Annotated in this window: 53 protein-coding genes and 1 pseudogene (2 of these 54 cut by a window edge); 23 read left to right on the plus strand and 31 right to left on the minus strand. The window is 32.4% G+C overall.

The features are described from left to right. Both Q361_RS06530 and Q361_RS06535 read right to left on the minus strand, forming a co-directional pair. A protein-coding gene (locus Q361_RS06530) for a helix-turn-helix and ligand-binding sensor domain-containing protein (protein ID WP_103725921.1) crosses the window boundary here: on the minus strand, nucleotides 1–672 show its 5' end (the start). Its footprint begins 2148 nt before the window's first position; only the first 672 of its 2820 coding nucleotides appear in the window; it begins with the start codon at nucleotides 670–672; the stop codon falls past the left edge of the window. Nucleotides 673–706: 34 nt separating this feature from the next. Beyond that, entirely contained in the window at nucleotides 707–1579 is an 873-nt protein-coding gene (locus Q361_RS06535; protein ID WP_211290369.1) for a cupin-like domain-containing protein, read from the minus strand. A gap of 259 nt (nucleotides 1580–1838) precedes the next feature. Here Q361_RS06535 and Q361_RS06540 point away from each other — a divergent pair, with 259 nt between their 5' ends. Beyond that, complete coding sequence (locus tag Q361_RS06540; protein WP_103725923.1) at nucleotides 1839–2333, plus strand: nuclear transport factor 2 family protein; 495 nt, start codon at nucleotides 1839–1841, stop codon at nucleotides 2331–2333. On the opposite strand, the gene Q361_RS06545 is transcribed toward Q361_RS06540, so the two are convergent. Continuing rightward, nucleotides 2334–3275, minus strand: a complete 942-nt coding sequence (locus Q361_RS06545; RefSeq protein WP_103725924.1) for an L-threonine 3-dehydrogenase — start codon at nucleotides 3273–3275, stop codon at nucleotides 2334–2336. 256 nt (nucleotides 3276–3531) lie between these two features. On the opposite strand from Q361_RS06545, the gene Q361_RS06550 reads away from it, so the two are divergent. Beyond that, nucleotides 3532–4098 carry a hypothetical protein gene (locus Q361_RS06550; RefSeq protein WP_103726005.1) on the plus strand — a complete coding sequence of 189 codons (567 nt, stop codon included), beginning with the start codon at nucleotides 3532–3534 and terminating at the stop codon, nucleotides 4096–4098. Nucleotide 4099: 1 nt separating this feature from the next. Next, a complete protein-coding gene (mfd, locus tag Q361_RS06555) occupies nucleotides 4100–7456 on the plus strand; it encodes a transcription-repair coupling factor (protein WP_103725925.1) in 3357 nt (1118 codons plus the stop codon). A 79-nt stretch (nucleotides 7457–7535) separates the two neighbouring features. Here the strand turns inward: mfd and Q361_RS06560 are convergent, their stop codons facing one another. Beyond that, nucleotides 7536–8297: an exodeoxyribonuclease III gene (locus Q361_RS06560; protein WP_103725926.1), complete on the minus strand. Its 762-nt coding sequence runs from the start codon at nucleotides 8295–8297 to the stop codon at nucleotides 7536–7538. Between the two features lie 213 nt (nucleotides 8298–8510). Between Q361_RS06560 and Q361_RS06565 the strand changes: the two genes are divergently transcribed. Then, the gene (locus Q361_RS06565) at nucleotides 8511–10304 is read left to right on the plus strand and encodes a GNAT family N-acyltransferase (protein WP_103725927.1); all 1794 of its coding nucleotides are present in this window, start codon (nucleotides 8511–8513) and stop codon (nucleotides 10302–10304) included. A gap of 183 nt (nucleotides 10305–10487) precedes the next feature. On the opposite strand, the pseudogene Q361_RS14030 reads toward Q361_RS06565, so the two are convergent. Next, a pseudogene (locus Q361_RS14030) lies at nucleotides 10488–10713 on the minus strand (IS982 family transposase); the annotation flags it as partial. A 101-nt stretch (nucleotides 10714–10814) separates the two neighbouring features. Here Q361_RS14030 and Q361_RS06575 point away from each other — a divergent pair. Continuing rightward, a complete protein-coding gene (locus Q361_RS06575; RefSeq protein WP_103725928.1) occupies nucleotides 10815–11879 on the plus strand; it encodes a porin in 1065 nt (354 codons plus the stop codon). A 71-nt stretch (nucleotides 11880–11950) separates the two neighbouring features. Here Q361_RS06575 and Q361_RS06580 read toward each other — a convergent pair whose 3' ends face one another. The 6 genes from Q361_RS06580 to Q361_RS06605 form a co-directional block, all read right to left on the minus strand. Beyond that, nucleotides 11951–12367 carry an arsenate reductase ArsC gene (locus Q361_RS06580; protein ID WP_103725929.1) on the minus strand — a complete coding sequence of 139 codons (417 nt, stop codon included), beginning with the start codon at nucleotides 12365–12367 and terminating at the stop codon, nucleotides 11951–11953. A gap of 179 nt (nucleotides 12368–12546) precedes the next feature. Continuing rightward, on the minus strand, nucleotides 12547–13035 hold the full coding sequence (locus tag Q361_RS06585; protein ID WP_103725930.1) for an SMI1/KNR4 family protein: 489 nt from the start codon (nucleotides 13033–13035) through the stop codon (nucleotides 12547–12549). Nucleotides 13036–13107: 72 nt separating this feature from the next. Further along, the gene (locus Q361_RS06590; protein ID WP_103726006.1) at nucleotides 13108–13941 is read right to left on the minus strand and encodes an arsenite methyltransferase; all 834 of its coding nucleotides are present in this window, start codon (nucleotides 13939–13941) and stop codon (nucleotides 13108–13110) included. Nucleotides 13942–13952: 11 nt separating this feature from the next. After that, on the minus strand, nucleotides 13953–14279 hold the full coding sequence (locus tag Q361_RS06595) for an ArsR/SmtB family transcription factor (protein ID WP_103725931.1): 327 nt from the start codon (nucleotides 14277–14279) through the stop codon (nucleotides 13953–13955). A 75-nt stretch (nucleotides 14280–14354) separates the two neighbouring features. After that, complete coding sequence (locus tag Q361_RS06600; RefSeq protein ID WP_103725932.1) at nucleotides 14355–16658, minus strand: M28 family peptidase; 2304 nt, start codon at nucleotides 16656–16658, stop codon at nucleotides 14355–14357. Nucleotides 16659–16665: 7 nt separating this feature from the next. Continuing rightward, the gene (locus Q361_RS06605; protein ID WP_103725933.1) at nucleotides 16666–17016 is read right to left on the minus strand and encodes a hypothetical protein; all 351 of its coding nucleotides are present in this window, start codon (nucleotides 17014–17016) and stop codon (nucleotides 16666–16668) included. 272 nt (nucleotides 17017–17288) lie between these two features. On the opposite strand from Q361_RS06605, the gene Q361_RS06610 reads away from it, so the two are divergent. Further along, a complete protein-coding gene (locus Q361_RS06610) occupies nucleotides 17289–17612 on the plus strand; it encodes a single-stranded DNA-binding protein (RefSeq protein ID WP_103725934.1) in 324 nt (107 codons plus the stop codon). 155 nt (nucleotides 17613–17767) lie between these two features. Next, complete coding sequence (locus Q361_RS06615) at nucleotides 17768–18235, plus strand: hypothetical protein (protein ID WP_103725935.1); 468 nt, start codon at nucleotides 17768–17770, stop codon at nucleotides 18233–18235. A gap of 7 nt (nucleotides 18236–18242) precedes the next feature. On the opposite strand, the gene Q361_RS06620 is transcribed toward Q361_RS06615, so the two are convergent. From Q361_RS06620 to metG, 3 genes are read right to left on the minus strand one after another with little or no spacing between them, the layout of a single operon-like run. Further along, nucleotides 18243–18875, minus strand: coding sequence for a chloramphenicol acetyltransferase (locus Q361_RS06620; RefSeq protein WP_317047134.1), 633 nt, complete (start codon nucleotides 18873–18875; stop codon nucleotides 18243–18245). Then, nucleotides 18865–19557, minus strand: a complete 693-nt coding sequence (locus Q361_RS06625) for an HAD family hydrolase (RefSeq protein ID WP_103725936.1) — start codon at nucleotides 19555–19557, stop codon at nucleotides 18865–18867. The genes Q361_RS06620 and Q361_RS06625 overlap by 11 nt, the downstream gene beginning before the upstream one ends. A 44-nt stretch (nucleotides 19558–19601) precedes the next feature. Further along, nucleotides 19602–21659, minus strand: coding sequence for a methionine--tRNA ligase (gene metG / locus Q361_RS06630; protein ID WP_103725937.1), 2058 nt, complete (start codon nucleotides 21657–21659; stop codon nucleotides 19602–19604). Nucleotides 21660–21865: 206 nt separating this feature from the next. Between metG and Q361_RS06635 the strand changes: the two genes are divergently transcribed. Further along, entirely contained in the window at nucleotides 21866–22822 is a 957-nt protein-coding gene (locus Q361_RS06635; protein ID WP_394335850.1) for a S66 peptidase family protein, read from the plus strand. Between the two features lie 40 nt (nucleotides 22823–22862). Here the strand turns inward: Q361_RS06635 and Q361_RS06640 are convergent, their stop codons facing one another. The 7 genes from Q361_RS06640 to panC all read right to left on the minus strand — a co-directional run bounded on the left by Q361_RS06640 (nucleotide 22863) and on the right by panC (nucleotide 30126). Continuing rightward, nucleotides 22863–24479, minus strand: a complete 1617-nt coding sequence (locus Q361_RS06640) for a DUF4139 domain-containing protein (protein WP_103725939.1) — start codon at nucleotides 24477–24479, stop codon at nucleotides 22863–22865. Between the two features lie 27 nt (nucleotides 24480–24506). Then, nucleotides 24507–25169, minus strand: a complete 663-nt coding sequence (locus Q361_RS06645) for a hypothetical protein (protein WP_103725940.1) — start codon at nucleotides 25167–25169, stop codon at nucleotides 24507–24509. A 118-nt stretch (nucleotides 25170–25287) separates the two neighbouring features. Further along, on the minus strand, nucleotides 25288–26646 hold the full coding sequence (gene radA / locus Q361_RS06650) for a DNA repair protein RadA (protein ID WP_103725941.1): 1359 nt from the start codon (nucleotides 26644–26646) through the stop codon (nucleotides 25288–25290). Beyond that, on the minus strand, nucleotides 26647–27798 hold the full coding sequence (locus Q361_RS06655; RefSeq protein ID WP_103725942.1) for an alpha/beta hydrolase: 1152 nt from the start codon (nucleotides 27796–27798) through the stop codon (nucleotides 26647–26649). A gap of 123 nt (nucleotides 27799–27921) precedes the next feature. Further along, complete coding sequence (locus tag Q361_RS06660; protein WP_103725943.1) at nucleotides 27922–28881, minus strand: lysylphosphatidylglycerol synthase transmembrane domain-containing protein; 960 nt, start codon at nucleotides 28879–28881, stop codon at nucleotides 27922–27924. A 2-nt stretch (nucleotides 28882–28883) separates the two neighbouring features. Next, nucleotides 28884–29234, minus strand: coding sequence for an aspartate 1-decarboxylase (panD, locus tag Q361_RS06665; protein ID WP_103725944.1), 351 nt, complete (start codon nucleotides 29232–29234; stop codon nucleotides 28884–28886). A 13-nt stretch (nucleotides 29235–29247) separates the two neighbouring features. Further along, complete coding sequence (gene panC, locus Q361_RS06670) at nucleotides 29248–30126, minus strand: pantoate--beta-alanine ligase (protein WP_394335851.1); 879 nt, start codon at nucleotides 30124–30126, stop codon at nucleotides 29248–29250. Between the two features lie 76 nt (nucleotides 30127–30202). Between panC and Q361_RS06675 the strand changes: the two genes are divergently transcribed. From Q361_RS06675 to Q361_RS06715, 9 genes are all read left to right on the plus strand, one after another. Continuing rightward, nucleotides 30203–31006 (plus strand): glycogen/starch synthase, encoded by an 804-nt coding sequence (locus tag Q361_RS06675; RefSeq protein ID WP_103725946.1) that lies wholly within the window; start codon nucleotides 30203–30205, stop codon nucleotides 31004–31006. Nucleotides 31007–31011: 5 nt separating this feature from the next. Further along, nucleotides 31012–32622, plus strand: a complete 1611-nt coding sequence (locus Q361_RS06680; protein WP_103725947.1) for a DUF4270 domain-containing protein — start codon at nucleotides 31012–31014, stop codon at nucleotides 32620–32622. Nucleotides 32623–32637: 15 nt separating this feature from the next. Next, nucleotides 32638–34485, plus strand: a complete 1848-nt coding sequence (glmS, locus tag Q361_RS06685) for a glutamine--fructose-6-phosphate transaminase (isomerizing) (RefSeq protein WP_103725948.1) — start codon at nucleotides 32638–32640, stop codon at nucleotides 34483–34485. A gap of 110 nt (nucleotides 34486–34595) precedes the next feature. Beyond that, nucleotides 34596–37367: a TonB-dependent receptor gene (locus Q361_RS06690; RefSeq protein ID WP_103725949.1), complete on the plus strand. Its 2772-nt coding sequence runs from the start codon at nucleotides 34596–34598 to the stop codon at nucleotides 37365–37367. 18 nt (nucleotides 37368–37385) lie between these two features. Continuing rightward, a complete protein-coding gene (locus tag Q361_RS06695) occupies nucleotides 37386–38930 on the plus strand; it encodes an SGNH/GDSL hydrolase family protein (RefSeq protein ID WP_103725950.1) in 1545 nt (514 codons plus the stop codon). Between the two features lie 144 nt (nucleotides 38931–39074). Further along, nucleotides 39075–40040: an OmpA family protein gene (locus Q361_RS06700; RefSeq protein WP_103725951.1), complete on the plus strand. Its 966-nt coding sequence runs from the start codon at nucleotides 39075–39077 to the stop codon at nucleotides 40038–40040. Nucleotides 40041–40083: 43 nt separating this feature from the next. Next, the gene (locus Q361_RS06705) at nucleotides 40084–41121 is read left to right on the plus strand and encodes an aldo/keto reductase (RefSeq protein WP_103725952.1); all 1038 of its coding nucleotides are present in this window, start codon (nucleotides 40084–40086) and stop codon (nucleotides 41119–41121) included. Nucleotides 41122–41126: 5 nt separating this feature from the next. Continuing rightward, nucleotides 41127–41486, plus strand: a complete 360-nt coding sequence (locus Q361_RS06710) for a YraN family protein (RefSeq protein WP_103725953.1) — start codon at nucleotides 41127–41129, stop codon at nucleotides 41484–41486. A gap of 44 nt (nucleotides 41487–41530) precedes the next feature. Continuing rightward, entirely contained in the window at nucleotides 41531–43726 is a 2196-nt protein-coding gene (locus tag Q361_RS06715; protein ID WP_103725954.1) for a M12 family metallo-peptidase, read from the plus strand. A 33-nt stretch (nucleotides 43727–43759) separates the two neighbouring features. Here the strand turns inward: Q361_RS06715 and Q361_RS06720 are convergent, their stop codons facing one another. Further along, entirely contained in the window at nucleotides 43760–44518 is a 759-nt protein-coding gene (locus Q361_RS06720) for a lysophospholipid acyltransferase family protein (protein ID WP_103725955.1), read from the minus strand. Nucleotides 44519–44679: 161 nt separating this feature from the next. On the opposite strand from Q361_RS06720, the gene trpS reads away from it, so the two are divergent. Further along, nucleotides 44680–45648: a tryptophan--tRNA ligase gene (gene trpS, locus Q361_RS06725; RefSeq protein ID WP_103725956.1), complete on the plus strand. Its 969-nt coding sequence runs from the start codon at nucleotides 44680–44682 to the stop codon at nucleotides 45646–45648. Between the two features lie 9 nt (nucleotides 45649–45657). On the opposite strand, the gene dprA is transcribed toward trpS, so the two are convergent. Further along, complete coding sequence (gene dprA / locus Q361_RS06730) at nucleotides 45658–46767, minus strand: DNA-processing protein DprA (RefSeq protein ID WP_103726008.1); 1110 nt, start codon at nucleotides 46765–46767, stop codon at nucleotides 45658–45660. Between the two features lie 102 nt (nucleotides 46768–46869). Between dprA and Q361_RS06735 the strand changes: the two genes are divergently transcribed. From Q361_RS06735 to Q361_RS06755, 5 genes are all read left to right on the plus strand, one after another. Further along, nucleotides 46870–48006: an HU domain-containing protein gene (locus tag Q361_RS06735; RefSeq protein WP_103725957.1), complete on the plus strand. Its 1137-nt coding sequence runs from the start codon at nucleotides 46870–46872 to the stop codon at nucleotides 48004–48006. A gap of 149 nt (nucleotides 48007–48155) precedes the next feature. Further along, nucleotides 48156–50231: a M43 family zinc metalloprotease gene (locus Q361_RS06740; protein WP_103725958.1), complete on the plus strand. Its 2076-nt coding sequence runs from the start codon at nucleotides 48156–48158 to the stop codon at nucleotides 50229–50231. Between the two features lie 14 nt (nucleotides 50232–50245). Continuing rightward, nucleotides 50246–51199, plus strand: coding sequence for a bifunctional riboflavin kinase/FAD synthetase (locus tag Q361_RS06745; RefSeq protein WP_103725959.1), 954 nt, complete (start codon nucleotides 50246–50248; stop codon nucleotides 51197–51199). 14 nt (nucleotides 51200–51213) lie between these two features. Next, a complete protein-coding gene (bioB, locus tag Q361_RS06750; protein ID WP_103725960.1) occupies nucleotides 51214–52308 on the plus strand; it encodes a biotin synthase BioB in 1095 nt (364 codons plus the stop codon). 30 nt (nucleotides 52309–52338) lie between these two features. Next, a complete protein-coding gene (locus tag Q361_RS06755; RefSeq protein ID WP_103725961.1) occupies nucleotides 52339–53502 on the plus strand; it encodes a beta-ketoacyl synthase N-terminal-like domain-containing protein in 1164 nt (387 codons plus the stop codon). Nucleotide 53503: 1 nt separating this feature from the next. On the opposite strand, the gene Q361_RS06760 is transcribed toward Q361_RS06755, so the two are convergent. From Q361_RS06760 to Q361_RS06795, 8 genes are all read right to left on the minus strand, one after another. After that, a complete protein-coding gene (locus tag Q361_RS06760) occupies nucleotides 53504–53986 on the minus strand; it encodes a regulatory protein RecX (RefSeq protein ID WP_317047135.1) in 483 nt (160 codons plus the stop codon). A gap of 99 nt (nucleotides 53987–54085) precedes the next feature. After that, a complete protein-coding gene (locus Q361_RS06765; protein WP_103725962.1) occupies nucleotides 54086–54970 on the minus strand; it encodes a DUF3078 domain-containing protein in 885 nt (294 codons plus the stop codon). 74 nt (nucleotides 54971–55044) lie between these two features. Then, nucleotides 55045–55548, minus strand: a complete 504-nt coding sequence (locus Q361_RS06770) for a DUF2480 family protein (RefSeq protein WP_103725963.1) — start codon at nucleotides 55546–55548, stop codon at nucleotides 55045–55047. Between the two features lie 18 nt (nucleotides 55549–55566). After that, the gene (locus tag Q361_RS06775; protein ID WP_103725964.1) at nucleotides 55567–55890 is read right to left on the minus strand and encodes an SUF system Fe-S cluster assembly protein; all 324 of its coding nucleotides are present in this window, start codon (nucleotides 55888–55890) and stop codon (nucleotides 55567–55569) included. Nucleotide 55891: 1 nt separating this feature from the next. Then, a complete protein-coding gene (locus Q361_RS06780; RefSeq protein WP_146046986.1) occupies nucleotides 55892–56635 on the minus strand; it encodes a hypothetical protein in 744 nt (247 codons plus the stop codon). A 4-nt stretch (nucleotides 56636–56639) separates the two neighbouring features. Continuing rightward, nucleotides 56640–57059 carry a SufE family protein gene (locus Q361_RS06785; protein WP_103725966.1) on the minus strand — a complete coding sequence of 140 codons (420 nt, stop codon included), beginning with the start codon at nucleotides 57057–57059 and terminating at the stop codon, nucleotides 56640–56642. A gap of 2 nt (nucleotides 57060–57061) precedes the next feature. Next, nucleotides 57062–57493 (minus strand): hypothetical protein, encoded by a 432-nt coding sequence (locus Q361_RS06790; protein ID WP_146046987.1) that lies wholly within the window; start codon nucleotides 57491–57493, stop codon nucleotides 57062–57064. A 107-nt stretch (nucleotides 57494–57600) separates the two neighbouring features. After that, nucleotides 57601–57671, minus strand: the 3' portion of a protein-coding gene (locus Q361_RS06795; RefSeq protein WP_103725968.1) for an aminotransferase class V-fold PLP-dependent enzyme. 1144 nt of this gene lie beyond the right edge of the window; only the last 71 of its 1215 coding nucleotides appear in the window; the start codon falls outside the window, past its right edge; it ends in the stop codon at nucleotides 57601–57603.

Below are 57671 nucleotides of genomic sequence, written 5' to 3' on the forward strand. Positions count from 1 at the left end.
TGCACGTTCTGTTTGCAATAGCATTCCGTCATCGCTTGGATAAATTTCTACGATTCTATTATTTTTAATAATTTGGTCATCACAAATTAAAACACTTTTGCCGTTTACAATTTCAAAAAGACCTTCGCCAACACCCTGAAAATAAATAGAATTATTGTTTTTATAACAGCGAAATATATATGGGTGATTGTTTATAAACTGAAAAGATTTACGTTGAGAATCATATATATAAATACGCTTAAATGATTGAAATAAAATCCATTTGTCTAGATAAATAATATTCCAAAAATGCTCGTCTTCTATAAGTTTAGTTTTTATTTTTTGAGATAGTGATGTGTATTGTAAGCGACCGCTTTCTTTACGCTCCCAAAAACCAAATTCCATATAACTACCTGTATAGATACGATTACCTATTACCTTAACAGATCTTATAATTGTTTCATTTGGAGATGGATAAAGCGTCCATTCGGCACCATTATACTCTAGCAATCCTTCGTTGTTGGCAAAATACATAAACTGATTTTGATCTTGTTCAATCATCCAGTTTTGATTACCTGCATGGTATACAGTAGAAGGGTATTTAATAATAGGTGGTAGTTCTTGCCCAAATAGTAAAAAGCTAAACAGCAATAAAAAACAACGGTAAATAAAAACAATAGCTTTTGCCTGCATTTTACAAATGGTTTGGTAGCTAAAGTAGTAAAATTTATTTAGTAATATGTAATTGTTTATGAGTACGCTTTATTGCGGCTTCATTTTTATAATCTATCCAGCTTTGTCCTTTTAGTTTTCGCATCAAATTATCAAAATGGCGCATAACAAACACATTGTAAGCAGCCCTAGAAAGATTGGACATTTTTCTAGGAAAAGCTCGCAAACTCATCGAAAATCCTGCGGTAACATATTTCATATAATGCCAATATCCTTCGGGCATATAGAGCATTTCGCCATGATTAAGCTCGCAAACAAAACCTTGTGCTTGTTTTAAGGCTGGAAATTTATTAAAATCGGGGTTATCAAAATCTATATCTTCTCTTGAAATTAACGAATGAGGAATTTTGTACATGTATTTGGTTTGACTTGGAGCAAACAAAACACAACGTTTTTTTCCATGAAAATGAAAGTGCAAAATATTAGAATAATCAATATCAAAATGCATAAAAACTCTCGAATTTTCACCACCAAAAAATAACATTGGAAGTTGTTTTACCAATCGCAAACCAATATTAGGCCATTTAAAATCTTGGACTAAAAGTGGCACTTCTTTCATTAAATTGTATAAAAATATACGATAATTTGTAGGTTCTTTCTGCAATAAGTCTATATACTCACCCATTTTCATAGTCGCGTGAGCTTCATTAAACCCATCTTTGTACGACACAGGCCTGTCATCATACAAAGGAACTGTTTTGTCTCCAGCTACCTCTTTTATATAGTTTAAATGCCACTTATTGTATGCTGGCCAATCGTGCGTAAGCTCTTCTATAACAAGAGGTTTTTGTTTTTTTACGTAATTATTGTAAAAATCTTCTTTGGAAATTGTTTTTACACGTTCAATTTCTGTAAGCTGTAAAGACATAATTTTCAGAATAAATTAATAATTTTCCTACAGCAAAATTAAGAAAGCTTTAGCAAATGGTAAAATCAATATTTCTAATAAAAAGTTAATTCTTTTTATAAAAAAACAATCAATTCAATACTATGCTTCTTTTCTTTAGTAATAAAACTTAATTTTTAATTCCCATTTACTGATAATGAAGCACTTCTTTGTTTTGTTCTCTATATTTTTTTACATAAACACTCTGTTTTTCATACTTTTACATCCAATATAATTTATCATGAAAAAAATAATTGTGATTTTGCTGTTTGCAACAAGCTGTGCATCGCTTACAAATGTGACTGAAGAACAAACTATTAATAAAACACTTAACAGTTGGCACTTGGCTACTGGACAGGCTCAATTTCAAACATATTTTGATTTTTTTACAGACGATGCCATTTTTATAGGAACAGATGCTACTGAAAATTGGAATAAAAATAACTTTATGGAATTTGCAAAACCTTATTTTGATAAGGGAAAAGCTTGGAATTTTAAAGCGTTAGAACGTCATGTTTATTTTTCAACCGACTTAAAAACAGCTTGGTTTGATGAGTTATTGCAAACACAAATGAAAATTTGTAGAGGTAGTGGCGTATTGGTTAAAACCAAACAAGGCTGGAAAATAAAACACTACGTACTTTCTATGACAATACCCAACGAAAACACCAATGAAGTATTAAAAATCAAAGCACCTATAGAAGATGCTTTAATAGAAAAATTACAAAAAAAGTAACTATTTTTTTAAATTTTCGAGCATTATTTTAGTCATACTATCCAAATCGTACTTATGTTTCCAACCCCAATCTTGTCTAGCGCAACTATCGTCTATTGATGCAGGCCAACTATCGGCAATTTTTTGTCTAAAATCAGGCTTGTAAGAGATTGTAAAATCAGGTATATAATTCTGGATACTTTTTGCAATTTCTGATGGGGTAAAACTTATTCCCGAAAGGTTGTATGACGATCGTATTTTTACCTGTTCTGATTCTGCTTGCATAATCTCTACTGTAGCCCTTATCGCATCTTCCATATACATCATAGGCAACTTACTTTCTGCCGATAAAAAACACTCAAAACTACCTTTTTCCAATGCTTTATGATAAATATCTACCGCATAATCTGTAGTTCCGCCACCTGGTTCGGTAGTGTAACTTATTAATCCTGGGTAACGAATACTTCTTACATCTACCCCGTATTGATGATGGTAATACTCACACCAACGCTCGCCCGTTTGTTTGGAAATTCCATATACTGTGGTGGGTTCCATTATGGTATATTGTGGCGTATGTTCTCGAGGAGTTGTAGGACCAAAAACAGCAATGCTTGAAGGCCAAAATATTTTTTTGATTTTGCCAACTTTTGCCAAATTAAGTACATGAAACAATGAATTCATATTTAAATCCCAAGCAAAAGCAGGATTTTTTTCGGCCGTTGCAGAGAGTAATGCTGCCATTAAATACACATCTGTAATTTCATATTGCTCTACCAAATGCTGTATTTGATTGTAATCTAGCGCATTTACTACTTCAAAAATACCATGATTTACAATATCGTTGTTTAATTTTCTAATATCGGAAGCAATAACATTATCGTTTCCATAAATTTTTCGTAGTGTAGTTGTGAGCTCAGTACCAATTTGTCCGCAAGCACCAATAATAAGAATTTTAGGGGTCATAGTCGTTTGTTTGTACTACAAAGATATATTTTTTTAGAAATTCAGACCTCTTTTTTACATTATTCGCAAAAAAACAGATTTTTAAAACAGATTGCAAATCGTTTGTTAAATAGATTTAGTCTTAAATTGTACTTTTGTATTTTTGAAAACCACAAAAAATAGATGGTGTATTAAACATATTGCTTTAATAAAAGAGTTGCTTACCTAACTCGGTTAAAAATCGATGCAAATATGCCATAACAACAATGTTAAAAACATGAAATTAATTACACTATTTTGTACTGCTTTACTGCTTTTAAATGTTTCTTGTAAAAATGAAGAAACAGAAATTACTGCTTTGCAAAAAATAGAAGCTCAAAAAGCAGAAACTATTTTTAAAAAAATAGAGCAAGGCTGGATTATTACTTTGGTACCACTAGATGCTACAGTGCAAGCAAAAGTAAACTCATGGATGGAATGGCGTAATTTTTTAAACGAAATCAATCAGAAGCCAAAAAGTACACTCGGTGCTTTTCAAAAAAAAGCCAAAGCATTAACGTTGAAATCTCAAGAACTCAACAATAATATTCCTACAGAATTTAACACTCTATCTATTAAAACAAGAATAACAGCGTTAATTACCAAAGTTAAAACGCTCGACTTATATATACATTTAAACCCTGTTCCCGATAAAAAAGTTACGGGTTTAATAGCCGAAATAAACGACCAAGTGGTGTCTTTACAACTTCAAATGGAAAATATTGTACAAAGAAATCAAATTCCAACAGAAGAAGGAGAATCAGATATTATTAAAATGAAAGATACCACAAGAGCTATTCATTAATATGAACATTCATTCTATTGAAAATCTATACCAAACCAGCCCAAAAACGCTTGCTTTGGTACAAGCATTGCAAAAACCAGAAAACAAAATAGCTGTAGAAGGGCTTCTTGGTTCTTCGCTCTCATTTGCATTACAAGCTGTTTTTAAAACTCTCGATTTGCCTTTGCTTATTTTATGTAATGACAAAGAAGAAGCTGCTTACTACTTAAATGATTTGGAACATCTTATAAACGACAAGGAAGTACTTTTTTATCCTGGTTCGTATAGACGTCCTTACCAAATAGAGGAAACAGACAATGCCAATGTTCTACTTAGAGCAGAAGTTTTAAATAGAATTAACTCTCGAAAAAAACCTGCGTTAATCGTATCTTATTACGAAGCTGTATTTGAAAAAGTAGTAACAAGAAAAGAACTCGAACGCAACACATTAAAAATTCAAGTACAAGAAAAAATTTCGCTCGATTTTATTAACGAAACACTTTTTGAATACAATTTTAAACGCGTAGATTTTGTTTCCGAACCTGGCGAATTTTCTGTGCGTGGAGGTATTGTTGATGTATTTTCTTTTTCGCACGACAAACCTTATCGTATAGAATTTTTTGGAAATGAAGTAGATAGCATTCGCAGTTTTGATGTAGAAACTCAATTATCTGTAGAGAGCCACAAAAAAGTAGCGATTATACCCAATGTTGAAAATAAGTTTCTGGAAGAAAACAGAGAGAGTTTTTTAGAATATATTTCAGATAAAACGGTTGTTTTTATTCAAAATTCTGAGCATTTAGTTGGACAACTTAACAAACTTTTTGACAAAGCTACCGAAGCTTTTCAGAAATTATCTACCGATATTAAGCATGCTACTCCCGAAGAACTTTTTGTAAATGGAAACCAATTTATAAAAACGGCTCGTCAATTTACGGTTGTAGAATTAGCAAAGCCTTTTTGTTTTTCTATCGAAAATACTTTTGAATACCATATTCAACCTCAACCTTCTTTTAATAAACAGTTTGATTTATTGCTTAACAACCTAAACGAAAATCATTTTCATGGCATAAAAAACATTCTATTTTGTTCCAATGAAAGTCAGGCACAACGTTTTGAAGCCATCTTTGAAGATATAGCTCAAGAACAACATGAAGCTATTTTAAAGCAATATAAAACGCTTGTGCTACCTCTTTATCAAGGCTTTATTGACGAAGAATTACAAATAGCATGCTATACAGATCATCAAATCTTTGAAAGATACCATAAATTTTCTATCAAAAATGGGTATTCAAAAAAGCAAACCATTACACTCAAAGAGCTTACACAACTAGCCGTTGGTGATTATGTAACCCACATAGATCATGGAATTGGAAAGTTTGGTGGTCTACAAAAAATAGATGTAGAAGGAAAAAAGCAAGAAGCTATTAAACTCATTTATGCAGACAACGATATTGTGTATGTAAGTATTCATTCGCTACACAAAATATCAAAATACAACGGCAAAGATGGTACTGCTCCAAAAATTTACAAACTAGGCTCTACAGCTTGGAAAACTTTAAAACAAAAAACAAAGGCTCGAGTTAAACACATTGCTTTCAACCTTATTCAACTTTATGCAAAACGTAGATTGGAAAAAGGGTTTGCTTGTGCTCCCGACAGTTATTTGCAAAAAGAATTAGAAAGCTCGTTTATTTACGAAGACACTCCAGACCAAATAACCGCTACCCAAGATGTAAAAGCAGATATGGAACTAGACAGACCTATGGATAGATTGGTTTGTGGTGATGTAGGATTTGGAAAAACAGAAGTAGCTATTAGAGCCGCTTTTAAAGCTGTAGACAATGGCAAACAAGTGGCTGTTTTAGTACCTACAACGATACTGGCATACCAACATTATAGAACTTTTTCTGAAAGGTTAAAAGAAATGCCTGTAACGGTAAATTATTTAAACCGTTTTAGAACTGCGAAACAAAAAGCCGAAACACTTAAAAATCTAACCGAAGGAAAGGTAGATATTATTATAGGAACACATCAATTGGTAAACAAAGATGTAAAGTTTAAAGACTTAGGATTACTTATTATAGATGAAGAACAAAAATTTGGGGTAAATGTAAAAGACAAACTCAAAACCATTTCTGCCAATGTAGATACACTTACACTTACGGCTACTCCTATACCCCGAACACTACAGTTTTCATTAATGTCAGCAAGAGACTTATCTGTAATTACAACACCTCCACCCAATAGATATCCTATAGAAACACAAGTCGTTCGATTTAATGAAGAAGTGATTCGAGATGCTATTTCTTATGAAATACAACGTGGCGGACAAGTATTTTTTATTAATAATCGAATAGAAAACATTAAAGAAGTCGCAGGAATGATTCAAAGGCTAGTACCTGGTGCAAAAGTAGGCATAGGGCACGGTCAAATGGATGGTAAAAAACTAGAAGAATTAATGCTTGCTTTTATAGAAGGTGATTTTGATGTACTTGTTGCTACTACTATTATAGAAAGCGGACTCGATGTACCCAATGCCAATACAATTTTTATAAATAATGCGAATAATTTTGGTCTATCAGATTTGCACCAAATGCGAGGAAGAGTGGGACGAAGCAACAAAAAAGCCTTTTGTTATTTCATTACTCCTCCCTACTCTGCCATGACAGACGATGCCCGAAAACGAATACAAGCCTTAGAGCAATACAACGATTTGGGCAGTGGTTTTAACATTGCTATGAAAGATTTAGAAATACGAGGAGCAGGCGATTTATTAGGAGGCGAACAAAGCGGATTTATCAATGAAATTGGCTTTGAAACCTATCAAAAAATAATGAATGAAGCTATAGAAGAACTCAAAGAAAATGAGTTTAAAGACTTGTATGAAACAGACACAGATATAGAAACTAGAGAATTTGTAAAAGAGTTTACTATAGATACTGATTTTGAATTACTTTTTCCAGACGAATATATAAACAATGTTACAGAGCGTCTTAATCTCTACAACGAATTAAGTCAAATTGAAAACGAAAACGATTTACAAAAATTCCAAGACAAATTAATCGACCGTTTTGGAACGATACCAAAACCTGCTTTAAATTTATTAAACAGCATTCGAATAAAATGGAAAGCCAAACAAATAGGTGTAGAAAAATTGGTACTTAAGCAGGATAAAATGATTGGGTATTTTATTGCCGATCAACAAAGTGATTTTTACCAATCGGCAAAATTTCATAAGGTATTACAATTTGTACAACAACATGGCAATTTGTGTAAAATGAAAGAAAAACAAACCAAAAACGGATTACGCCTTTTACTAACTTTTGACAATGTAAAAACTATAAATAAAGCTCTTGATTTGATTGATAAAATTTAAAAGGAAAATCAATTTTATTGTATTCTAAAATATGTATTAAAAGAGATTTGTGTTTACAACTACAAATCTCTTTTTTACTTTATTCAATTTCAACCAAAATTGGACAATGATCACTATGTTTTGCTTCGGGCAAAATAAGCGCTCTTTTTATATTAGGTTGCAATGTTTGTGTTGCCATGCAATAATCTATTCTCCAACCTTTATTATTAGCTCTCGCATTAGCACGATAACTCCACCAACTATAATGATGCGGTTCTTTATTTAAGTGTCTAAAGGTGTCTACCATTCCGTTTTTAATAAACTTATCGAGCCAAGCACGTTCTTCGGGTAAAAAACCAGAAACTTTGGCATTGCGTATTGGATCATGTATATCTATAGCTTGATGACAAATATTGTAATCTCCACAAATAACAAGATTAGGTATGCTCTTTTTTAAATGATTTATGTAGTCAAAAAAATCATCCATGTACTTAAACTTATGATCGAGTCTATCGATATTTGTACCACTAGGTAAGTATAAACTCATTACAGAAATACCATCAAAATCAACTCTTATATTTCGACCTTCAAAATCCATATAATCTATCCCTGTTCCAAAAACCACATTCTTCGGCTCAGATTTGCATAAAATAGCTACACCACTATATCCTTTTTTTTGTGCAGGAAAATAATATTGATACGCATACCCTGCCGCTTCTATTTCTAGTTTTGGTATTTGATCTTCAGTAGCTTTAATTTCTTGAAGACATATAATATCTGGATTTGCAACTTGCAACCAGTCTAAAAAACCTTTTGTAATTGCTGCTCTTATGCCATTTACATTGTAAGAAATAATTTTCATATTAAATGTTGTTTTAATGGTACATTGTTGCACCACATTGTTCGTGTCGCTTTGTTACTATTTACAATTTCTTGCTTTTCAAAAGTATTAAAACCTTTATCAAAAACCAATCAAAATGCATTTACAATTCAAATATATCGATACTCTATTCAATTTTCGGCTAGAATTGCTATATTTGTTTTTTAGTAATAATTTATACTATTTTTTTAAAGAATGGGTCTAGTCACTGCAAAAGAAGTTGCCAAAGTAATAAATACAGATAAATACGGCGTATTTGGTACGTTTTCTGGTTGGTTGCTTATGAAAGTGCTCAAAATATCTACTTTAAACAAAATTTATGATAGAAATAAACATTTAAGTGATATAGAATTTTTAAATGCTATTCTAGACGAGTTTCAAATAAAATTTGAAGTACCCGAAGAAGATTTAAAAAGACTACCCAAAGACGGCGCTTACATTACCATATCCAATCATCCTCTAGGCGGTATAGATGGCATATTATTACTAAAGTTAATGCTCGAAAGAGAACCAAATTTTAAGATAATAGCCAACTTTTTACTTCATCGTATAAACCCGATGAAGCCATATATAATGCCTGTTAATCCGTTTGAAAACCACAAAGATGCAAAATCTAGTGTGGTAGGTATTAAAGAAACATTAAAACATCTTAGTGAAGGAAAACCTCTCGGAATGTTCCCAGCTGGAGAAGTTTCTACCTACAAAGACGGAAAATTGGTTGTAGATAAACCTTGGGAAGAAGGAGCAATAAAAGTAATTAGAAAAGCACAAGTACCTGTGGTTCCTATTTATTTTCACGCAAAAAACAGTAAGCTTTTTTATTTACTTTCCAAAATAAACGACACATTACGCACAGCAAAATTACCAAGCGAATTACTGACGCAAAAAGACAGAGTTATCAAAGTGCGTATTGGAAAACCCATTTCGGTTGCAGAACAAAATGAACATGAAACGCTAAACAGTTATTGTGATTTTTTGCGCAAAAAAACATATATGCTTGCCAACTCGTTTGACAATCAAAGTAAATTGCTTTCTGTACCTTCATTAAAACTACCAAAAGAGCAAAAGCAAATAGTAAAACCCGCCAATCACGATAAAATACTCGAAGAAATTAGCAGTGTGAAAAATGGAGATTATAGATTGTTGCAAAGTAAAAATTACGAGGTTTACTTGGTTACAGCAGATAAAATACCCAACATACTACACGAAATTGGTCGCTTGCGTGAAATAACTTTTAGAGAAGTTGGAGAAGGCACAAACGAATCTATAGACTTAGACCAATTTGATCAATATTACCACCATATGTTTTTATGGGACGATGAAGCACAAGTTATTGCAGGGGCTTACAGAATGGGGCTTGGAAGTCAAATATACCAAAAGCATGGTATAGAAGGTTTTTATTTGAACGATTTGTTTAGGTTTGAACCCGAATTGTATTCTATGATGTCGCAATCTATAGAAATGGGTAGAGCTTTTATAATTAAAGAATATCAGCAAAAACCGATGCCATTATTTTTGTTATGGAAAGGTATTGTTCACACCACACTTCGCTATCCAGAACACAAATTTTTAATAGGCGGTGTAAGTATTAGTAATAAGTTTACAGAGTTCTCCAAATCGCTTATGATTGAGTTCATGAAATCGCATTATTACGACCCTTATGTGGCTCAATATGTACATCCAAAAAAAGAATTTAAAGTTAAGCTAAAAGACGCCGATAAAGATTTTGTGTTTAATGAAGCGGAAGCCGATTTAAATAAGTTTGATAAAATTATTGATGAGGTAGAACCAGGAACATTAAGACTTCCAGTTCTTATAAAAAAATACATCAAACAAAATGCCCGAGTAGTAGCTTTTAATGTAGATCCGCTTTTTAATAATGCTGTAGACGGTTTAATGTATATACGAATTTCAGATTTGCCCGAAAGCACAGTGAAGCCCGTTATGGAAGAGTTTCAGGCCGAATTGGAAAAGAAATATAAAGGTTAAAAAAATCAAAACACATATTTGAATATTCATTAACATAATTGGCTATTCATAACAGTCAAAAACCACCTATACCTTTCAAATTTATTTACAGAATTGAATTATTTTTGTATTAAAAAATAGTTTTGAGAAAATTCAGAATTAAAAAATATTCAATATCAATACAATGTTTACTAAGTAACGGGAGTTCGATATAAATTTACATACAAACTCAAGATAAAAAGTTTTAAAATTTCTATACCCTGAAATATGAAAAAGAACCTGAATTGTAATAACTTCTGATAAAATAAATTTGATTTACGAATGCGTTTTTTTCCACCTGAAATCATTTGATTTTCCCAGCTCAGAACAAATTCTTTACAAAACTCATCAATAGAACAAAAATCTGTGTGATTTTATCTTGCGAAAGCATAAGCAAAAGTTTAGTGTTTATTTGAAAATAAGCACTTTAAATATAATGACTTTTGCTTTTTTATGCAAATTATATTATAAAATTATATCGAACTCACGTTAATGAAGCAAATAATAATAACATTTTCAACATTTTTACTATACACAGCAACGCTAATTGCACAAAATGATACTATAAAACCACTTGTATTTCAAGGATATGGCGAAATATATTATAGCTACGATTTTTCTAACCCTCAAAATCACGAAAAACAAAATTTTATTTATAGCCATAAACGACATAATGAAATCAATCTAAATTTAGCATTTGCTAAAGTAGCATACAACAAAAATAATTTACGAGCTAATGCCACTTTAATGATTGGTAATTATGCTCAATACAACCTATTGACAGAGCCAACTTGGGCTCAATTTATTTATGAAGCCAATGTTGGATTTAAAATTTCTAGAAAACAAAATGTTTGGTTAGATGCAGGAATTATGCCTTCGCATATTGGTTTTGAGAGTGCTATAAGTGCAGATTGTTGGACATTAACAAGAAGTATTCTTGCCGAAAACTCTCCTTATTACGAAACAGGCATTAAAATTTCATACACCAATCAATCTGAAAAACTCAATGCTTCATTTTTGGTTTTAAATGGCTGGCAAAAAATAAAAAAACCAGATTATATTCAAAACCCATCATTTGGTGTGCAGCTAAATTACAAACCAAACACTAAATTAATATTGAATTATAGTAATTTTATAGGAACAGATAAAGCAGATAGTATTCATTCATGGCGATTATTTCATAATTTGTACGCAATTTACAAACCATCTAAAAAATTTGGTTTGATTGCTGGTTTTGATTTTGGCACAGACAAATTTAATACAACCGATTATGGTATTTGGTATTCTCCTGTATTCATTTTGCAATATAAACCAAAAGAAAAATACAACATTGCTTTACGCGGAGAATATTACAACGACAAAAAACAAATTTTAATTACAACCAATACTCCAAGCGGATTTAATACATTTGGAGTATCAACAAATTTTGATATGCAAATTAAAGAAAATCTACTTTGGAGAATTGAAGCAAAAGAATATTTATCTGAAGATAAAATTTTCAATAATCACAATGCTAATTTTACGTTATCAACTTCATTAGCAATCAAATTTCAGTAATTTTAAACTTAAAATATTGAATTAAAGAGAGTGCAACTAGTTGAATTTGTTGTCTGAATTTTCGGAGTTTTTTATAAAATATAATCGCTAACAAATGTTCTACAAAACGCTTTAATTTGATTTCTAGACTCTCTAAAACGTTCTTTACTTTCAGCTTCAGAACCTACAAATTTTGATGGATCTTCAAAATTTTTATGTACTATTTTTGATTTTACAGGAAAATAAGGACATTTTTCTTTCGCATTATCACAAACGGTTATTACAAAATCAAATTCTATATCTAAGTACTCATCTACATGATTTGAAGTTTGATTAGAAATATCTATACCATCTTCCAACATGGTTTGTATTGCCATTTTATTTACGCCATGTGTTTCAACTCCAGCGCTATAAACAACTGCTTTATCTTCTGCAAAATATTTTAAGTATCCTTCTGCAATTTGGCTTCTACAGCTATTTCCCGTACATAAAACTAATATCTTTTTCATCATAAATTTATTGTAACAACCAAATAGTATTTGTAATTGTAATAGAGATGCAAGAATAACGCTACTAGGCTTCAAGAAGTGGCAAACTTGTTTTTACATTACTATAAAAAACTTACGAAATAAAATGTGAATTTACCACATTTTTCCCATTCCTCGAAACCGCTGTTTGCAGTAGTTGTTTATTTTTCGTATTCGTTAGTTATAAATTCTAATACATCTTCAAAGTATTCATTTAAGTTTTCAAACGGATGTTCGCCTGGGTACCAATTTGCGAACTTCCAATATTTCCATTTTTCGTTTTCATTACTCGGAGGTAACAATAAAAAGTATTGTTCTTCATTTATTCCACCAACAATTATTGCATTTTCTAATTCAACTAATACATAAGCTTGAATGGTTGAATTATCAATGTTTTTCAAAAAATCTATTCTCTCAACATTTTCAAAGCTTGGTTCAATATCATTAGGCGCAGAGAATCCATTTGTAATCTTTAAAAATGTTCTGTAATCATCAGGAAATTTTACGCCAAGTTCAGTTTCCTTTTCAATTATTTGATTTTCAGTTGCTGCTATATTTCCGAGCCAATTATTCTTTATTTGTTGAGAAGTGAAATTAAAATTTTCATATTTAATTGCTTTTTTAGAAATTTCGATTAATATAGTATTCATATTATGAATTTTAGCACATTTTTTCTACAATTATTGCCAATAATAAATTTACGACGTTTTGTAACAAACATATTAACAACATGCTGTTTGACAACATGTTTTTGGTTTTTCTCCATAAACTGTAATGCTGTAAATACTATTTTTGTTTGATTTATAAAGATTTATTTCATCTTCGTTAAGGTAGTTTTTCAAAATATCGTCGGGTATAATGATAGGTTTTTCTTTTTGAATTGTAATGTTTGTAAACCCAGCATTTTGTATTATTTGCAAATAATCGGTTTTTTGTATAGCACTTGCCACGCAACCGGCATACATTTCAGCTGCATTTTTAATAGAATCTGGCAATTCTCCAGTAAGTACTATATCTGAAATACTAAAATGACCGCCTGATTTAAGTATACGAAAAACTTCTGAAAAAGCTTTGGGTTTATTCGGCACTAAATTCATAACGCAATTACTCACAACGACATCTACTACATTTGCAGTGATAGGAATGTTCTCGATATCTCCAAGTCTAAATTCAACATTGTTAAAATTTAATTTTTCTGCATTCTCACGAGCTTTTTGTATCATTGCTTCTGTAAAATCAACACCAATCACTTTTCCTGCCTCTCCTGTTTCATGGCGCGCTACAAAGCAATCGTTACCTGCACCACTGCCTAAATCTACTACTACATTACCCGTTTTTATTTTTGCAAACTGTGTTGGTAATCCGCACCCTAGTTTTAAATCTGCCTCAGGATTATAGCCAGCTAACTGGTCATAATCATCAGTCATTATATTGTATACTTCACTACTACAACCGCCACTTCCACAACAAGATGAAGCATTGGTTTCATTATCTTGTAAAGCAATTTCGGTATATTTTTGCTTTACCATTTCTTTAATTTGTTCGTTATTTTCCATGTGTATTTGTTTTAGCAACATTCTTTATTCGAAATTTTATTTGAAATAGTGTTAAAATAGTTTTGAAGCCTACTTATTGTTGTTTCATCTATACAATAACAAATAGTATTTCCTTCTATAGAACCTTTTATTAAACCTGCATTTTTAAGCTCTTTTAGATGCTGTGAAATGGTTGGCTGAGCAAGAGGTAGTTCGTTTACAATATCGTTACAAATGCAGGCATTTACTTTTACAATGTATTCTATAATTGCTATTCTTGCTGGATGACCCAATGCTTTGGCTATTAAAGCTATTTCGTTTTGCTTTTCAGTAAAATGTTCTGTTTTTGTTATTCCCATTACAATATGTTTATATTGCAATATTACGATATATATTTTAATTGTAAACAAAAAGCCAATATTATTTTTTCTTGATTATAAACTAGGCTTAACTTTTTGCTTTATTACAATGGCATTATTTAGTACAAAAGGCTTAGCAATCATATTTGATGGACGTTGAGGTAAACTAAACAGAGTATTGTTTAATAAATCGAACGAACTTTCTATTAAAGTCATGTCTAAATGTTCATCTACAGGAATAGAAAAAGCTATTTCTAACGGTTCTTGATTGCTTGGGTAATAACTAATTATTTTTTCGCTTGTCTTTGCTGAAATATTACTTTTAAAGTCAATGCTTTTTACACCGTTTGCTATAAGATTGCTTAGGTTTTTATTTTTACAGAAAATATCATACCTATTTACATTTCTGTTAGGAGTAATACGTATTGTATAAAGATGTTTTGACCCAGCAATGCTGTCTTTTTCAAAAGTAATAGTAGGTTTTGCAATAGGCTTTACAGTAGTTTGATTCATATAAGTATATTCTGAACCGTATTTACTATATAGTTTTTCGGTATTTAATAGTTTGGCTTGTTGAGGTTTATCGCCTAAATAGGCTTTTGTCCAAGTATCCAAGATATTGTCGTAGGTAGCGTAGTAAGCTTTATTCTGGTCTGCCAAATAAACATAATTAAGACTATTGGGTTTAGGCTGGCTATTGGTAAATTCTGATTTTGTATGAGCCTTTACAAGAAAAGAAATGCTTAACAAAGCAAACAATGTTGCCAACCATTTTTTTTGTATAAAGTTGCCTAATATAGGTAGTAGCAATGCAAATGTTAAAGCGGTTAATATTGTACTTGCAACCAAAAATTTTAAACCCAAGCCAATAGGCAACATTTGGATAAAAGGCACTAAAATAATTATTGAAGGAATAGAGCAAATAAGATTAAACACCATGTTGGGTTTTTGAGTAAAAATATAATATCCCAACATAAGTATACTGCCAATAACAGGTAAAATAAAATAGCTTCCGCCAGGCAATTTATAAGCTATAAATGCATTGATTATCAACCATAAAAATAACGGCGCAATAGTATACTGCTGTTCGGTATTTTTAATGTAATTTTTGCGGTATATATAAAAGCAAATACCAAGAGCACCACTTATAAAAGCATACAAATACTCATGCCCATTGTAAGTAAAGCCGTGTAGTATTTCTGTGTATTGAGGATATAAAAGTAATAGTAGTTTCCAACCTACAAACCCAAAGATTCCACAAGCAATAATTGCGATGAATAAAGGCACAAAACCCTTTATTAGTTCTGGAAATTTAACTAATTGTTTACCCAATCCAAAAATAATAACAATAAAAAACAGAGCTATAACGCCAAAAAGTAAAGGCAAATTGTAACTAAAAGGATAGTGTATAAATCGAAAAGGAACATTAAAGTAAACCTCATCTTCAGTAGTGTTTAAAGTACTTAGATTCTTATTTGATAAATGGTGTAATAAAGGCATTAAATAACTACCTTGATGAGCTAGAGTAGTTTTGCTTAGGTTTTGTGCATTATCTAAACTTGTATGATAGTAGTAATGACTGTCTATAAATGCAAAATTATAACCTTGTATATTGTTGTTTTCTCGAAATACAGTCAAATCTGTATCGTTGGGCAACATTTTGTAAATACTATACATCAAGGAATTGGAAACTGGAAATTTTACTTGAGCATCAGCAAAATTTTCAATCATTTTGGCGTTTCCTTTATTGGTTTCCAAGAGCATATAGCTTGGCCCCGAAGCGCCACGAGCTTCAAAATTTAGTATAACGCCAATGTTTTTTGCCCAAGGATGTTGTTGCGAAAACAAAGCGGCACCATTAAGTCCTATTTCTTCAGCATCAGAAAATAAAATAATAATGTCATTTTTATGTGGTGTTTTACTGTGTAAAAAAGCACGAATCTCTTCGAGTATAGTAGCAATACCACTTGCATCGTCGCTTGCTCCCAATGAGGCATTGTGTGGAGCACTATCGTAGTGTGAAAGCAATAATAATGCTTTAGAATTTTGAGTACCTTTTATTTTTGCAATAATATTTTTTGCTTTTACCAATGTTCCTTTTTCTGTCATTACAAAACCTTCTTGAATACTAGGTTGTAAGCCTAAATTAAGAAGTTCATTTTGTAAATAAACAACTACTTCGTCATGGTTTTTGGAGCCAACATAATGTGGTTTTTTTGCTATTTTATAAACAATATCCATGGCCCGTTGAGTCGAAAATTCTTTAAGAGGTAATTTATCTTCTTTATCATAATCTTGAGGCATCATAAAGTAAAATACTCCAAATAATAGGGCTATTATAATGATAAGAGCATAAACGGTTGTGTAGTTTTTTTTCATAAAAACATTATAGGTCTTTTCTTACCAGCATGAGATAGTCTGGGTCTAAATACATATAACCTTGCTCGTAAACAAAGTAGTAAGTATTTCCGCTTTTTGTTTTAAGTATGTTGGTGAAATACTCAAAATCAAAGCCTTTTGCACTCAATGCTGTTTTACTAATTTTGGTTTTATTATCCATGTTTGTGGCGGTTAATATACGATAATTTTTTCGTAACTTGTTGTTTACGTTGCGCATATAGTTGGTGCTGTCTTTATTTATTTTATTGTTAAATGAATTTCGACAGCCATCGTTACAAAATTTTTTATCTTCTCTACCAATAATTTTTTCTCCGCATTCTAAACAATTTTTACTCATGGCTTTTATTAAATGGGTTGTTACTTTTATGAATAATTAAGTTTCTTAACTATTTGTGTAAATATAATTAAAATGTTTTGATATTTAGCGTTTTGTTTTTGAGTTGATTACAACATAATTATTTTGAATTTATCTCAACCATAATCGACCACAAACGACTACAAACGGTTTTAATTGTTTATCTACCGACTAGCGATTGCTTTTCTTCAAACCTTTGCCATGTCGATAACAAACCGACACAAACATAGTTAATCATTTAATTTTTATAAACCATGAAAAACAGAGTACAACTAATTGGACACGTAGGGCAAGAACCAGAAGTAAAAACAATTGCTGGAGGCAAAAAAGTAGCACAAATATCGATAGCTACAAATGATTTTTATTACAAAGAAAATGGCGATAAAGTAGAACAAACCGAATGGCATCGTGTTACAGCTTGGGGTAAAACCGCAGACATAATTGAAAAATTTGTAAACAAAGGCAAAGAGGTAGCTATAGAAGGTAAACTCTCGTACAGAAGTTATGATGACAAAGAAGGAAATAAAAAGTACGTAACCGAAATAACTGCTCATGAAATACTTTTATTAGGGAAATAATTACACCAATATTTTACAAAATCAACTACTTTTTTCAAGCAGTTGATTTTGTACTTTTTATCAACACTATATCGTTGTAGTGATTATATCACTTTGGTTTTAGTATAAAAGTTCTTACTTTTAATAAGAAAATAGTTACACATAACACCTTTATTATGAGAAAGATATTATATACACTACTATTTATTGTTTTTATAAGTAATATCGCAACAGCACAAGTGGGTATCAACACTACAACGCCACTAAGTACTCTAGATATTAATGGTAATTTGAATGTTAAGGAAATAGGCATTGTAAATTCAAATGTAGCTGGTTCCGCAGTTTTTTATGGTGGTTCTCCAGGATCTGCTACTCCAATAGATGATGGAGTTTACATTTCACTCACTCCAACCTCTGGGAGCGATGAATTTATTTTGCCCAATGCTGTAAATGTTCCAGGTAGAATTTATATGTTACGCAATGTTTCTAATAGTATAAATGCTAAAATTTACTCTTTTGGAGGGCAGTTTTTTGCTAAAGATTCGAGTACAGCCACAACGAGCCCACTTAGTTTATCTGCAACTACAGTTACTAAAACAATTATTATTGTGAGTGATGGTCAAAACTGGACGTATTTTTTCTGATAACGCATCAAGAATTTAGTAGTTCTTGAAGTTTTTCAACAAAAACACCTACATGATAGCCATCTACCAATCCATGGTGCACATGGATGGAAACAGCCATTGTTTTTTTATTGTCAATATCAATTAATTTTCCCCATGAAATTTTAGGACAACTATCTGGATATGAAAAACCTCTAGCATGAGACAAAGCTGAAAAATCAACCCAAGGTAAAGCCGAAAAATGAATTAAGTTTTCAGGAAAATCCAATTTGGTAAATAAACCTGTTGTTTGCTCAATACGATTGATTTCATCTAAAACAATACTCTGAAAAAGCTGTAAATCTTTATCAAACTTCATATACGAAAAACCAAAAGTAGTATCGTTACGCATTACTGTTGCCGAAGCATCTATTGTATCAAACAAGTACACATCGTTGTTTAAAATGCGTAATTTAAAGTTTTCAACACTATTTACGGCGCATAGCGTTTGATATAAGTAGTATGTAAAAAAAGAAATAGACAGCGATTTTGCCTTATGGTAAGCTTGTGTAACATCTAAAGTAGTAGTAATGCCCCAAAAAGGCTCTTCCATTTTACTGAAAAATTCAAAATGTTCTTTTCTGTTCCAAATTTCTAAATCTATTTTGGTTTTAATTGACATGCAACAACGCTAGAATTTGATTGATATGTGAGAAAGATTTAAAATTTGGGTGTTGTATTTCAAAATCAATTTTTTCATATTCCCAAGTAGTGTGATATGGTATGTGTATAGCATATCCCCCTAAATTTAATACGGGCAAAACATCAGATTTTAGTGAATTTCCAATCATTAAAAAATCTTGAGGCTGTATATCTAGCCTGCCTAACATTTTTTCGTAATCAACTTCTGTTTTATCACTCATTACTTCTATATGATGAAAAAAAGCACCTAAGCCAGAGTCGTGTAATTTTCTATGTTGGTCTTTTAAGTCGCCCTTGGTAGCTACAATAAGCTTGTATTTTCCGTGTAAAGCGGTTAATACTTGCTCTATCTCGGGTAGTAATTCTACAGGTTTTAACAATAAGTCTTTGCCTATTTGAAGTATTTTTTGAGTAACTTTACCGCTTAATTGAAAATGCGTAAGTTCTAATGCAGCTTCTACCATTGATAGTGTAAATGCTTTAATGCCAAAACCATAAATAGGTAGATTTTTAACTTGATGGTTTAATATTAGTCCTAATATTTCTTGTTTTGAGGCATAATCTTGAAACAGTTCGCAAAAACGTTCTTGCGCTTCATCAAAATACGGTTCGTTGTGCCAAAGCGTATCATCGGCATCAAAGGCGATTACTTTTATATTCATAATTTTAAAAAATAAACCCTCGATTGCTCGAGGGTGTTTATGTTTTATCCTATTATTGCTCCGTTTGAAACACCCTCTGTATCTGGGTTTACAAAAACCAATTTACCTTCTGGCGTATTGGTTAGGAGCAACATACCTTCGCTTTCTACACCGCGCAAGGCTCTTGGTGCAAGGTTTACCAAAACAGTTACTTGTTTTCCAACAACTTCTTCGGGGGTGAAATGTTCGGCAATTCCAGAAACAATAGTTCTTACATCAATACCTGTATCTACTTTTAGAACTAAAAGTTTATTTGCTTTTGGCATTTTTTCGGCTTCAATAATAGTACCTATTCGTAAATCTACTTTGGCGAAATCTTCAAAAGTTATGGTTTCTTTTTGTGGTTCTGCTTTCATATTTGCTATTTTGTTGGCTTGTTTTGAAGCTTCTAGTTTATCTAATTGTTTTTGAATATCAGCATCTTCAATTTGTGCAAATAAAATCTCGGCTTCTCCTATTTGATGTCCTGCTTTGGTTACATTCCAATGCTCAAATTCTAAGTCCCAACTATTGGATTGTATATTTAAAATTTTACACAATTTAGCCGATGTAAATGGCAAAAACGGTTCGCACAATGTGGCTAATGCCGATGCAATTTGCAAAGCAACATACATTTGTGTTTTTACTCGCTGTTCATCGGTTTTAATCATTTTCCAAGGCTCTTCGTCTGCCAAATATTTATTTCCCAATCGAGCCACATTCATCATCTCACCTAGGGCTTCTCTAAATCTATAACGCTCTATAGAACTAGAAATTACAGCAGGATAAGCTTTTAATTCGGCTAAGGTTTGTTCGTCTACTTCCAAAAATTCGTTTGGTGTAGGCACAATTCCGTTGTAATATTTATGGGTTAAAACGACTACTCTATTGATAAAATTTCCAAAAATAGCTGCCAATTCATTATTATTTCTTGCTTGAAAATCTTTCCAAGTAAAATCGTTGTCTTTGGTTTCTGGAGCATTTGCTGTAAGCGCGTATCGTAGAGCGTCTTGTTTGTCTGGAAAATCTTGTAAATATTCATGCAACCAAACAGCCCAGTTTTTGGAAGTAGACAATTTGTTTCCTTCCAAATTTAAAAACTCATTAGCAGGTACATTATCGGGTAGAATGTAAGTACCTTCGGCTTTTAACATAGCTGGAAAAATTACACAGTGAAAAACAATATTGTCTTTCCCAATAAAATGTACAAGTTTGGTATCTTCTTTTTTCCAATAATCTTTCCAGTTTTTTCCCACTCTTTGCGCCCATTCTTTGGTAGAAGATATGTAGCCAATTGGTGCATCGAACCAAACATATAGTTTTTTTCCTTCGGCACCTTGTACTGGCACATCTATTCCCCAATCTAAATCACGAGTAACTGCTCTTGGTTCTAAACCACCATCAACCCACGATTTTACTTGTCCGTACACATTGGGTTTCCAATCATTTTTATGACCTTCTAGAATCCATTCTCTTAAAAAAGTATCATACTCGTTTAAGGGTAAAAACCAATGTTTTGTTGATTTTAATACAGGCTTTGAACCCGTAATGGTCGATTTTGGATTGATTAAGTCGGTTGCGTTTAATGTAGAACCACATTTTTCACATTGATCGCCATAGGCTTCTTCGTTACCACATTTTGGGCAAGTACCTATTACAAATCGATCGGCAAGAAATTGATGCGCTTCTTCGTCATACAATTGCTCTGTTGTTTCTTCAATAAATTTTCCAGCATCGTATAATTTTCTAAAAAATTCTGAAGCCGTATCATGATGTATTTGTGCCGAAGTTCTCGAATAATTATCAAAAGAAATACCAAAATCTTGAAACGATGTACGAATAATACCATCATATTTATCAATTACTTCTTGAGGAGTAATACCTTCTTTTCGCGCTTTCATAGAAATAGCAACACCGTGCTCATCACTACCACAAATAAAAGCTACATCTTTTCCTTGTAAACGTAAATAGCGAGCATATATATCTGAAGGGACATAAACCCCCGCCAAATGCCCAATGTGTATTGGCCCATTTGTGTAAGGTAGTGCCGCTGTAATAGTATATCTTTTTGGATTTTGTGTCATGTTTATTAAAATTATCTTGCAAAAATAAGTTGTTTTGTGTGGTTTTTTAGCATTTGATATTTAAAATAATAAAAATTATTTTTTTGAATAATACAGCATATATATAGCACTCTTTTTGTTGCTATAAGCAATACTTATAACCGCTTTTTGTATCAAACAAAACAAATAGATTCTATTTTTTATATTTGTAAACATTACAATCAAGAATGAAAATATATATTTGTTTACTCGTATTTCTTTGCTATAACCTTAATTTTTCTCAAAAGAAAATGATTTTTCCACCCAATTTGAAACAAGGCGATACTGTAGCCATAGTTGCTACAGCCCGAAAAAACATTGAAGACAATCTAGGCCCTGCAATATCATGGCTAAAAAAATGGGGGCTTAATGTGGTAATTGGTAAATCTATAGGGCTTGATTACCATCAGCTTGCTGGAACAGATGAGCAACGTGCTGCCGATTTACAAACACAATTGGATAACCCGAATATTAAAGCTATTTGGTGTGTTCGGGGTGGTTATGGCACTGTGCGGGTTATAGACCGACTTGATTTTACAAAGTTTAAACAAAACCCAAAATGGATAATCGGTTTTAGTGATGTTACAGTGTTGCATAGTCATTTGAATACTATGGGATACGCCTCTATTCATGCTATTATGCCGGTAAGTAGTAAAGCAAGCGAAGAAGCAAAAGAAACATTGCGAAAAGCACTTTTTGGAGAACCTATTTCTTATACATTACCTTGTGAACATTTAAACAAGTTTGGAGTAGCAAAAGGAGAATTAGTTGGAGGAAACTTGTCTATTTTATATAGCTTATTTGGTTCACCATCGGCTATAGATTGTAGCGATAAAATACTTTTTATAGAAGATTTAGACGAATATTTATATCATATAGATAGAATGATGATGAATTTGAAACGCAATGGTTGTTTGGAAAGTTTAAAAGGAATTATTGTAGGAGGAATGACCAAAATGAGAGATAACGAAGTGCCTTGGGGTAAAAATGCCGAGCAAATTATAGACGATATTACCAAAGAATATAACATTCCTGTAATTTACAATTTTCCTGCGGGTCATTTGGCAGATAATAGAGCTTTGATATTGGGAAAACAAGTTCGTATTGAAGTAAATAATTACGAAAGCAACGTAATTTTTGAATAAAAAAAGCGGCTAAATACGAGCCGCTTTTTAGGATAGTGTCTTATAAATTATCTATAATTTTATCTTTTGGATATTTTACTTTGTAACTTATTCTGAATTTTTTGGATTCGTTTGGTTCTAGTTTTACATCCCAATTAAATACTCCAATTTCTTCATTTATTTTTGCTTTACTGCTTTCTAAAACCTCTACTTCAATTTCTTTGTCTGTACTTAAAGGATATTGATCTTTAAGCAATAGAGTTACCGATTCTTTTTTGTTGTTACGAACTGTAATATCGTAAGTAAAGGTTTGTTCTTTGTAATTTGATAAAAATTTTATGCCCGATTTTTCGGCTACTTTTTCTCTTTTTATAGCAATTTTTTTGTCTCTTCCCATACTCAAACTTAAAGTATCTGTAGTTTGTGTAGGGTTTATATTTGTTTTTCCTACATACATTCCTTCAAAAATAATATTGGCTTCTCCTGGCAGCAAATTATATTTACCGTAGTCGTTTAATTCGGCAAGTAAAAAAGCTTCTTTATCTAGCTTTGGTACGGCATAATATTTATATTTTGCTGGCAGACTTATTTCTTTAAGAGCTACCGAATGCGCTTTACCATTTGATAAGATATCATAAGGAATATCAATATCAAAAGAAACATTAAGTTGGTTTTCGTTTATAGATGTGTAATTATTTATAGAAGCCGTTGGTTGTGATTTTAAATTCCCATTTCCTCTTATGCTATAAGCATTTGTAATTACCACTTCCTCAAGCTTTTCTTTTTTTATTTCATCATCAGAATAAGTATAAGGATTATTTAGTTTTAAATACCATTGCTGTAACAAAGGCGCTTGATTACTTTGATTTGGGTTTCCGCTCGATAAGGTAAGTTTTACTTTTTTCCAATCTACACCCGAATTTTGAAATACTCTAGCTTTATACATCATTTGTATAGGGTCTTTTACACTATTGGCTCTCAAATCGTAAAAAGGCGACCATGACGCTGTATTTGTAATATAGTTAAGGTCAAAATTTACCAAACCTGCTACATCATTCATCACTTGTACAATGAGTTTTCCCTGCGAATTTTGTTCTTCTTTTTGGGTATTTATTTCGAGTTTATTGTTTAATTTTTCTAATTTCTCAGCCCATTTTTGTTCTTTTTCGTTAAGCAAAGCCAGTTTTAAGTTCAACTCGGTTCTTTTGTTTTGGTAATAATCGGCAAGTTTAATAAGCTCTGCTACATTCATTCCGTTATTAGCACCTGCTACGGTTTGATTTTTATCTAAAAGCTCAACGGTTTTATTGGCAGAAACTTTTTCGGTTTGAATTTTTTGTATTTCTTTTTGAACAATATAAATGCTATCTCTCACTTTTTTTATCGCCGGATTGCTTTCGTCTATTTCATATTCTGAGATATAATTTTTTGTAAACTGTACCGAAAGTACAGTAACTGTACTTGGCGCCCCAATTTGTATTGTGTTTTCATTAAGATAATTGGCTACGTTTTTTATTACAATTTCGCTAGTACCTACAGGTAGGTTTACACTTGTGGTTTGCAAGAGTTCGGCAGCGTTAGTATATACAGTAACTGCTTTTACTTTGGCTGTAGAAAAAATAGGTTTTTGAGCAAAGCCACAAGCCATTATAAATAGAAATACAATGTGTTTTTTCATGTTTAGAAATATTAAATAGTTTATTTTTTATTGATAGATTACACCCAAACCGCCTGCTATTTTTACCGAAGTAAAATTGTTGGTGTCTATTTTTAAATCTTGATAAAGGATATTGTTTTTGATTTTTGATAAATCGAGTTCTATAGAAACATCTTGCTCTAGTGATTTTGTAAACAAAGAAATTGATAGCTGATTTTGGTTTTTTTCTAATGAAATTTCTACACTATATTCTCCTGTTTTTGGGTTGTATATTATGGGAGTTCCATAATTTATATACCCTTTTAAATCAGAATATTTTTTATCGATTAAAGGCAAATTGGTTGTTTTATCTAAAATTTTACCTTTTAGAACAAATTTAATAGTTTGATTTTTTGATGGTTGCTGTGCAATTTTACCTTTTACGAAATGTGTTTCGGTGGTTGGTGTTGTAGATTCTTGGTTTTGTGCCGAAATTCCTGAAACGGCAAGTAAAGATGCCGCAACAGCAGCATATTTAAGCGTTGTATTCTTTTTTGATTGTGCCACCAAATCGTATGTTTGTTCTAGTTGATACGGCAAAACTTGAGCACATATAGATTCGTTTTTGTGTGCCAAAATGTATTGTGAAATTTCTAAAGAAGAATTTTCTGTAAAATCAATAACATCTTTATTACATAACGAACAAAAATAGCCTTGAGGTATTTTTGACATATTTGTCAAATCGGCCTCACAAGGATTTGTAATTTCAATTTTAAACTTTTTCCCATAGGTTTACGCTTTTTAAATAAAGAGTACTAAAAAACTCAAAAGGTTGGAAAGAAGTTAAAAATTATCCAAAAAGTTCGCCTACTATTTCTTCTATTTTTGAAACTAAAACTACTTTAATAGCCGTGTTTTTTAAAGAAATTTTGTTGTATTTAGAAACATAAATGGTAGAAAAACCAAGTTTTTCTGCTTCTTGAATGCGTTGTTCTACTCGATTTACTGGTCTTATTTCGCCCGAAAGACCTACTTCGCCAGCAAAACACACATCTTTGCCAATAGCAATATCTTCGTTTGAAGAAAGTATAGCACCTACAACCGCCAAATCTATTGCGGGATCATCTACAGAAATGCCTCCTGTAACATTTAAAAAAACATCTTTTGTGCCCAATCTAAATCCTGCTCTTTTTTCTAAAACAGCCAATATCATGTTGAGTCTTTTGGCATTGTAACCTGTGGTACTGCGTTGTGGAGTACCATAAACAGCTGTAGATACCAAAGCTTGAATTTCAATCATTAAAGGGCGCATTCCTTCGAGTGTAGAAGCAATAGCCGTTCCAGATAGTTCTTCTTCTCGATGCGAAATAAGAATTTCTGAAGGGTTCGATACTTCGCGCAAACCAGAGCCTTGCATTTCGTAAATACCGAGTTCGGCTGTAGAGCCAAAGCGGTTTTTTAAAGCTCTTAATATTCTATACACATGGTTTCTATCGCCTTCAAACTGAAGTACTGTATCTACCATGTGCTCTAATATTTTTGGCCCTGCTATAGTTCCATCTTTAGTAATGTGACCTATTAGTAATACAGGCACATTGGTTTCTTTGGCAAATTTTATAAGTTCTGCCGTACATTCTCGTATTTGGGATATGCTTCCTGCGGTAGATTCTATATAATCTGTATGCAAGGTTTGAATAGAATCTATAATAACAATTTCGGGTTCTATTTCTTGTATTTGTCTAAAAATGTTTTGGGTTTTGGTTTCGGTAAGTATATAGCAACTATCACTATTTGGGTTTATACGTTCTGCCCTCATTTTTATTTGTTTCTGGCTTTCTTCGCCCGAAACATATAAGGTTTTATAGGGTAGTTGCAATGATATTTGGAGTAATAAAGTACTTTTCCCTATACCAGGTTCGCCACCAAGAAGTATCATCGAACCTGGAACAATACCGCCACCAAGTACTCTGTTAAGTTCTCCATCTTCTGTATTAAGACGAAGTTCTGCTGTAGCATCAATCTCTTTAATCTTTAACGGTTTGCTTGCTTTTGTGGTTTCAGATGTGGGTTTCCAAGCTTTTTTTTCTTCTTTTTGAATAAGTTCTTCTACTATGGTATTCCATTCTTTACACGCATTGCACTGACCTTGCCATTTAGCATATTGAGTACCACAATTTTGACAAAAAAAAGAAGTCTTTATTTTACTCATTTATTTTTTTATTTGTCCTTTTAGTTCATCTGCTTTTTCTAGCATCATGTCTTTGGTTAGGTCTCCAACTTCTGGAAGTGTAAAGGCTGTTTGGTAACTTTTTGCAGCTCGTTTAGCATCACCTAAGGCTTCGTAGTATCGAGCAAGATAATATTCGCCAAGCATTGTTTTTGGAAACATTTTGTTTGCCAATTGCGCTAACAATTCAAATTCGTTATTTGCTTTATTTTTTACAATAGCTGCTTCTATAGCTTGAAAATCGCTATAACGACCACTTACTTTAAAGCCTAAAGCTTTTTCGGAAGTTTCATATTTGTTTTTTAAGTAGTCTACATAACCACTCGTTAGGGTTACAATTTTTTCTTTATACTCGGCATTGGATATAGGTTGGTACGAAGAAAAAATATGATAAAGTGCATTTGGAATTGCGTGTAGTACTACAGAATAATGATTGGCGTTTTTAATTTCGTCAAATTTATAACTTACCGCAGGGTTTTTTAGCTCTTTGATGTTTGTGTCTAATGTTGCTATTTTTTCTTTGGTTTTGTTATTATCTCCATCGGCAACTGCCAAATAAAAAAAAGTTGGTCGTGGTATATTTGATAACCTAGACGCTACATTTTTCTCCATATCGAGAGTTAATTCTGGGCTAATGTTTATATAGGCATTAAATATAGGATTGTCTTTGTAAAGATAAAAATTAGAAAAAGCAGCCGTTACATCGTGTCCTGCAATAATTCTAAAAGGGAGTGTTTTGTATTTTGATTCAATGTAAGGTAATAGTTCACCGCCTAAAAACTCAAAAAATTGCGCACCTTTTCCGTGTGGCAAACCCGTTACTTCATCAATTTCACTGTCTTCATAGCGTTCGTCTTTTTGGTTTTGATAAACACCAACCACAATAAGTTCGGGTAAATCGTCCCAATAGTTGCTGTATCGAAGGGCACCATCAAAAGCGCTTTGCATATAGTCTCCATCGAGAACAATAAGTACTGGGTAAGCTTTGTTTTTGTCTTTTTTATAAGAAGAAGGCAATGTAATACTTATATCTCGAGTAGCGTTGAGTTTTTTAGAATAAATACTGTCCATTATTTTTTGAGAAAATCCTTCGCCAAAAAAGCAAAGTGCCACGAGTAACAAAATCTTTTTCATGTGTTTAAGTTTTTAGGTGTAATGATGTGTTCGTTCTCTTTTTCTGATTTACAAAAAACGAAATAAACAAAGCCGTATATTCTACATTTTCAAGTAGAATATAATAAGGGCAATATAGTAAATTTATTTTTTATTAAGAAGAGGTAATAAAATATAAGAAATTAGCCCAACACAAATAGTAAGTAACGTTTGTGATGTCCAAATAAGCCAACCAAATGCTGTACCTACATCGTTACTAATACCGTAGAGCATAAGTATTTTTGCAATAGAAAGAGGGTATGCCCCAAGACCACCATTTGTAAAACCAATGGCTAAACTTCCAAAAATAAAACCCATCACAACAACATCAAAACCTATGTTTTTGGTTTCGGGCAATGCAAAAATGGTAACATAAAACATAAGTAAATAAGAAAACCATATTAAAAATGAATGAAAAATATATTTCCATTTATCTTTCATTTTTAATATACTCATCATTCCCTCTACAAGCCCCGAAAGTTTTCTTTTGAGTTTTTGTATGATATTCCATTCGGCATAAATCCAAATAAGTATAAAGAGAATAAACAATACGACTCCCACAACAAGAAGGATTACAATATTTTGTAAAGAAATTTTTGAGAAAATAAAATTGTAAAGTTTGTTAAACTGTAGTGCAAACCCAAGTATTACAAACAAAAAGAAAACAATTAGGTCTACAATTCTCTCGGCTACTATAGTCCCAAATGCTTTGTCAAAAGGTACATCTTCGTATTTTTTAAGTAATGCTGCTCTAGAAATTTCGCCCGAACGAGGTATGGTTAAGTTTACCAAATACGACACGCAAACCGTCATTAAATCGTTTTTAAAATGGGTTTGGTAACCTAAATGATTTAGCGCATATTTCCATCGATACGCTCTAGACCAAAACCCAAACAAAGCAATAAAAAGAGATAGATAAATGTAAAAATAATCGGCTTTTTTAAAAATAGATTTTATATTTTGTAATTCTTGAGCCGTAAGTGTAGTGTATTGATAATAAATAATGCCTAAGCCCAAAAGCAAAGGTATTGACAAGCTAAAAAATTTCTTGATTTTGGAATTCACAATTAGGTTAAAGAATTGTCTTTTTCATTAGGAAAAACCAACCAAGGTTTGAATGATTTTGCTTTTTCAAAATCCATAATAGCATACGACATAATGATAATAATATCTCCTGCGTGTACTTTTCGGGCAGCAGGGCCATTAAGTGTAATTTCGCCTGAGTTTTTTGCTCCTTTTATAGCGTAAGTTTCAAAGCGCTCGCCATTGTTTACATTTACAATAGACACTTTTTCGCCTTCTATAAGGTTGGCGGCTTCCATAAGGGTTTCATCTATAGTAATACTGCCTATATAGTTGAGGTCTGCACCTGTAACTTTTACTCTGTGTATTTTAGATTTTACTACTTGTATTTGCATGTGGCAAAGGTAATTATTTTAGCGAAATAGTATCAATTAATCTAATTTTGTTTACAAAAACAGCTATGAATGCGCGGTAGTTTTTGTTTTTAGATTTTCTTTTACAAGTTTTTAAGTTGTCTTCAGAGGCTATTTCAAAATATTCTAATTCAAAAGTATTTTGTTTCTTTAATTGGTTTGTTACCCATTTGGAAACTTCTTGAGCAGATTTTGTGCCAAACATTTTTTTGGCCTGCATTAACGTTTTGTAAATTATACCTGCTTTGTTTTTTTCTTCTTCACTAAGCCTTTGGTTTCTAGAACTCATAGCTAGACCATTAGCTTCTCTGTAAATGGGGCAAGCTACTATGTTTACAGGTAAGTTTTGCTTTTGTACTAATTTTTTTACGATTTGGAGTTGCTGAAAATCTTTTTCTCCAAAATAGGCATGGTTGGGTTGTACTATTTCAAACAATTTTTTTACCACAGTACCCACACCATCAAAATGACCAGGTCTAAATTTGCCTTCCATTTCATGTTCTAAACCATCAAAAGAGAAGTGTTCCGAAACTGTGTTTCCTTCATAAATATCGTCTACGGTGGGTGCATAAACTAAAATTTTTTCGGAAACGGTTTTTATTTTTTCAAGATCTGCCTCTAATGTTTTTGGGTATTTTTTTAAATCTTCTGCATTATTAAACTGTGTTGGATTTACAAAAATGCTAATTACTGTAATCGAATTTTCGGCTACAGATTTTTCTAACAGTGATAAATGACCTTTATGTAAAGCGCCCATAGTTGGTACAAAACCAACACTGCTTTTTGGTGTTTTCAACGCCTCTATTTCTTCACGTAGTAATTCTTTTTTGTTAAAAACAAGCATGCTTTGCGGTATTAAAATGGGTACAAACATACTATTTTAGTAATTATCTGCATAAAATTTTGTAATTTTGCCTAATTTTTATTGAAAAAAACATAATACTTACCATATGGAAGATAAGAGGATATTATATGTATCATCTGAAGTAGTGCCTTATTTGGCAGAAAATGAAGTTTCGATGATGTCGTATGACGTGCCCAAAATGATAAACGATCAAGGCGGTCAAATACGAATTTTTATGCCTAGATATGGTAACATCAATGAGAGAAGACATCAGTTGCATGAAGTAATTAGATTGTCTGGAATGAATTTGGTGGTAAACGATGTAGATATGCCACTTATTATTAAAGTAGCTTCTATTCCAAAAGAGAGAATACAAGTATATTTTATTGATAACGACGAATATTTTAAAAGAAAAGCAACTTTTTCTGATGAAGAAGGCGCACTTTTTCCAGATAATGACGAAAGAGCCATATTTTTTGCCAAAGGCGTAGTGGAAACGGTTAAAAAACTCAATTGGGTTCCAGATATTATTCATGTACACGGATGGTTGGCTGCTTTGCTACCAGTTTATATGAAGCATTATTATAAAAACGATGCTTTGTTTTCTGAAACCAAAATTGTGAGTTCTATTTACAACCAATCTTTTGAAGGTGAATTGGATAAAAATTTTAGTTCAAAAATACAATTTGACGGTGTTCCACAAGATGCAATAGAAGCACTTTCTTCACCCACTTTTGAAAATTTAATGAAAGTTTCGGTAGCTCATTCCGATGGTGTAATCATAGCATCGCCAGAATTGTCATCAGGTTTAACAAAATTTATAGAAACTTCTGAAAAACCTTTTTTACCTTTCGCCCCTAAAGATGCTTTTGCAGAAGCATATACCAATTTCTATAAAAAATTGTTATAAAAATTATGAAGAAAATCTCAAAAATTGTTACGCCACTTTTTTTACTACTTTTTACTACCCTTTTATTGGTGTCTTGTGATAAAGATTTTAATGAACTAGGAACTGATTTTGTTGCAGATGATCATTACGGAATGTTAAACCAAAATTTTGATCTTGATATAAACAATAAAGCAACAGGAGCCGTTCAAACCAACAATTTACCAATTAACACATTAGGTTATTATAATGATCCTGTTTTTGGTAAAACTACTTCAAGCTTTGTTACAGAGCTATCATTGGGAACTACAAGTCTTGATTTTGTAAATATTAATACTATAGAAATTGATTCTGTTTATTTGTACGTGCCATATTTTTCTACACTTCAAAGTACAGATGCAACCACAGGAGATAGCCAATATACATTAAACAAAGACTCTATTCTTTCTAATAGTTCGGTAGAAAATGAATATACTAAAATAAGTTTAAAGGTTTACCGTAATAATTATGATTTGAGTCAAGTTGATGTTTCCGAAGGACTTCAAACCTTAAAAAAACATTATTCTGATGAATTGAATGATTTTACCAATGTAAATCAAGAATTGTTGTACTCTGACGATTCATTTGAATTTAAAAGAGATCAAATTAAAATAAAGAAAAATATAGGATTGTCTACAGAAGCTGTAAAAGAGCGTTTGGCACCAGGTATGTTTTTAGACTTAACACAAAATGACCCTGCCAAAAAAGCATTCTACAAACAACTACTTACTACAGGTAATCAATACGGGTATTTGGAAAACAATAATTTATTTAGAAAAAATTTATTTAGAGGATTGTTATTCAAAGCAGCAGCTTCTCCTTCAAGCCCCGAGGCAGGAACAGCAGCCAAAATGAATTTTGCACAAGGTAAAATTACTATAGTATACAAAGACGAAAAATCGAGTACAGATACTACCAAAGAACGTAAAACATTACTGTTAAATTTATCTGGAAACACCGTAAACTTTTTTGATAATCAAAATAGTTACACCGATAATGTGGCTACAGATGAGCTTTTGCTTAAAGGAGGAAATGGTTCTATATCTGTAATCTCACTATTTGGCGGAAATACAAACAGTACTTCGCCAGAACTAAATGCTATGCGTAGTAATAAATGGCTTATTAATGATGCAAGCATAACTTTTACTGTAAAATCGCCAAATACTTTGGCTCAAGTACCCAATAGAATTTATCTTTTTGATTTAAAAAACAAAAAACCAATTGTAGATTATACATACGACCAAACCACGAGCGTATTGACCTCAAAATACAATAAATACATACACGGAGGTATTCGTTATAAAGATGGAGATGATATTGTATACAAAATACGCCTTACCAACCATCTTAGAAACTTAGTAAAATATGCCGATTCTACCAATGTTAAACTTGGTTTGGTTGTTACAGAAGGTATAGGTAATACTACAAGTATGCAGTTTAAAAACCCTACACCAAATTACTTTGCAACAGGTCAAAGTTTAAAATACCTGCCTACAATGTCGGTAGCCAATCCATTGGGAGTAAAACTTTATGGTACAAACCCAAGTACCAATAATACAAAAAAAGTCAAATTTGAAGTTTGGTATACCAAACCTGAATAATTAAAATAAATATTTATGTGCGGAATAGTTGGATACATTGGGCACAGAGAAGCCTATCCTGTAATAATAAAAGGATTACAACGATTAGAATACAGAGGTTACGATAGTGCCGGAATAATGTTGTACGACAATTCCGAACTAAAAGTATCCAAAACCAAAGGTAAAGTATCAGATTTAGAGGCTCGTGCCCAAAATGAGATAACACTAAACGGCTCTATAGGTATTGGGCACACACGTTGGGCAACACATGGTGTACCAAACGATGTAAACTCACACCCACATTTGTCAAATTCGGGGAACTTATGTATCATTCACAATGGTATTATAGAAAACTATGAACCTCTTAAAAAAGAACTTATCAATAGAGGTTATACTTTTAAATCTGATACAGATACAGAAGTGTTAGTAAATTTGATAGAAGAAATCAAGAAAAAAGAAAACATTAAACTTGGAAAAGCAGTTCAACTAGCATTAAACCAAGTGGTTGGGGCTTATGCTATTGTGGTTTTTGACAAAGAAAAACCCGATGAGTTAGTAGCAGCAAGACTAGGTTCGCCCTTGGCAATTGGTATAGGAGACGGAGAATTTTTTGTAGGTTCTGATGCTACACCATTTATAGAATATACCTCAAATGCTATTTATTTAGAAGATGAAGAAACAGCCGTAATACGATTACATAAGCCGTTAAAAATCAGAAAAATAAAAGACGACACTACAGTAGACCCTTATATACAAGAGCTTCAGCTAAATTTAGAGCAAATTGAAAAAGGAGGTTATGAGCATTTTATGCTTAAAGAAATCTATGAGCAACCCAATGTAATAAAAGATACTTATAGAGGAAGACTTTTGGCAAATACAGGTATTATTCAAATGAGTGGTGTAGAAGATAATATTGAAAAATTCACCAATGCCGATAGAATTCTCATTGTTGCTTGTGGAACTTCGTGGCATGCAGGCTTGGTTGCAGAATATATTATTGAAGAATTTTCTCGTATACCAGTTGAGGTAGAATATGCCTCTGAATTTAGATATAGAAATCCAATTATTACAAGTAAAGACGTTGTAATAGCCATTTCACAATCGGGAGAAACTGCAGATACACTCGCTGCGATTAAATTGGCAAAAGAAAAAGGAGCTTTTGTCTTTGGCGTTTGTAATGTAGTAGGTTCTTCTATTTCTAGAGAAACTCATGCAGGAGCATATACTCATGCAGGACCAGAAATAGGTGTGGCATCTACCAAAGCTTTTACTACCCAAATTACGGTATTAACCATGATTGCTTTGCGCTTAGCAAAAGTAAAAGGTACGCTTTCCAATTCAGATTACTTTAGATATTTACAAGAATTAGAAATAATTCCAGAAAAAGTTTTAGAAGCCTTAAACACAAACGATATTGCCAAAGAAATAGCAGAAAAATTTAAAGATTCACAGAATTGTTTGTATTTAGGCAGAGGCTACAACTTCCCAGTAGCACTAGAAGGGGCCTTAAAACTGAAAGAAATATCTTACATTCATGCAGAGGGTTATCCTGCCGCTGAAATGAAACACGGCCCTATTGCGTTAATAGACGAAAAAATGCCTGTTATTGTAATTGCACCAAAACAAGGGCACTATGACAAAGTGGTAAGCAATATTCAAGAGATAAAATCTAGAAGCGGTAAAATTATTGCGGTAGTTACCAAAGGAGATACTCAAGTTAAAGAATTAGCCGATTATGTAATTGAAATACCAGAAACATCAGACGCACTTTCTCCATTAATTACAACAATTCCATTACAGTTGTTATCATATTATATAGCTGTATTAAGAGGATGCAATGTAGATCAACCACGAAATTTAGCAAAATCGGTAACCGTAGAATAAATAAAAATTTATATTGAAAATTGACAAAAGCGAGATTTTTTCTCGCTTTTTTTATTAATATAAAAAATATTTGTACTTTGCCATTTCAAACCAAATAAATTTAAAACCTAATGAAGATTTATCATTTTATTTTGACATTGCTGTGTTGTGGCATTTCTATGGCGCAAACTACAATTTCAGGTTCGGTAAAAGATAGCAAAAACGAACCCGTTCCGGCGGCCAACATTAAAGTTGTTGGAGATGCAGCAGGAACAGTTTCCGATGGTAACGGAAAATTCTCTTTAAAAACTAATAAAAAACCGCCTTTTACAATACAGGTGTCTAGTATTGGATATGCTACTCAAAAAGTAGAAGTAGCATCGGCAAGTCAAAATGTTGTAGTTACTCTAGAAAGTAGCGACAATAAATTGGATGAAATTGTAATATCGGCTTCTAGAACTCCTGAAAGAATTTTAGAATCGCCAGTTACCATTGAAAGAATGGGACTTCAAGATATTAAAAAAACATCTTCAGCAAATTATTATGAAGGTTTAGAAAACTTAAAAGAAGTACACTTCAACACAAGTAGTATGTCTTTTAAATCTATCAATACGCGTGGTTTTTCGACTATTGCGAACACACGTTTTATGCAATTGGTAGATAACATGGACAACTCTTCGCCAGCACTTAATTTCCCATTAGGTAACTTGGTAGGTATTTCAGAGTTGGATATTCAAAGTGTAGAGCTACTTCCAGGTGCATCATCAGCATTGTATGGAGCAAATGCCTTCAACGGAATTTTATTTATGAATAGTAAAAGCCCTTTTACTAATCAAGGATTAAGTTTTTATGCAAAGTACGGTCAAACTACTCAAGAAGTTGCAGGAACCAATGATTATTGGGATTTCGGTATTCGCGCAGCACACGCATTTACAAAACATTTTGCGCTAAAAGGTAACTTTACTTTTATGAAAGCAAAAGAATGGATGGCAGATGATCAAACAGATGTTAATGGAGGAGCAATAGGTCATACAGCAAACAGAAATTACAATGGTATGAATGTTTATGGAGATGAAGCCTCTACATTTATAAATAACGTTGGTCAAGTTTCACGTACAGGATATGCAGAAAAATATTTAACAGACAACAATATACATGCTATAAAAGCAGATTTTGCCGCACACATTAAACCATGGGCAGATGATAAAGAAATTATATTACAGCACAAAATAGGTATGGGTAACACCATTTACCAAGGAGCTAGTAAATATATGCTTAAAAACTTTATCATGCAACAAACTCGTGCAGAGTTTAAAGGCAAAAATTTCTTTGTAAGAGGATATATGTCTACCGAAGACGCTGGGGATTCTTATGATATGCAATTTGCCGCTTTAAACATAAATAGAGCAGCAAAATCAGACACAGGATGGTTTACAGATTATGCAACTATGTTTTTACAATCTCAAATTTTTATGGGTGTAAATGCTACACAAGCAGATGCTTTGGCTAGAAATTGGGCAAATAACAATATAAATCCTACACCACTACCATTGGTAGCCAATGGACAACCTCAATTTCAACCAGGAACTCCACAGTTTGAAACAGCTTACAAGCAAGTTGTTAGTGATCCAGATTTAAGAACAGGAGCAAAATTCTTGGATAATTCTAAATTATACCATGCAGATGCAAACTATAATTTTAGAGATGAAATAAAATTTGCTGAAATTCAAATAGGAGGTTCTTATAGAAAATATATCATGAATTCACAAGGAACCATATTTACAGATTTTGACGGACCTTTAAAATACGATGAATACGGAGCGTATACTCAAATTCAGAAAAAAGTAATGGACGATCGTATCAAACTTACAGGTTCTGTACGTTATGACAAATCTAAAAACTTTGAAGGACAATTTTCTCCAAGAGTTTCTGTAGTGTACTCAGCAGGAGCAACAAAAAGTCATAATTTTAGAGTTTCTTTCCAAACAGGTTTCCGTAACCCTACAACACAAGATCAATATATTGGTTTAAATATAGGTGCTTTTGCACTTATAGGGTCTGCACCAGATAACTTAGGGAGATATACAGAAACACAAAATGTTAGTACAGCAGGTCAATTATTAAATGGCGGGCAAGCTACCGTAGATTTAAATGGGTACAATGCTTATGATAATGCTTTTACTTCTGCATCGGTAGCAAAATTTAGACAAACAGGTAATGTTGCCGATTTACAAAAATCTTCATTAGGTTATATTAAACCTGAGCAAGTAAAAGCTTTTGAAGTAGGTTACAAATCATCTATAAAAGGTTTTGGTGTAGATTTGAATGCTTATTATAATATTTATAACAATTTTTCTACAACGGCTAGAGTATATGCTCCTTATTATGGTAATGTTTCTACAGATGTTGCTACGGCAGCACAAGCATTGTCAAACGGAGACGCTCGTTTATTTCAAGTGTATTCAAACTCTGTAGCTACTGTAAACTCTCTAGGTCTTGGAGCTGGATTGTCTAAAAAAGTATACAAAAACTTTGAATTAGGTGCTAATTATAACTACGCTCAATTTGACTTTAATCAAGATGAAGATCCTTCTTTTATTTCTTACTTTAATACACCTAAACATAGAGTAAAAGCATCTTTAAGTAATACAAAATTATTTAAAAACTTTGGTTTTAATATAAACTGGAGATGGAGTGAACAATACAAATGGGAGTCTTCATTTGCAGACGGAATGATTCCTTCTATATCTGTATTTGATGCACAAGCATCGTATGCTTTACCAGCTTTAAAATCGGTATTAAAAGTTAGTGGAACAAACATAGGAGGCAAAGATTATCTTCAAGTAGTTGGAGCTGGTAGAATAGGACAACAATGGTTGGTATCTTGGACAATTAATCCATAATAAATAAAAAAATTGATTATGATAAAAAATATCAAATGGCTATTTATTGCTTCGTTAAGCTTAGTAGCATGTAATAATAATGAAGATGAAACAGTAGCAGATGTTCCTGTAACGGCAGGTTCGGCAAATTTTAGTAAATATGTTGCTTTAGGAAACTCTATTACGGCCGGTTTTACAGATGGTGCTTTGTTTAAAGCAGGACAACAAAACTCTTATGCTAAATTAATGGCAGATCAGTTTGCACTTGTGGGCGGTGGAGAGTTTAAAATACCTTATATGAATGACAACATTGGAGGTTTAATGTTTGGTACTACACAAATTCAATCTACAAGATTAATTTTTAATGGTTCAGCACCTGTAAACCTAGCTGCAACTCCAACAACTCAATTGCTACCAGTTTTAACAGGTGGATTTAACAACTTTGGGGTACCTGGAGCAAAAAGTTTTCATCTATTAGCACCTGGATATGGAAATCCAGCAGGATTAATGACTTCGCCTCAAACAGCAAATCCTTATTTTGTTCGTTTTGCTTCTAGCGCAACTACTTCTGTATTGCAAGATGCTATGGCACAACAACCTACATTCTTTTCATTATGGATAGGTAATAACGATGTATTAGGTTATGCTATGAGCGGAGGAGACGGTTCTAACCCAATCACTCCTGCCACTGGAGCACCAGGTGTTGGTTTTGACGGAACATACAATGCTCTTGTAAATACACTTACATCGGGTGGAGCAAAAGGAGTTGTAGCCAACATTCCTTACGTTTCTACAATACCTTTCTTTACTACGGTGCCATACAATCCTTTAACTTCTGCTGTGTTAGGTAATGGTAATACAACAGTAGGAGATGCTACTATTTCTCAATTAAACACTCAGTTATACGGGCCTTTAAAACAAGCATTAACCGCTTTTGGAGCAGGAGATAGAATAGAATTATTATCTACATCAAAAGCAAATCCAGTATTAATAAAAGATGAATCTCTAACAGATTTATCCGCTCAACTTACTGCTGCTTTTACACCAAGTATGGGTGCAGCTAATGCTGCTTTTTACGGAGCTGTATTTGGAAAAGCTAGACAAGCAAAAGCCACAGATTTAGTGCTATTAACAACTAAAAATGCTATTGGTGCAGCACCAACAGCTTCTGATTCTGGTTTAGGATTTGCGCCACCATCACCATTAAACAAGTTTGGTATAACTTATCCATTACAAGATAAACACATATTAATACCAACTGAAATTGCAGAACTAAAAACAGCTACCGATGCTTACAATGCTACTATTAAAGCAGCAGCAGATGCAAAGGTTTTAGCTTTTGTTGATGTAAATGCAGTAATGCAACAATTAGCAAACGGAGGGGTTCGTTTTGATAACTACCACATGACAGCATCTTTTGTTCAAGGAGGAGCATTTGGTTTAGATGGCGTACACTTAACGGCTAGAGCTAATGCTTATGTTGCTAATAAATTTTTAGAAGCTATTAATGCAACTTATGGTTCGACATTCAAGTTCTATAAGCCTCAAAGTTTTCCAATGAGTTATCCAGCTAATTTACCTTAGTAAATATTTATCTCAATGAATAGTAAAAGGATTGTCTCAAACAGACAATCCTTTTTACTTATATCTAATTTTATCATAAAATTGATATTTTCTATTTAAAATTTCGATTACTTATAGTAATTTTAGCCTTTAATAAACTCTATTATGATTAAAAAAATAATTACCGGATTTGCAGTATTAGTCTTGATGACTTCTTGTGTTTCCAAAAAAATATACAACGATTTAGAATCTAAGTATGCCGATTTAAAAAAAGAAAACCGCTCTCTATCAGACACTAATGAAGTATTATCTCAGTCTAAAAATGATTTAGAAAATCAAAATAAATTGCTCACAGATGAACTCAATAAAACAAAAGCAGAACGAGATAAATTACTACAAGACTACACGGCTACTCAAAAAAATCTGAAAACACTACAAGATTCTTACAATGCTTTAGAAAAAGACAGCAATGATGCCTTAGCAACCAATATAAATAAAAATAGAGAACTACTGGCGCAACTAGATGCAAAAGAAAAATCTATGAATGCAGAGCAAGAGCGATTAAATAAACTGAAAACCCAACTCGAAGCAAGCTCAAAAAGATTGGCAGAACTTGAAGCCTTACTAGATGCCAAAGATGCTAACATGAAAAAGCTAAAGGAAACACTAACCAAATCGCTAAAAGCATTTGATGGCAAAGGACTTACAGTTTTTGAAAAAGATGGCAAAGTATATATCTCAATGGAAAACAAATTACTTTTTCAAACAGGTAGCTGGGCTGTAAATGATGAAGGAAAAAAAGCAGTTATAGAAGTAGGAAAGGTACTGGCACAAAACCCTGACTTATCTGTATTAATAGAAGGTCATACAGATAACGATAAAATTCTTGGAACTATAGGCGGTGGTGTAGAAAACAACTGGGATCTTTCTACCAAAAGAGCCACAGCTATTGTAAATATTTTGGCCGAAAATAAAGGTGTAAACAAACAAAATCTTACCGCAGCAGGTAGAGGAGAATACGCACCTGTGGCAAGCAATGATACTGCCGAAGGAAAATCGAAAAACAGAAGAATTGAAATTATACTCACACCTAAGCTCGACGAAATTTCTAAAATGCTTAACGAATTATAATCACTAAACCCCTGAAAAGAACATACAGGGGTTTCTTACTAATATGAAATATACAACTCTACCCAACACAAAAATAGCTATATCAAAAGCTTGTTTAGGCACAATGACTTTTGGTAATCAAAATACAGAAAAAGAAGCTCATCTTCAATTGGATTACGCCTTAGAAAGAGGAATTAATTTTATCGATACAGCCGAAATGTATCCTATAGGCGGGAATGAAACTATTTTTGGAAACACTGAGCGCTATATAGGTTCTTGGGTATCCAAAAACAAATCGAAACGCGACAGTTTTGTATTGGCTACAAAAATAGCAGGGCCTAATAGAGGTATGGACTACATTAGAAAACCTTTGGATTTTTCTAAGAAAAGTATACACGAAGCAGTAAATCTCAGTCTTAAAAATCTTCAAACAGATTATATAGACTTATACCAAATGCATTGGCCAGAGCGTGTAATGAATATGTTTGGCAAAAGAGGTTTAACCGAAATAGATACGCATTGGAAAGAGAATTTTCTGGAAGTTCTCTATATTTTTGATGGATTGATAAAAGAAGGAAAGATAAAACACATTGGTGTTTCTAATGAAAACCCTTACGGCGTTATGAAATTTTTGAATGAAAGCGAAAAACACAATTTACCTAGAATTGTAAGCATTCAAAATCCATATTCTTTGCTAAACAGGTTGTTTGAAGTAGGCTTATCTGAACTTTGTTATCGAGAAAATGTAGGTTTACTCGCCTACTCGCCTTTAGCTTTTGGTTTTCTCTCTGGAAAATATTTAAAAGGTTATCCAGAAAACTCTAGAATGACATTATTTCCACATTTTACTCGATATACCAACGAAAATTGTTTTAAAGCGACACGTTTGTATTTAGAATTGGCAAATGCAGTAAATTTAACACCAACGCAATTAGCTATTGCATTTGTAAATCAGCAACAATTTGTAACAGCAACAATTATTGGTGCTACAACCATGCAACAGTTGGAAGAAAACATCAATGCTTTTACGATAAATTTAAGTTCTGAAATTATTTTAGAAATTAACAAAATTCAAGAACAAATACCCAATCCTGCACCGTAATTACTATGGCAGAGCACAACGAATTAGGTAAATACGGCGAAGAGTTAGCAAAAGATTTTCTACAAAAAAACGGCTATATCATTCTAGAAACTAATTGGATTTTTCAAAAAGCTGAAGTAGATATTATAGCACAAAAAGAAAATATTTTGATAGCTGTAGAAGTTAAAACTCGCTCGTCTATAGATTTTGGACTTCCACAAGATTTTGTAAAATCAAAAAAAATACAATTGGTAACCAAAGCCATCAACGAATACATTCAACAAAAAAATCTTGATCTAAGTGTACGATTTGATATTGTTTCAGTTTATAAAAACAACAATAAATATGATTTAGAGCACATTGAAGATGCTTTTTATTTTTTTTAGAAACAAATCTCTATATTTACATTAACTAACAAACTAACTAAACCATGAAAAGATTAACCGTTTTATGTTTTATTATACTGAGTTTTATAGCTTTTTCTCAAAACGAAATAGGGAAAAATGTTCAAAAACTAGATGCTAAACATACAAATTATAATTTGTATACATTATTTACAAATTCTAAAAAATCTCAAAATGCCACAGTAAACAAAGTAGTCGAGAATGCCACAACGGCAACTATTAACCCTGTAGTATTGCAACAAATACAAACGCTTCAACCCGAACATATTTTATTGGAAATTCCTTACAATAACACTCAAATTGAGGTTAAATTATATAAAGTAAATTTATTTACCAACGATTTTCAAATAGATACTAATATACGAACCAATATTTCATATAAAAAGGGAGTCTATTATAGAGGAATTATTAACAACGATTATACTTCGGTAGCAAGCTTTAATTTTTTTGAAAACGACTGCAACGGTATACTATCTGGAGATGTTTACAGCAATGTAGTTATAGGCAAATTAGACGTAAAAAATAACTCATCTGAATATATTATTTACGAAGATCATAATTTTAAAGTAACCCCAAATTTAAAATGCGCTACTAAAGATGACCAATCAAGTGTTTCTTCAGAAAATGATTTAGCAAATCATAAAAGCACAAATACTACAAGATGTGTTACCATGTATTTTGAAATAGATTACAATATATATCTGCAAAACGGTAGTGACACAACCAATACAACCAACTGGATGACATCTGTTTTTAATAACGTGCAAACGCTTTACAACAACGATACAATAAACATAGCATTAAAATCTATGTATATTTGGACTACACAAGATCCTTATGAAGGCGCAGGCACATCTTCTAGTGATTATTTATTTTTGTTTAATGCTACCCGACCTGTATTTAATGGTGATGTAGGACAACTCGTAGGTATAGATAGTGGCGGTTTAGGTGGTGTAGCAGTTACTATAAATGGGCTTTGTTCTACAAATAATTTTAGCTATTCTGATGTTGATATTAGTTACAACACAGTACCAACCTATTCATGGACAGTTCAAGTTATTACACACGAATTTGGCCATTTACTAGGTTCGCCTCACACCCATGCGTGTGTTTGGAACGGAAACAATACAGCAATAGACAATTGTGCGCCACAAGCTCTTGGCTCTAGTTGGGAGGGAGGAAGTTGTATGACATCTCCTCCTACTTTACCTACAAGTACTCAAAAAGGAACTATTATGAGCTATTGCCATTTATTATCATCTATTGGAATCAAATTTTCAAATGGCTTTGGAACACAACCTAAAAATAGAATAATCAGCAAAGTAAATACAGCAACATGTTTAAGTACAGATTGTATTAACACTTGTATTAATACTGTAGAAGATGTTTCGGTTGGTAATGTTACTTCGTCTACCGCGGTTATAAATTGGATAGATTCAAACTCAAGTTCTTGGCAAATAGCTGTATATCCTTACGGACAAAATGCTACTACTTGGAGCAATGCTAGTACAAATAGTTTCAATGCTGTGGGTTTAAATCCTAATACATACTATGTAGCTTCAGTAAGACCTCTTTGTTCAAATACTACAGCTATTCCTTACGCAAGAAACTTTGTTTTTGTTACACCAGGAGATTTTTGTGGAGGTTTAAATTTTTATGATACAGGCGGTGTAAATAATAATTATGCTGATATGGAAACGGTAACTCGCATCATGATACCTAATGTTCCTAACAATCTAATAAAAATTACTTTTACTGCTTTTGATTTTGAGCAAGACTATGATTATTTGTATTTATATGATGGAAACTCTGTAAGCGCTCCCGAAATAGGCTCTTTTACAGGAAATACAATTCCTGGAACGTATACATCTACAGCTCCAGATGGAAGCATGACACTTAAATATGTTACCGACCAAGCTGTAAATAACGCTGGTTTTGAAGCTTTTATAACTTGTACTCCAAATCTTTCAAATCAAAATTTTTCAGAATATATAGATTTTACATATTATCCAAATCCTGTAAAAAATACAATCACATTACACTCGGGTACAAAACCGTTTACAACTGTAACCATTTACAATATAACAGGGCAACTACTTTATACAAGTACCAAAAATCAATTGGATTCTCAAATAGACATATCTAGTTACGCCAGCGGAACTTATTTTTTCAAGGTTGATTTTGGTGAAAAACAAGTACATTTTAAAATAGTAAAAGAGTAACCTTGTATAGCTTCAAAAAACAAAAAAAGATTTCTAAATAGAAATCTTTTTTTGTTTTTCTTCATCTAGAAGTAAATCATTGAGTATAACAGATCTTGCTCGCTCTTTTAATGCTTTTTTAGCATCTTGATCGTGTAGAGCGGTTTCTATAAATGAATGAATTTTAACACGCATAACGCCCATACTTCCACTAAAAAAAGTATAAGACAAACGCTTTTTATTATCATAAAACGTAATAGGCACTATAGGTATTTGATGCTCTATAGCCAAACGAAAAGCGCCGTCTTTAAATTCATCCAAAATAACAGACTCATCAGGAACACCACCTTCAGGAAAAATACAAATGCTTAAGCCTTGCTTAAGCCTTCTTTGAGCTTGTTCATACACTTCATACCTGCTTTTTTGATTGGTGCGATCTACCAAAATACTGGTTCGTTTATAAAAAAAACCAAATAATGGAATGTTTGCCAATTCTTTTTTACCTACAAAAACAAATGGATTTTTAACTACGGCAAGCATCAGCATAATATCAGTCATACTTGTGTGATTGGCAATTAGCATGTAGCTTTTATGAATATCAAGCTCTTGTTCTTTTTGCACAACATAATAAAACCCCATACCATATAAAATGAATTTTGCCCATATTCTTGCTATTTTAAAAAAATAGGGATACCAACTTTCTTTTAAGATAGAAAGTAGTAAAAGAGGGAAAAACAAAACAATAGGAGCCGCTACAAGTATATAAAACCATATACGCCACAACAACCATAAAGGATATTTTAAAAATTTCATTACTATTTGGGTTAGATACATAAAAAAGACATTCAGATATGTCGTTTTCATTTTTTCAAAAGTAACGCTTTTTTAGCTAAAATAATATTTTCAAAGGTTACATCGGTCAATAGGTTTTAAACTCAAACCAAAATAAATTACCTTTGCAAAAAATAAAAACTATGGCAAAAATACTTACAGGTGTACAAAGCACTGGAACTCCTCATTTAGGAAACTTATTAGGAGCCATATTACCTGCAATAGAACTTTCTAAAAACCCTGAAAATCAATCGTTTTTATTTATTGCCGATTTACATTCGATAACTCAAATAAAAAACGGGGCAGAACTTCGCCAAAACACCTATAGCACAGCCGCAGTTTGGTTGGCTTGCGGACTAGATATAAACCAAGTTGTATTTTATCGCCAAAGCGATGTGGCGCAAACCGCAGAGCTATCGTGGTATTTAAGTTGTTTCTTTCCGTTTCAACGCCTTACTTTAGCGCATTCATTTAAAGATAAAGCCGATAGACTAGAAGATGTAAATGCTGGTTTATTTACTTATCCAATGCTTATGGCTGCCGATATTTTATTGTATGATGCCGAGATTGTACCCGTAGGAAAAGACCAATTGCAACATTTGGAAATAACTCGAGATGTAGCTTCAAGATTTAACCATCAAATGGGAGAAACCTTTGTATTGCCCGATGCTAAAGTACAAGAAGACACTATGTATATACCAGGTACTGATGGCCAAAAAATGAGTAAATCTCGTGGTAATATTATTAACATATTTTTGGAAGATAAACCTTTGCGCAAGCAAGTAATGAGTATAGAAACCGATAGCACACCACTAGAAGAACCCAAAAACCCAGATACTTGCAAAGTTTTTGCACTATACAAACTATTGGCAACCATACAGCAAACCGAAGAATTGAGAGCGAAATACTTAGCTGGAAATTATGGGTATGGTCATGCTAAACAAGAGTTGTTTGACTTAATAATAACCCGATTTAAAACCGAAAGAGAAAAATATAATTATTACATGAATAATTTAGCAGAGGTAGACGAAATTCTTAAACAAGGTGCTCAAAAAGCTTCTCTAATAGCCGATGGTGTTTTACAAAGAGTAAGACAAAAACTAGGCTACTAAATTTAGATTTTATATTGCCTCAAAGAGTTTTCCGGGTAATGGTTTTATTACGCCTTTGAGTTCCATAGTAAGTAATATAGATGATATTTTAAAGATAGGCATCTCACAATCAAGAGCAATTACATCGAGTAATTGCTTTCCGTTTTTTTGTAGATATTCATAGATTTTTTGTTCATCGCTACTCAACTCTACAAACAACTGTTTTTGAATAACTTTTTTATTCTCTACAACGGCGTCATGTTCCCAATTAAGAATATAAACCATGTCTGAAGCAGAAGTAATCAAATGTGCTTGTTGCGTTTTAATAAGCATATTACAACCTTGGCTGTATTTGTCTGTACTTCTTCCAGGTACTGCAAAAACATCTCTGTTGTAGTCGTTTGCTATCGCAGCGGTAATGAGTGAGCCACCTTTGTCGGCACTTTCTATTACTAAAGTAGCTTCGGCAATACCTGCTACAATACGATTTCTTTTTACAAAATTTTCTTTATCAGGATTAGTATTACTCCAAAATTCGGTAATAAAACCACCATTCTGTTCCATCTTAGAAACATACTTTTTGTGTGTTTTTGGATATATTTGATTAAGTCCGTGAGCCAATACACCAATTGTTTGCAATCCAAAATCCATGGCGCATTGATGAGCCCAAATATCTACACCATAGGCAAATCCTGAAACGATAATTGGTTTATAAGGTGCAATATCGGCAATGAAATTTTTACAAAAATCAATGCCATAACTTGTAATTTGCCGAGTACCTACAATGCTTATTATTTTTTGATTTTGCCAATCTATAGTGCCTGTATAAAACAATAAAACGGGGGCATCTATGCAGTGTTTTAATTTTTCGGGGTAGTCATCATCAAAAAAGTAACTTACTTGTATGTTTTCAGAGGTAATATATTCTAATTCTTTTTGAGCAAGATGAAAAACATGTTTGTTGGCAAGGTTTTTTATCAATATAGTACCAACACCATCAATTTTTTTTAATTGTTCTGCAGAACATTGAAATACTTCTTGGGCAGAACCACAGTGCGATATTAATTTCTTGGCCATAATATCGCCAATGCCTTCTATTTTTAATAATGCTAGGGTATAATATAATGCTTCTTGTTTCATGGTAGATAAAATTACTTGTGCAAAATAGGTTAAAAAAATCATTACTAAAAAAATATATAGTATATTTGGTTTCCAAATTATAACCTACATAAATCATTCGCCATGAAATTAGAGGAACACATCTCGCAATTGCTCTACAGATATCAATGTGTAACCATACCAGGGTTTGGTGCTTTTTTAACCGAAGTAAAATCGGCACAAGTACACCAAGAGTCTCATGCGTTTTATCCACCCAAAAAAGTAATTTCTTTTAATGCGTATTTAAAAAACAATGATGGCTTGTTGGCCAATTATATATCGTTGTCTGAAAGAATTTCTTATGAAGTAGCCATTGCAAAAATTGAAAATGAAGTATTCAATTGGAAACAAACTTTGTATCAAAAAGGCGTATTATACTTAAAAAACATAGGAGAAATATCTTTAAATAGCGAACAAAATTTAGTGTTTGAACCTTCGGAACAAGTAAATTATCAAACTGAATCTTTTGGTCTTACTTCTTATGTTTCACCTACTATACAACGAAAAGAAACTATTTATGTAGAAGAAGAAATACCTGCTGAATCTATTGTGCTTACTCCAGTACAAAAACCTATTGAAAAGCAAGAAGCACCTAGCACTTCAGTGTCAAATACAATCAATAGTAAAACTACAGTTACAGAAAACGTTACAGAAAAAGACGAATCAGACACGAATGCATGGCTTAAATACGCGGCCTTGTTTTTACTAGGAGGAGGACTTATCTACGCTAGTATTTATTATGGAAATAATTATTATAATACCAAAGCGCAACAAGAAACCGTAGCCGTAAAAAACAAAGTAAAGCAACAAGTAGATCAAAAAATACAAGAAGCTACATTTGCAGTAGAAAACCCTTTGCCAACAACTACGCTAGCAGTAGATAAAGATGCTACAGTAACTAATGCTGAGACCAAAACTGAGACCAAAACAAAATCTACTACTAATACAAAAGATAAACCTGTTTCTACACCATTAAATAATGCAAAAGAGTATTCGTATCATGTAGTAGCGGGTGCTTTTAAAAATGAGCAAAACGCCGAAAAAGAATTGCAAAATTTAATAAAAAAAGGATTTCCTGCTAGAAAATCAATCTCAAAACGCAATGGGTTATATCCTGTATTTTATGGTAGTTATTCTAGTCAATCAGAAGCCGAAAAAGCACTTTCTACCATAAAGAATACCGAAAACAAAGAGGCTTGGATTCTACATCAAACTTTGTAAAACACTTTATTTTTAAAGAAAATATTCATTAATATTAGAGCCTGCTTTAAATTAAATAAAATAAAATTTAAACAGGCTCTAATATTTTTTTTTAAAAATAAATATTGGTTTTTAAAAATCTATTATATTTGGGGAAAATTTAAGATTCAATGAATAAAATTACATTATTATTAATTTTCTCCTTAAGCCTACTTGGTTTTTCACAATCTGACAAGAAAAAAGTTGTGTTTGGAGAACAAATAGAAACATCTCCAAATGGATACATTAGATGTGCAACTGATGAATATGAAAGATATTTAAAGAAAATTTACCCTAAAAGAGCTACAACTGAAGAGTTTGAAACTTGGTTAGCACCATTAATTCAAAACTACAAGCACCTACAAACAGTTAGTTCGCAAAGTGGTGGTATCATTTACATACCTGTTGTTGTACACGTTATACACAATGGAGATGCTTACGGAACCAACGAAAACATTACTGATGAGCAAGTACAATCTCAAATTACAGTAATGACTCAAGATTACAGAAAAATGATTAATACACCTGGATATAATACGAATCCTGTTGGTGCTGACACTCAAATTGAATTTGTTTTAGCAAAAGTTGACCCAAATGGCAATCCAACAAACGGTATTGATCGAGTTAATTTATGTCAAAATTCTTGGTCTGATACAGATATAGACGGAATAGTAAAACCAAGTACTATTTGGGATCCTACACAATACATGAATATGTGGAGTGTAAACTTTTCAGACAGTACTTTATTAGGCTATGCGCAATTTCCAGATGCTTCTGGCCTAGCAGGGCTAAGTGCTTCTGGAGGTGCTGCTGACACTGACGGTGTAGTAGCTGGCTACAAGTATTTTGGAAGTTCAGATTTAAGTTCTGGGGCTTTTCAAGCACCTTTTGATAAAGGAAGAACTATGACACATGAAGTTGGTCACTTTTTAGGATTAAGACATATTTGGGGAGACTCATCTACATGCCCTAGCACAAATGTATCAACAAACAAAGATTACTGCGCAGATACTCCGGCAGCGGCAGCAGCTAATTTTAATTGCCCAACTGGAACAGATTCTTGTCCTAGTACTCCAGGAGTTGATATGATTGAGAATTATATGGATTACACCGATGATGCTTGTATGAATATCTTTACGCAAAATCAAAAAGATAGAATAACAGTAATAATGAATAATGCTCCGAGAAGAGCATCTTTGAAAACTTCAACAAAAGATGTAGCTATAGCTTTGTTTGCTAACGATGCCGAAGTAAAAATAGAAAATCTTTGTGAAGCAGTAAGCCCTAGCTGTGCTAATCCAAATGGTTCGCTACCAAACAAAATTATATCTTTGTATAATAGAGGTACTTCGAATTTGACTTCAGCTACAATTAGCTACAATATTAATGGAGGAACAAACTTAACTCAAAATTGGACTGGAAGTTTAGCTCCTAATAAGTTTGCATATGTAACTTTGGCAAATTCTAGTGCAAATGGAACTTTTAATGTTTCAATAACATCTGTAAATGGAACATCAGACCAAAGAGCAAGTAATAATACTGCATCAAAAGCCTTTAACTTTACAATTTCTCCTGTAGCTTATGCTAATGCAACAACTTTTACCTTTAATCTAGTTGGTGATAGATATGGAGCTGAAACTACTTGGAATCTAAAAAATCAAGCTGGAACTATATTATATTATGGTGGCCCTTACAACAATTTAAGTTCTAATGGTACTCAAAATTTAGTTACAAATCAATCTTGGGCTCTTAGTGCAAATGGATGTTATTATTTAACTGTAAATGACTCTTATGGCGATGGTATTGTAAGCGGTTATGGCAATGGTTATTATACTGTTACTGCGAATAGTGGTGCAAATGTTTTAGTAAACGTAACTGACTTTACAGGGCCCGGAGGTAATAGCCCTATTTCAAGAATTAGTTATTTTACAAATAACGCTAATTTAAGTACTGAAAATTTTGAGTTTGCAAGCAATATATATGTATATCCAAACCCTTCAAAAAATGAAATCAATATTTCAATACCTGATGGTTTAGACTTACCAAATAGTATATCAATTACCAATAGTTTAGGACAAACCATTTTAACAAACAAAGCATTAAATAACAATCTTACTATAAACACTTCTTCTTTAAGTAATGGTGTTTATTTTATTACTATGTTTAGTGACAAATACACTAAAACATTAAGATTTATTAAAGAATAAAAAAACTTATTATAATGAAAAAGGATTGGAGTTATTCAATCCTTTTTTTATTTAATTTTGTAGTTAATTTGAAAGAAAATAATATCTCCGTATTTACTTTAGGAACTTTTGACGGCGTACATTTAGGTCATCAAAAAATTATTCGTAAAATTGTAAATGATGCTCAAGATATAAATGCGAAAAGTGTTGTTTTTACTTTTTTTCCGCATCCAAAATCAGTGCTTACTTCATCAGAAATTATTAAAACAATAAATACTATTGATGAACGCATCGCTTTATTGAAAAAATTCGGAATTGACCTAGTTCATGTTCAAGAATTCACTCAAGAATTCTCAAACTTAGAAGCCGAAGATTTTGTAAAAACTTATTTAGTTGATACATTTCATGTAAAAAAAGCTATTATTGGTTATGATCATAAATTTGGAAAAAATAGATCAGCAACAATTCACGATTTGGAAAATTTTGGAAAAAAATACCATTTTGAAGTCGAACAAATATCGGTGGAAGAAACAAACCACTTAGCTGTAAGCTCAAGCAGAATAAGGCAAGCTATCTCAAATGGAAATATAGAAGAAGCTAATATGTTATTAGGTTATACTTATTTTTTCTCTGGAAAAGTTATTCAAGGCAATCAACTTGGTAGAACTATTGAGTTTCCAACGGCTAATATTTTTGTAGAGGAAAACTACAAACTGTTACCCAAACATGGTGTATATATAGTACAGAGTACAATTGAACAAAAAGTTTATTACGGACTCATGAATATTGGGGTAAAACCCACAGTAAATGGAGTGCAAGAAAGTATTGAGGTACATTTTTTAAATCTCGATAAAGATTTGTATCATTGTACACTTAAAATTGAAGTAATTTCTTTTATTAGAAATGAACAAAAATTTGAATCTATAGAAGCTTTAAAACAACAAATTAACGCTGACAAACAATACGCATTACGCTTTTTAAACAAATAGCCTAAAAGTTTTATATGATAACAACAAGACATAATTGGACCAAAGAAGAAATAATTGCTATATACAACAAACCCTTAATGGATTTGCTCTATGAAGCATCCACGATACACAGACAGCACCACGATCCAAATGTAGTGCAAGTATCTACATTGCTTTCTATAAAAACAGGAGCTTGCCCCGAAGATTGTGGGTATTGCCCTCAAGCTGCACGCTATCATACAAATATTGAAGGAAATGATTTAATGAGTGTTTCGCAAGTAAAAGCACAAGCTCTTAGAGCCAAAGCAAGCGGATCTTCGAGAGTTTGCATGGGTGCTGCATGGCGTAATGTAAAAGACGGCCCAGAGTTTGACGAAGTATTAGAAATGGTACGCACAATAAACAAACTCGACATGGAAGTTTGCTGTACACTCGGAATGCTTACCGAGAATCAAGCAAAAAGATTGGCAGAAGCTGGTTTATATGCTTACAATCACAACTTAGACACGTCTGAAGAATATTATAAAGAAGTTATTTCTACACGAGGTTATGAAGATCGTATCAAAACAATAGAAAATGTAAGAAAAACAAATGTTACCGTATGTAGCGGTGGTATTATTGGCATGGGCGAAAGTATAGAAGACCGTGCAGGTATGCTCGTTGCTCTTTCTACTTTGAATCCTCAGCCAGAATCTGTACCTATAAATGCTTTGGTTGCTGTAGAAGGAACTCCGCTAGAAGATGAAAAACCTGTAGAAATTTGGGAAATGATTCGTATGGTAGCAACCACCAGAATAGTAATGCCCGAAACACAAGTACGCCTTTCGGCAGGTAGAACCGAAATGAGTAGAGAAGGTCAAGCTATGTGCTTTTTTGCAGGAGCAAACTCTATTTTTGCAGGCGATAAGTTGCTTACAACACCAAATCCAGATGTAAATGAGGACATGAAAATGTTTGAAATTTTAGGATTAAAACCTCAAAAACCTTTCATAAAAATAATGCAACCCAAAACCGTAGAGGCTCAAGATTCTGCTTATTCATCTTTGGGAGAAAAACCAAAATGGACAAGACCAGAGCATACTATAGAACGAAATCTAGAAGCGATCAAAAAAAACAAGGAAGTTTTGTAAATATGTTTCGATAGTTTCAAACTGAAAACCATGTTAAAACAAAAAATAGCCATAACTGGTTTTGCATCTGTATCTGCCCTCGGAGAACATGAACCTGATATTTGGCAAAAATATCTTTCAAACCAATCAAATATTATTGCTGTTGATTTTGACAAGCAAGAATATTTAGTGGTTCGTTTTCCAAATGATGTAAAAGAAAATTTAGCTCGTTTTACGTTAGCAAACTCCAAATACAAAAACCTAGACAGCAGTGTTATTGCAGCTATGTATACTGCTGAAAAAGCTATAGCGCAAACAGGTTGGAAAAACACCGCAGAAATAGGTGTTAATATCGGTTCATCTCGAGGTGCGACTCATTTGTTTGAAAAATATCATGAAGATTTTTTAATAAATAAAACAGCTCAAACCCTTGTTTCCCCTACAACAACCTTAGGTAACATTGCTACTTGGGTGGCACATCATATAAAATCTGAATCGATTGCGATTTCACATTCTATAACTTGTTCAACTTCTTTACAAGCTATTGCTAATGCTGCTGCATGGTTACAATCGGGTATGAGTACTCAGTTTGTGGTAGGTGGTAGCGAGGCTCCTCTTACCGCTTTTACTTTAGCACAAATGCGTGCTTTAAAAATATACGCTCAAAAAAGCACTTCAATCTATCCGTGTCAGGCATTAAATTTTTCAAAAAAATACAATTCTATGGTTCTAGGCGAAGGGGCTGCAACAGCTTGCTTAGAATTAGGAGAAAAAGAAAATGCTCTAGCCTATATTACGGGTATTGGATATGCAACCGAAAGTTTAGAACACAATACATCTATATCTACCAATGGCATTTGTTTTCAAAAAGCGATGCGTATGGCTTTAAAAGGATTTAATCCTGCAAACGTAGACGCCATAGTAATGCATGCTCCTGGAACTATAAAAGGCGATTTGGCAGAGTATGAAGCGGTAAAATCTGTTTTTGGTAATACAATACCTTTTTTAACCTCAAATAAATGGAAAATTGGGCATACTTTTGGAGCTTCGGGAATTTTAAGTTTAGAACTTGCTTTGCTTATGATACGGAATAATACTTACATAAAAGTGCCATACATACAAAGTACTATTCCAAATAGAGATATAAAAAACGTTTTGATAAATGCTGTGGGATTTGGCGGAAATGCTGTATCTATTCTAATTTCAAAACACTAGACTAGTTCGTTTTTTCAAGTTCAATCACTTTGTCATACACACAATGACTTTCCCAACCTTTTCTTAATAAAGTATCACAAAATTTTTTTCGCTTTTTTAAATCATTTTTTTCAATAATGGTATCCCATATTTTTTGAGAAAGTTCTTCAAAAGTGTTGGTGTAATCAATATCTGTAATTTCTTTTAATGATTTTGCAATAAGATATTCTGAAATATTACGAGCTTTAAGCTCGGTTTTAATGCGAATTTTTCCCCATTTTTTTTGATGAAACTTACTTATTGTAAACAAACACGCAAATCGTTCTTCGTTTAAAAAATTATTTTCAAGCAAATGCACTACAACCTTATCTATTTCTGTAGCTGATGCACCTAGTATTTTTAACTTTTGAATTACTTCTTGATGACAACGCTCTTGGTAAGCACAATAATGCTCTAACTTACTTTGAAGTTGCTCTAAAGAATGTATAGAATTTATTTTATTCAAAACTTAAGTACTTGTAAGTGTTTTTTAGAAACAAAAGTATATAAAAAAGTCGTTTCACAATTTATGAAACGACTTTATAAAAATTATTTTAAACGCGTATTAAAACCCGTAATTTAAACCTAAACCAATTACTTGACGTGTTTGAAAACCTCTAAAAGCATTATCATCATAAATAGTTTGATATGCAAAATTGGTAGATAAATACTTGTTTATTTTCATAGAAATATTCAATGTATAATCTAAATCTACATTTTGTGGATCTTCTAAATAATTAGAATATAAATTCAGAATATTTTCGCAGGTGATGTTTTCTGCCAATTGAAATTTGTAATAACCACTTAATGCAGCACCAAATTCAAATCGAGTTGTTTTACCTTGTTCTACACCAAATGATGGACCAAACTCTGTAAAATGGCTATGTACTAATATTACTTTTGAAGTTGCTGGCGCAATATTCACTTTTAAATTATCGCTTTTTTTCCACAACATACATGGACCAAATTGCAAATAAGCCGGTGAAAAGAAATGCGAAGTTTTAACACCGCCTTCAAATCCAGAGTCAAACTGAGTTTTAAAGTTTACAAATCCAGAATAAAACCAATATCCCGATGCTTTTTTACCTATTAAGGAATTAAATTGTAAACGGTCGTCTGATTTTTGCAAATCTTGGTCTTTTATTTTTGTTAAACCATAACCAATAATAAGTTTATTATCCCAATTCCAATTGCTGTTTTTATAGTTGAAATCGTAGTTTACACCTATATTACCCGATACATTACTTTGTCCACCAGCAGTCCAGTTGTTAAACGTTGCTTGATTTGCTAAAAAAGTAAACAAACCTTTTTTTGTCCAACCATTTGGTTTTTCTTCTGAAGATTTAGCGATAGCCTCTTCATTTTTCTTTAAATTATCTTTTTCGTTTTGCTGAGCAGAAACAGTATAGAAGTTTAGTAGTACTAAAGCTCCAAGAATTATTTTTTTCATGTATTTGTTTTTAAAATTTGCGAGCGCAAAGGTATAAATTGGTTTATATAGATACTATAGTAAAAATGTAGAATTTAGACTACTTTTTTGTACAATGGAACCGCCGAACAAGCTTCGCCATACATAATACTTTTTGCTACTTTTTGAAGATGTTGTAATGCTATAATATAGGCTTCATTGGGCACAGCTTTTTTGGAACAACCTTTTAAAATAACTGGTTTATCTTGGTATAGTGTGTAATCTAATGTGGCTAACTTATCTTGATAGTATTGCACTAAAATATCTTTGCTTGTGCCTTCGCACACAAAACTAGCATACGGAATTACATACGATGCTACCAAAATTTTTGCCCATGCGGGCAAAATAGCTTCGGTGGTACAAGTTATCGCTACAAATTTATTTTGGTATTGCTCCCAATTGTGTTGTGATAACTTGGTTCTAAAATCTTTTTCTTTAAGAATAAAACCCTCTTCAAGCCAAATAGAAATGTCCATTTCAACAACAGAAGCCTTAGGAAAATAATCTTCTAAATCAAAAACCTCAAGTTTTGATTGCGCTACTTTGTTTACAATTTCCATGTTATTATGAATTGGTTTTTATAGCATTCCTAATTCTAGCTTTGCTTCTTCGCTCATTAAATCTTTACTCCACGGCGGATCGAAAGTAATTTCTACTTCGCAAGATTTAACCTCATTTATAGATTTAATTTTTTCTTCTACCTCTTGTGGTAAAGTTTCTGCAACTGGGCAATTAGGCGATGTAAGAGTCATGAGTATCTTTACGTCATTGTCTTCATTTATCATAACATCGTAAATAAGACCTAGCTCATAAATATCTACAGGTATTTCTGGGTCGTAAATGCCTTTTAGCACTTTTACCACATTTTCTCCTAGGTTTATTGTATCGTGAAATTCTTCCATTTTATTCGTATTTTACATCAATTAATTCATATATATCAAAATAATCTTCAAATTTCTCCACACCATATTCTGCATTTTTAAACAAATAAATGGGTGTTATTTTGGGGTCTAATAAAGCATTAAAATTAACTTCACTAACTACTACTTTGTTTTCAGCTCCATATGTGCTTAAAAAATATCCTTTTGTCTTATTTTCGTTTGAAAATTCAACGAATCCTGTTGATTTTTGAGAAACCAAGTCTCTTTGTTGGTCTGTAAATACATACAATACAGATTTGTTATAATCTATTGAAGATCGGTATGAAAATGAGCCAGGATATCTTGATTTTAAATATTTTTCGAATATTAGTTTTGCTTCATCATCGTTTCTGTTTATTTTAAAACTTGTTCTGTTTTTTTTGACACTATATTCGCCAGTTATTTTCTGAAAAGTATGATAAACCAAGCCCTCTAAAGCATTTTTGTACTGTTCATTTTCTAGAACAACGTCATAGTAAATTCTAGCGCATAGTTTTGTGGTATCGTTCGGATATTGTGCTGTACTGTATTGAATACCCTCAAAATGTTGTTTGACTATTGTAGTGTCTAAGAAAAAACATTTTTGTTGAAATAATATGTTTGGTTTTTGCTTGTACGTAAAAATAATTTTTTGAAATGAAGCAGGTGCTTTTTCAAATTTAAGTTGAGCAAACACACTAAGATTTACTAACAATACAATTAATGAGAATATGGCTTTTTTAAACATAATTTTATTTATTTTGACTAAATGCCAACGCATACATTTTTATTTGTTTTATCATAGAAACTAAACCATTCGCTCGCGTAGGCGACAAATGTTCTTTTAAACCTATTTCATCAATAAAATGAGTGTCTGCATCAAGTATTTTGGCCGCGCTTTGATTTGAAAAAACTCTTATTAATATTGCTATTATTCCTTTGGTTAAAATAGCATCGCTATCGGCTGTAAAAACAATATTCTCGTTTTGCTGTTCTGCATGCAACCATACTTTGGATTGGCAACCTTTTATTAAATTTTCTTCCGTTTTAAAGTTCTCATCAATAAGCGGAAGTGTTTTTCCTAAGTCGATTATATATTGATAGCGTTCTTCCCAATCTTCAAACATTGAAAACTCGTCTATTATTTCTTCTTGTATTGCTTTAATATCCATAATTATTCTTTATCGTTTTTAGATAAATCGACTACTTTATTTACAAAATCTTGTATTTCTACAGGTGGGTATCCATGATCGAAAGATGCGTTTTCATAATCTTTATCTTGATAATGAATGGTAATATTTGCAAATGCGGCTCCATCATACTGGCGTTTTTTGGTTGGTCCTTCATAACTGCTAAAGTTTTCCAAATCTATTTTTGAAAATAAATTAACCAATTCATTCCAATCGTTATCAGCTATTTTACGTGTTTCTCCTAGCCCTTCATCATTACGGTTTTTATTAATCGATATTTCTTGATTTTTAATGGTTATCTTTTGATAAAAACCTCGCGTAGTTGCTACATACGTTATGGTAGTATCTTGAATATCTTTTTGGCTACATCCTTTTAACATTATTAAAGAAAGTATTAGTGTGATAATTGTTTTCATATGCTAGGTATTTATGTGTTTGTTCATGTTTGATGCGGTATTGCTTATTTTTTCAAAATATTTATGCTTGCAATTGTGTTTTTAATAGCGATTGTAAATCATTACCTTTAGCTTAACATCATTTTTGCTTTTTTTAGGGCTACAACCAGCATATCAATTTCTTCTTTAGTATTATAAA

The organism is Flavobacterium croceum DSM 17960 (assembly GCF_002917885.1).
Taxonomy (GTDB): domain Bacteria; phylum Bacteroidota; class Bacteroidia; order Flavobacteriales; family Flavobacteriaceae; genus Flavobacterium; species Flavobacterium croceum.

What these genes read in the sequence shown, in the direction of transcription:
- Q361_RS06710 (WP_103725953.1), top strand. Translation starts at nt 41,127, where the DNA reads ATGGCAGAGCACAACGAATTAGGTAAATACGGCGAAGAGTTAGCAAAA.
- Q361_RS06635 (WP_394335850.1), top strand. Translation starts at nt 21,866, where the DNA reads ATGAAAATATATATTTGTTTACTCGTATTTCTTTGCTATAACCTTAAT.
- glmS (WP_103725948.1), top strand. Translation starts at nt 32,638, where the DNA reads ATGTGCGGAATAGTTGGATACATTGGGCACAGAGAAGCCTATCCTGTA.
- Q361_RS06785 (WP_103725966.1), bottom strand. Translation starts at nt 57,059, where the DNA reads ATGGATATTAAAGCAATACAAGAAGAAATAATAGACGAGTTTTCAATG.
- Q361_RS06745 (WP_103725959.1), top strand. Translation starts at nt 50,246, where the DNA reads ATGAAAAAGGATTGGAGTTATTCAATCCTTTTTTTATTTAATTTTGTA.
- Q361_RS06765 (WP_103725962.1), bottom strand. Translation starts at nt 54,970, where the DNA reads ATGAAAAAAATAATTCTTGGAGCTTTAGTACTACTAAACTTCTATACT.
- mfd (WP_103725925.1), top strand. Translation starts at nt 4,100, where the DNA reads ATGAACATTCATTCTATTGAAAATCTATACCAAACCAGCCCAAAAACG.
- Q361_RS06615 (WP_103725935.1), top strand. Translation starts at nt 17,768, where the DNA reads ATGAGAAAGATATTATATACACTACTATTTATTGTTTTTATAAGTAAT.
- Q361_RS06755 (WP_103725961.1), top strand. Translation starts at nt 52,339, where the DNA reads ATGTTAAAACAAAAAATAGCCATAACTGGTTTTGCATCTGTATCTGCC.
- Q361_RS06675 (WP_103725946.1), top strand. Translation starts at nt 30,203, where the DNA reads ATGGAAGATAAGAGGATATTATATGTATCATCTGAAGTAGTGCCTTAT.
- trpS (WP_103725956.1), top strand. Translation starts at nt 44,680, where the DNA reads ATGGCAAAAATACTTACAGGTGTACAAAGCACTGGAACTCCTCATTTA.
- panC (WP_394335851.1), bottom strand. Translation starts at nt 30,126, where the DNA reads ATGTTTGTACCCATTTTAATACCGCAAAGCATGCTTGTTTTTAACAAA.
- Q361_RS06600 (WP_103725932.1), bottom strand. Translation starts at nt 16,658, where the DNA reads ATGAAAAAAAACTACACAACCGTTTATGCTCTTATCATTATAATAGCC.
- Q361_RS06770 (WP_103725963.1), bottom strand. Translation starts at nt 55,548, where the DNA reads ATGGAAATTGTAAACAAAGTAGCGCAATCAAAACTTGAGGTTTTTGAT.
- Q361_RS06655 (WP_103725942.1), bottom strand. Translation starts at nt 27,798, where the DNA reads ATGAAAAAGATTTTGTTACTCGTGGCACTTTGCTTTTTTGGCGAAGGA.
- Q361_RS06715 (WP_103725954.1), top strand. Translation starts at nt 41,531, where the DNA reads ATGAAAAGATTAACCGTTTTATGTTTTATTATACTGAGTTTTATAGCT.
- Q361_RS06590 (WP_103726006.1), bottom strand. Translation starts at nt 13,941, where the DNA reads ATGGAAAATAACGAACAAATTAAAGAAATGGTAAAGCAAAAATATACC.
- Q361_RS06680 (WP_103725947.1), top strand. Translation starts at nt 31,012, where the DNA reads ATGAAGAAAATCTCAAAAATTGTTACGCCACTTTTTTTACTACTTTTT.
- radA (WP_103725941.1), bottom strand. Translation starts at nt 26,646, where the DNA reads ATGAGTAAAATAAAGACTTCTTTTTTTTGTCAAAATTGTGGTACTCAA.
- Q361_RS06690 (WP_103725949.1), top strand. Translation starts at nt 34,596, where the DNA reads ATGAAGATTTATCATTTTATTTTGACATTGCTGTGTTGTGGCATTTCT.
- Q361_RS06720 (WP_103725955.1), bottom strand. Translation starts at nt 44,518, where the DNA reads ATGAAATTTTTAAAATATCCTTTATGGTTGTTGTGGCGTATATGGTTT.
- Q361_RS06595 (WP_103725931.1), bottom strand. Translation starts at nt 14,279, where the DNA reads ATGGGAATAACAAAAACAGAACATTTTACTGAAAAGCAAAACGAAATA.
- Q361_RS06560 (WP_103725926.1), bottom strand. Translation starts at nt 8,297, where the DNA reads ATGAAAATTATTTCTTACAATGTAAATGGCATAAGAGCAGCAATTACA.
- bioB (WP_103725960.1), top strand. Translation starts at nt 51,214, where the DNA reads ATGATAACAACAAGACATAATTGGACCAAAGAAGAAATAATTGCTATA.
- Q361_RS06790 (WP_146046987.1), bottom strand. Translation starts at nt 57,493, where the DNA reads ATGAAAACAATTATCACACTAATACTTTCTTTAATAATGTTAAAAGGA.
- Q361_RS06565 (WP_103725927.1), top strand. Translation starts at nt 8,511, where the DNA reads ATGGGTCTAGTCACTGCAAAAGAAGTTGCCAAAGTAATAAATACAGAT.
- Q361_RS06610 (WP_103725934.1), top strand. Translation starts at nt 17,289, where the DNA reads ATGAAAAACAGAGTACAACTAATTGGACACGTAGGGCAAGAACCAGAA.
- Q361_RS06535 (WP_211290369.1), bottom strand. Translation starts at nt 1,579, where the DNA reads ATGTCTTTACAGCTTACAGAAATTGAACGTGTAAAAACAATTTCCAAA.
- dprA (WP_103726008.1), bottom strand. Translation starts at nt 46,767, where the DNA reads ATGAAACAAGAAGCATTATATTATACCCTAGCATTATTAAAAATAGAA.
- Q361_RS06705 (WP_103725952.1), top strand. Translation starts at nt 40,084, where the DNA reads ATGAAATATACAACTCTACCCAACACAAAAATAGCTATATCAAAAGCT.
- Q361_RS06645 (WP_103725940.1), bottom strand. Translation starts at nt 25,169, where the DNA reads ATGTCAAAAATACCTCAAGGCTATTTTTGTTCGTTATGTAATAAAGAT.
- panD (WP_103725944.1), bottom strand. Translation starts at nt 29,234, where the DNA reads ATGCAAATACAAGTAGTAAAATCTAAAATACACAGAGTAAAAGTTACA.
- Q361_RS06700 (WP_103725951.1), top strand. Translation starts at nt 39,075, where the DNA reads ATGATTAAAAAAATAATTACCGGATTTGCAGTATTAGTCTTGATGACT.
- Q361_RS06540 (WP_103725923.1), top strand. Translation starts at nt 1,839, where the DNA reads ATGAAAAAAATAATTGTGATTTTGCTGTTTGCAACAAGCTGTGCATCG.
- Q361_RS06695 (WP_103725950.1), top strand. Translation starts at nt 37,386, where the DNA reads ATGATAAAAAATATCAAATGGCTATTTATTGCTTCGTTAAGCTTAGTA.
- Q361_RS06735 (WP_103725957.1), top strand. Translation starts at nt 46,870, where the DNA reads ATGAAATTAGAGGAACACATCTCGCAATTGCTCTACAGATATCAATGT.
- Q361_RS06620 (WP_317047134.1), bottom strand. Translation starts at nt 18,875, where the DNA reads ATGTCAATTAAAACCAAAATAGATTTAGAAATTTGGAACAGAAAAGAA.
- Q361_RS06640 (WP_103725939.1), bottom strand. Translation starts at nt 24,479, where the DNA reads ATGAAAAAACACATTGTATTTCTATTTATAATGGCTTGTGGCTTTGCT.
- Q361_RS06550 (WP_103726005.1), top strand. Translation starts at nt 3,532, where the DNA reads ATGAAATTAATTACACTATTTTGTACTGCTTTACTGCTTTTAAATGTT.
- Q361_RS06625 (WP_103725936.1), bottom strand. Translation starts at nt 19,557, where the DNA reads ATGAATATAAAAGTAATCGCCTTTGATGCCGATGATACGCTTTGGCAC.
- Q361_RS06545 (WP_103725924.1), bottom strand. Translation starts at nt 3,275, where the DNA reads ATGACCCCTAAAATTCTTATTATTGGTGCTTGCGGACAAATTGGTACT.
- Q361_RS06740 (WP_103725958.1), top strand. Translation starts at nt 48,156, where the DNA reads ATGAATAAAATTACATTATTATTAATTTTCTCCTTAAGCCTACTTGGT.
- metG (WP_103725937.1), bottom strand. Translation starts at nt 21,659, where the DNA reads ATGACACAAAATCCAAAAAGATATACTATTACAGCGGCACTACCTTAC.
- Q361_RS06575 (WP_103725928.1), top strand. Translation starts at nt 10,815, where the DNA reads ATGAAGCAAATAATAATAACATTTTCAACATTTTTACTATACACAGCA.
- Q361_RS06780 (WP_146046986.1), bottom strand. Translation starts at nt 56,635, where the DNA reads ATGTTTAAAAAAGCCATATTCTCATTAATTGTATTGTTAGTAAATCTT.
- Q361_RS06605 (WP_103725933.1), bottom strand. Translation starts at nt 17,016, where the DNA reads ATGAGTAAAAATTGTTTAGAATGCGGAGAAAAAATTATTGGTAGAGAA.
- Q361_RS06585 (WP_103725930.1), bottom strand. Translation starts at nt 13,035, where the DNA reads ATGAATACTATATTAATCGAAATTTCTAAAAAAGCAATTAAATATGAA.
- Q361_RS06775 (WP_103725964.1), bottom strand. Translation starts at nt 55,890, where the DNA reads ATGGAAGAATTTCACGATACAATAAACCTAGGAGAAAATGTGGTAAAA.
- Q361_RS06580 (WP_103725929.1), bottom strand. Translation starts at nt 12,367, where the DNA reads ATGAAAAAGATATTAGTTTTATGTACGGGAAATAGCTGTAGAAGCCAA.